At 61.0% G+C, this 56,754-nt stretch carries 52 protein-coding genes (1 of these 52 only partly in view); 22 read left to right on the forward strand and 30 right to left on the reverse strand.

The window, feature by feature from the left end; all coding sequences use genetic code 11:
* From LGH70_RS12250 to LGH70_RS12270, 5 genes are all read right to left on the reverse strand, one after another.
* The coding region (locus LGH70_RS12250; protein ID WP_226185961.1) for a condensation domain-containing protein at positions 1 to 1,931 on the reverse strand (1,931 nt) is incomplete at its 3' end.
* Between the two features lie 303 nt (positions 1,932 to 2,234).
* Positions 2,235 to 8,822: a non-ribosomal peptide synthetase gene (locus tag LGH70_RS12255; RefSeq protein WP_226185963.1), complete on the reverse strand. Its 6,588-nt coding sequence runs from the start codon at positions 8,820 to 8,822 to the stop codon at positions 2,235 to 2,237.
* A gap of 2 nt (positions 8,823 to 8,824) precedes the next feature.
* Positions 8,825 to 10,861 carry an AMP-binding protein gene (locus LGH70_RS12260; protein WP_226185964.1) on the reverse strand — a complete coding sequence of 679 codons (2,037 nt, stop codon included), beginning with the start codon at positions 10,859 to 10,861 and terminating at the stop codon, positions 8,825 to 8,827.
* Between the two features lie 48 nt (positions 10,862 to 10,909).
* Positions 10,910 to 11,602 (reverse strand): formyltransferase family protein, encoded by a 693-nt coding sequence (locus LGH70_RS12265; protein ID WP_226185966.1) that lies wholly within the window; start codon positions 11,600 to 11,602, stop codon positions 10,910 to 10,912.
* Between the two features lie 56 nt (positions 11,603 to 11,658).
* Positions 11,659 to 12,066, reverse strand: a complete 408-nt coding sequence (locus tag LGH70_RS12270; RefSeq protein WP_226185968.1) for a hypothetical protein — start codon at positions 12,064 to 12,066, stop codon at positions 11,659 to 11,661.
* Positions 12,067 to 12,422: 356 nt separating this feature from the next.
* Between LGH70_RS12270 and LGH70_RS12275 the strand changes: the two genes are divergently transcribed.
* Entirely contained in the window at positions 12,423 to 12,593 is a 171-nt protein-coding gene (locus LGH70_RS12275) for a hypothetical protein (protein ID WP_226185970.1), read from the forward strand.
* A 128-nt stretch (positions 12,594 to 12,721) separates the two neighbouring features.
* Here the strand turns inward: LGH70_RS12275 and LGH70_RS12280 are convergent, their stop codons facing one another.
* The 5 genes from LGH70_RS12280 to LGH70_RS12300 form a co-directional block, all read right to left on the reverse strand.
* Positions 12,722 to 13,402: a sterol desaturase family protein gene (locus tag LGH70_RS12280; protein WP_226185972.1), complete on the reverse strand. Its 681-nt coding sequence runs from the start codon at positions 13,400 to 13,402 to the stop codon at positions 12,722 to 12,724.
* Between the two features lie 79 nt (positions 13,403 to 13,481).
* Positions 13,482 to 14,003 carry a shikimate kinase gene (locus LGH70_RS12285; RefSeq protein ID WP_226185973.1) on the reverse strand — a complete coding sequence of 174 codons (522 nt, stop codon included), beginning with the start codon at positions 14,001 to 14,003 and terminating at the stop codon, positions 13,482 to 13,484.
* Between the two features lie 130 nt (positions 14,004 to 14,133).
* Positions 14,134 to 15,189, reverse strand: coding sequence for an ABC transporter permease (locus tag LGH70_RS12290; protein ID WP_226185975.1), 1,056 nt, complete (start codon positions 15,187 to 15,189; stop codon positions 14,134 to 14,136).
* 85 nt (positions 15,190 to 15,274) lie between these two features.
* Complete coding sequence (locus LGH70_RS12295) at positions 15,275 to 16,384, reverse strand: BT_3928 family protein (RefSeq protein WP_226185976.1); 1,110 nt, start codon at positions 16,382 to 16,384, stop codon at positions 15,275 to 15,277.
* 169 nt (positions 16,385 to 16,553) lie between these two features.
* Positions 16,554 to 17,114, reverse strand: coding sequence for a DUF1599 domain-containing protein (locus LGH70_RS12300; RefSeq protein ID WP_226185977.1), 561 nt, complete (start codon positions 17,112 to 17,114; stop codon positions 16,554 to 16,556).
* A gap of 47 nt (positions 17,115 to 17,161) precedes the next feature.
* On the opposite strand from LGH70_RS12300, the gene folP reads away from it, so the two are divergent.
* Both folP and cdaA read left to right on the forward strand, forming a co-directional pair.
* Entirely contained in the window at positions 17,162 to 18,046 is an 885-nt protein-coding gene (gene folP, locus LGH70_RS12305; protein WP_226185980.1) for a dihydropteroate synthase, read from the forward strand.
* Positions 18,043 to 18,882 (forward strand): diadenylate cyclase CdaA, encoded by an 840-nt coding sequence (gene cdaA / locus LGH70_RS12310; protein ID WP_226185982.1) that lies wholly within the window; start codon positions 18,043 to 18,045, stop codon positions 18,880 to 18,882. Before folP ends, cdaA begins: the two co-directional genes overlap by 4 nt.
* Before the next feature lie 103 nt (positions 18,883 to 18,985).
* Here cdaA and kbl read toward each other — a convergent pair whose 3' ends face one another.
* On the reverse strand, positions 18,986 to 20,233 hold the full coding sequence (kbl, locus tag LGH70_RS12315; protein WP_226185984.1) for a glycine C-acetyltransferase: 1,248 nt from the start codon (positions 20,231 to 20,233) through the stop codon (positions 18,986 to 18,988).
* 263 nt (positions 20,234 to 20,496) lie between these two features.
* A complete protein-coding gene (locus LGH70_RS12320; protein WP_226185986.1) occupies positions 20,497 to 21,552 on the reverse strand; it encodes a patatin-like phospholipase family protein in 1,056 nt (351 codons plus the stop codon).
* 259 nt (positions 21,553 to 21,811) lie between these two features.
* Here LGH70_RS12320 and LGH70_RS12325 point away from each other — a divergent pair, with 259 nt between their 5' ends.
* A complete protein-coding gene (locus LGH70_RS12325) occupies positions 21,812 to 22,786 on the forward strand; it encodes an NAD-dependent epimerase/dehydratase family protein (RefSeq protein ID WP_226185988.1) in 975 nt (324 codons plus the stop codon).
* A gap of 225 nt (positions 22,787 to 23,011) precedes the next feature.
* Here the strand turns inward: LGH70_RS12325 and LGH70_RS12330 are convergent, their stop codons facing one another.
* Positions 23,012 to 23,830 carry a DUF475 domain-containing protein gene (locus LGH70_RS12330; protein WP_226185990.1) on the reverse strand — a complete coding sequence of 273 codons (819 nt, stop codon included), beginning with the start codon at positions 23,828 to 23,830 and terminating at the stop codon, positions 23,012 to 23,014.
* Between the two features lie 205 nt (positions 23,831 to 24,035).
* On the opposite strand from LGH70_RS12330, the gene LGH70_RS12335 reads away from it, so the two are divergent.
* On the forward strand, positions 24,036 to 24,764 hold the full coding sequence (locus tag LGH70_RS12335; RefSeq protein WP_226185992.1) for a DUF3891 family protein: 729 nt from the start codon (positions 24,036 to 24,038) through the stop codon (positions 24,762 to 24,764).
* Between the two features lies 1 nt (position 24,765).
* Here the strand turns inward: LGH70_RS12335 and LGH70_RS12340 are convergent, their stop codons facing one another.
* Positions 24,766 to 25,602, reverse strand: coding sequence for a hypothetical protein (locus tag LGH70_RS12340; RefSeq protein ID WP_226185993.1), 837 nt, complete (start codon positions 25,600 to 25,602; stop codon positions 24,766 to 24,768).
* Between the two features lie 144 nt (positions 25,603 to 25,746).
* Between LGH70_RS12340 and LGH70_RS12345 the strand changes: the two genes are divergently transcribed.
* From LGH70_RS12345 to LGH70_RS12355, 3 genes are all read left to right on the forward strand, one after another.
* A complete protein-coding gene (locus tag LGH70_RS12345; protein WP_226185995.1) occupies positions 25,747 to 26,715 on the forward strand; it encodes a YihY/virulence factor BrkB family protein in 969 nt (322 codons plus the stop codon).
* A gap of 111 nt (positions 26,716 to 26,826) precedes the next feature.
* A complete protein-coding gene (locus tag LGH70_RS12350; protein ID WP_226185997.1) occupies positions 26,827 to 27,528 on the forward strand; it encodes a hypothetical protein in 702 nt (233 codons plus the stop codon).
* A gap of 103 nt (positions 27,529 to 27,631) precedes the next feature.
* A complete protein-coding gene (locus tag LGH70_RS12355; RefSeq protein ID WP_226185999.1) occupies positions 27,632 to 28,276 on the forward strand; it encodes a spondin domain-containing protein in 645 nt (214 codons plus the stop codon).
* A gap of 79 nt (positions 28,277 to 28,355) precedes the next feature.
* Here the strand turns inward: LGH70_RS12355 and LGH70_RS12360 are convergent, their stop codons facing one another.
* The 4 genes from LGH70_RS12360 to LGH70_RS12375 all read right to left on the reverse strand — a co-directional run bounded on the left by LGH70_RS12360 (position 28,356) and on the right by LGH70_RS12375 (position 31,339).
* Complete coding sequence (locus LGH70_RS12360; RefSeq protein ID WP_226186001.1) at positions 28,356 to 28,931, reverse strand: DUF3575 domain-containing protein; 576 nt, start codon at positions 28,929 to 28,931, stop codon at positions 28,356 to 28,358.
* A 77-nt stretch (positions 28,932 to 29,008) separates the two neighbouring features.
* On the reverse strand, positions 29,009 to 29,596 hold the full coding sequence (locus tag LGH70_RS12365) for a DUF3575 domain-containing protein (RefSeq protein ID WP_226186003.1): 588 nt from the start codon (positions 29,594 to 29,596) through the stop codon (positions 29,009 to 29,011).
* Between the two features lie 88 nt (positions 29,597 to 29,684).
* Complete coding sequence (gene rlmN, locus LGH70_RS12370) at positions 29,685 to 30,752, reverse strand: dual-specificity RNA methyltransferase RlmN (RefSeq protein WP_431357424.1); 1,068 nt, start codon at positions 30,750 to 30,752, stop codon at positions 29,685 to 29,687.
* Positions 30,753 to 30,913: 161 nt separating this feature from the next.
* Positions 30,914 to 31,339 carry a thioesterase family protein gene (locus LGH70_RS12375; protein ID WP_226186007.1) on the reverse strand — a complete coding sequence of 142 codons (426 nt, stop codon included), beginning with the start codon at positions 31,337 to 31,339 and terminating at the stop codon, positions 30,914 to 30,916.
* On the opposite strand from LGH70_RS12375, the gene mnmC2 reads away from it, so the two are divergent.
* The 4 genes from mnmC2 to LGH70_RS12395 all read left to right on the forward strand — a co-directional run bounded on the left by mnmC2 (position 31,338) and on the right by LGH70_RS12395 (position 34,827).
* Entirely contained in the window at positions 31,338 to 32,057 is a 720-nt protein-coding gene (mnmC2, locus tag LGH70_RS12380; RefSeq protein WP_226186010.1) for a tRNA (5-methylaminomethyl-2-thiouridine)(34)-methyltransferase MnmC2, read from the forward strand. The two genes, LGH70_RS12375 and mnmC2, sit on opposite strands and share 2 nt — an antisense overlap.
* A 52-nt stretch (positions 32,058 to 32,109) precedes the next feature.
* On the forward strand, positions 32,110 to 32,997 hold the full coding sequence (locus LGH70_RS12385; RefSeq protein WP_226186012.1) for an archaemetzincin: 888 nt from the start codon (positions 32,110 to 32,112) through the stop codon (positions 32,995 to 32,997).
* 76 nt (positions 32,998 to 33,073) lie between these two features.
* Positions 33,074 to 34,288, forward strand: a complete 1,215-nt coding sequence (locus tag LGH70_RS12390) for a DUF2157 domain-containing protein (RefSeq protein ID WP_226186014.1) — start codon at positions 33,074 to 33,076, stop codon at positions 34,286 to 34,288.
* 2 nt (positions 34,289 to 34,290) lie between these two features.
* Complete coding sequence (locus tag LGH70_RS12395) at positions 34,291 to 34,827, forward strand: GDYXXLXY domain-containing protein (RefSeq protein WP_226186015.1); 537 nt, start codon at positions 34,291 to 34,293, stop codon at positions 34,825 to 34,827.
* 15 nt (positions 34,828 to 34,842) lie between these two features.
* On the opposite strand, the gene LGH70_RS12400 is transcribed toward LGH70_RS12395, so the two are convergent.
* From LGH70_RS12400 to bshC, 4 genes are all read right to left on the reverse strand, one after another.
* On the reverse strand, positions 34,843 to 35,352 hold the full coding sequence (locus tag LGH70_RS12400) for an ExbD/TolR family protein (RefSeq protein ID WP_226186017.1): 510 nt from the start codon (positions 35,350 to 35,352) through the stop codon (positions 34,843 to 34,845).
* A gap of 65 nt (positions 35,353 to 35,417) precedes the next feature.
* Positions 35,418 to 35,996, reverse strand: coding sequence for a 5-formyltetrahydrofolate cyclo-ligase (locus LGH70_RS12405; protein WP_226186019.1), 579 nt, complete (start codon positions 35,994 to 35,996; stop codon positions 35,418 to 35,420).
* A gap of 127 nt (positions 35,997 to 36,123) precedes the next feature.
* A complete protein-coding gene (locus LGH70_RS12410; RefSeq protein ID WP_226186021.1) occupies positions 36,124 to 37,068 on the reverse strand; it encodes a hypothetical protein in 945 nt (314 codons plus the stop codon).
* A gap of 65 nt (positions 37,069 to 37,133) precedes the next feature.
* Positions 37,134 to 38,714 (reverse strand): bacillithiol biosynthesis cysteine-adding enzyme BshC, encoded by a 1,581-nt coding sequence (gene bshC / locus LGH70_RS12415; protein WP_226186023.1) that lies wholly within the window; start codon positions 38,712 to 38,714, stop codon positions 37,134 to 37,136.
* A gap of 147 nt (positions 38,715 to 38,861) precedes the next feature.
* On the opposite strand from bshC, the gene LGH70_RS12420 reads away from it, so the two are divergent.
* Complete coding sequence (locus LGH70_RS12420; RefSeq protein WP_226186025.1) at positions 38,862 to 39,077, forward strand: hypothetical protein; 216 nt, start codon at positions 38,862 to 38,864, stop codon at positions 39,075 to 39,077.
* A 38-nt stretch (positions 39,078 to 39,115) separates the two neighbouring features.
* Here the strand turns inward: LGH70_RS12420 and rimO are convergent, their stop codons facing one another.
* The 8 genes from rimO to LGH70_RS12460 all read right to left on the reverse strand — a co-directional run bounded on the left by rimO (position 39,116) and on the right by LGH70_RS12460 (position 45,865).
* Positions 39,116 to 40,429 carry a 30S ribosomal protein S12 methylthiotransferase RimO gene (gene rimO / locus LGH70_RS12425; RefSeq protein ID WP_226186026.1) on the reverse strand — a complete coding sequence of 438 codons (1,314 nt, stop codon included), beginning with the start codon at positions 40,427 to 40,429 and terminating at the stop codon, positions 39,116 to 39,118.
* A gap of 148 nt (positions 40,430 to 40,577) precedes the next feature.
* Positions 40,578 to 41,729: an acyltransferase family protein gene (locus tag LGH70_RS12430; RefSeq protein WP_226186027.1), complete on the reverse strand. Its 1,152-nt coding sequence runs from the start codon at positions 41,727 to 41,729 to the stop codon at positions 40,578 to 40,580.
* Positions 41,730 to 41,876: 147 nt separating this feature from the next.
* On the reverse strand, positions 41,877 to 42,857 hold the full coding sequence (gene ftsY / locus LGH70_RS12435) for a signal recognition particle-docking protein FtsY (RefSeq protein ID WP_226186028.1): 981 nt from the start codon (positions 42,855 to 42,857) through the stop codon (positions 41,877 to 41,879).
* A gap of 202 nt (positions 42,858 to 43,059) precedes the next feature.
* A complete protein-coding gene (locus LGH70_RS12440; RefSeq protein WP_135395614.1) occupies positions 43,060 to 43,221 on the reverse strand; it encodes a DUF4295 domain-containing protein in 162 nt (53 codons plus the stop codon).
* Between the two features lie 7 nt (positions 43,222 to 43,228).
* Entirely contained in the window at positions 43,229 to 43,411 is a 183-nt protein-coding gene (rpmG, locus tag LGH70_RS12445; protein ID WP_100337992.1) for a 50S ribosomal protein L33, read from the reverse strand.
* Between the two features lie 181 nt (positions 43,412 to 43,592).
* Positions 43,593 to 45,188 (reverse strand): aminopeptidase P N-terminal domain-containing protein, encoded by a 1,596-nt coding sequence (locus LGH70_RS12450; protein WP_226186029.1) that lies wholly within the window; start codon positions 45,186 to 45,188, stop codon positions 43,593 to 43,595.
* A 157-nt stretch (positions 45,189 to 45,345) separates the two neighbouring features.
* Entirely contained in the window at positions 45,346 to 45,585 is a 240-nt protein-coding gene (rpmB, locus tag LGH70_RS12455; protein ID WP_022825070.1) for a 50S ribosomal protein L28, read from the reverse strand.
* Positions 45,586 to 45,682: 97 nt separating this feature from the next.
* Positions 45,683 to 45,865 (reverse strand): C1orf53 family protein, encoded by a 183-nt coding sequence (locus LGH70_RS12460; RefSeq protein ID WP_226186030.1) that lies wholly within the window; start codon positions 45,863 to 45,865, stop codon positions 45,683 to 45,685.
* Positions 45,866 to 46,014: 149 nt separating this feature from the next.
* On the opposite strand from LGH70_RS12460, the gene LGH70_RS12465 reads away from it, so the two are divergent.
* From LGH70_RS12465 to LGH70_RS12505, 9 genes are all read left to right on the forward strand, one after another.
* Positions 46,015 to 46,527 (forward strand): DUF2314 domain-containing protein, encoded by a 513-nt coding sequence (locus LGH70_RS12465; protein ID WP_226186031.1) that lies wholly within the window; start codon positions 46,015 to 46,017, stop codon positions 46,525 to 46,527.
* 93 nt (positions 46,528 to 46,620) lie between these two features.
* Positions 46,621 to 47,880 carry an ornithine--oxo-acid transaminase gene (gene rocD / locus LGH70_RS12470; protein ID WP_226186032.1) on the forward strand — a complete coding sequence of 420 codons (1,260 nt, stop codon included), beginning with the start codon at positions 46,621 to 46,623 and terminating at the stop codon, positions 47,878 to 47,880.
* 422 nt (positions 47,881 to 48,302) lie between these two features.
* Entirely contained in the window at positions 48,303 to 48,488 is a 186-nt protein-coding gene (locus LGH70_RS12475) for a hypothetical protein (protein ID WP_226186033.1), read from the forward strand.
* Between the two features lie 32 nt (positions 48,489 to 48,520).
* Positions 48,521 to 48,931 (forward strand): hypothetical protein, encoded by a 411-nt coding sequence (locus tag LGH70_RS12480; RefSeq protein WP_226186035.1) that lies wholly within the window; start codon positions 48,521 to 48,523, stop codon positions 48,929 to 48,931.
* Positions 48,932 to 49,087: 156 nt separating this feature from the next.
* Positions 49,088 to 50,080 carry a porphobilinogen synthase gene (hemB, locus tag LGH70_RS12485; RefSeq protein WP_226186037.1) on the forward strand — a complete coding sequence of 331 codons (993 nt, stop codon included), beginning with the start codon at positions 49,088 to 49,090 and terminating at the stop codon, positions 50,078 to 50,080.
* 270 nt (positions 50,081 to 50,350) lie between these two features.
* Positions 50,351 to 50,665, forward strand: coding sequence for a hypothetical protein (locus tag LGH70_RS12490; RefSeq protein WP_226186038.1), 315 nt, complete (start codon positions 50,351 to 50,353; stop codon positions 50,663 to 50,665).
* 7 nt (positions 50,666 to 50,672) lie between these two features.
* Entirely contained in the window at positions 50,673 to 51,638 is a 966-nt protein-coding gene (locus LGH70_RS12495) for a DUF6745 domain-containing protein (RefSeq protein ID WP_226186039.1), read from the forward strand.
* 101 nt (positions 51,639 to 51,739) lie between these two features.
* The gene (locus tag LGH70_RS12500) at positions 51,740 to 53,587 is read left to right on the forward strand and encodes a vWA domain-containing protein (protein ID WP_226186040.1); all 1,848 of its coding nucleotides are present in this window, start codon (positions 51,740 to 51,742) and stop codon (positions 53,585 to 53,587) included.
* A gap of 417 nt (positions 53,588 to 54,004) precedes the next feature.
* Positions 54,005 to 56,754: the 5' portion of a PQQ-dependent sugar dehydrogenase gene (locus LGH70_RS12505; RefSeq protein WP_226186041.1), read on the forward strand. Its footprint extends 805 nt past the window's final position; only the first 2,750 of its 3,555 coding nucleotides appear in the window; it begins with the start codon at positions 54,005 to 54,007; its stop codon lies off the right edge, out of view.

Genomic DNA, 56,754 nt, shown 5'->3' on the forward strand with positions numbered 1-56,754 from the left:
TAGGCCGCGGCCTGGGCGAGGAACTGCTCGTAGAGCTCGGCCGTGAGCGTGAGCGGGGCCTGGCTGTGGGCGAGCATGTACTGCTGGCGGGCAGCGGGCAGGCTCTGGTCCAGGGGCAGGTAGGCGGCCCCGGCTTTCCAGCTGGCCAGGATGCTGACGATAACGGCCGGGCTCTGCGGCAAGGCCAAAGCCACCAGCGACAGGGGCGAGGCAGCGCCGGCCGGCGCTGGCTGGGCCAACAGGAAGTGGGCCAGCTGCGAGGACAGCGCGTCGAGCTGGGCATAGCTCAGCTGCTGGCCCGACACGTCCGAGACGGCTACCCGCGAGCCGTGCGCCATGACCACTTGAGCAAATTCCGTCAGCAAGCTGCCCGTGGAATAGGCAAGGTCGCTTCGGGGGTTGGTCAGCGGCAGCAGGCTCTGCTCTTCTTCGCTGATATACTGAACGAGGCCAATTGGCTGGCGCGCATCGCGCAGCACCTCGGCAATGAAGCAAGCAAGGTGGCGGCCTAGCTGCTCCACGAAATACGCTTCCAGCACGTCGGTGTTGTATTCCAGCCGGATGGAGAGCGTATCCTGGTATTCGTAGCAGCGGAACGACAAATCGAATTTGCTGGCTATGGCCTGCGAAATAACGAAGTCAGCAGCCTCCAGTTCGTTCCGGCCGGCATTTTCCCGGGTTGCGGTTACGCCGGCGGGCTGCAGATTCAGCTGCACATCGAACAGCGGGTTGCGGCTCGGGTCGCGGCGCAGGCCCAGGGTTTCAACCAGCCGGTCGAAGGGGTAAAGCTGGTGCTGGAAAGCGCCCAGAGTGGTGTCCTTCACCCGTTCAAACAGAGCCTCGAAGCTGTCTTGGTGGCTGAACTGCGTGCGCAGGGCCAGCGTGTTGACGTAGAAGCCAATCTGCTCCCCCAAATCGGCGTGCTCGCGGCCGGCAATAGGGCTACCGATGATAATATCCTCCTGACCCGTGTAGCGGTAGAGCAAACCGTTCACGGCCGCCAGCAGGCCCATAAACAAGGTGCCGCCGAGCTGCTGGCTCAGGGCTTTCAGCTTGCTGGTGGTTTGCGCGTTCAGCTCGATGGTGTGCACGGCCCCGTTGTGGCTGAGCACGGCGGGCCGCGTTTTGGCATTGGACAGCTGGAGAACCGGCAGCTCGCCCGCGAATTGCGTGGTCCAGTACTGCTCCAGCTTCTGCAGCGACTCATTGCTGAGCTGCTGCAGGTGCCAGTGGGCATAGTCTTTATACTGAATAGCCAGCGGGGCCAGCGGCGCTTCCTGCCCCTGCACCAGGGCCATATAGCTAGTCAGCACGTCGCGGGTCAGCAGCTGCATCGACCACCCATCACTGACGATGTGGTGCATGTTGTAGTAGAACACGTGGCGGCCGGCCGCCAGCTGAAACAGGCTGGCGCGCAGCAGCGGCCCCCGACTCAGGTCGAAGGGCTGGGCCATATCCTGCTGCACGAGGGCCCGCACCTGGACCTCCGCGTCGGGGAAGGCGCTCAGGTCCGTTACGCGCAGGCTAAAGCCGATGGCCTGCGCCGACAGAATGTGCTGGCGGGGCTCACCGGCGGCGCTTTCCCGAAATACCGTGCGCAGAATCTCGTGCCGGGCAATTACGCTCTCGATGGCACGGGCAAACAGGTCGGTGTTCAGCTCCCCGGTCAGCTCCAGCACCGAGGGAATGTTGTAAGTCAGCGCGTTGTCTTCCGACTGGCTCAGAAACCACAGGCGGCGCTGCCCGTCCGAGAGGGCGTAGTCGGGCTGCACGGGGGCGGGCGGAATGGTGGCAAAGCCCTTCTGCCGCGTCCGTTCGGCCCGGATGAAGTCCATCAGGGCCGCTTTGTGCGTTTTGATGAGGTCCTTATCCTGCGCGGTCAGGTTTTCCGTTTTACCCCGCAGCCGCAACGTATTCGCGGTATCGTCCAAAGTGATGGTAGTCCCCTTCGCACGTAAATTCAATAGTAGATCTAAAACGTCCATTGGTATAGCAGTATATGTTGCGCGAAGCGCGGGGTAGTTTTGATAGAATATCTGGCGGCCTCTCGGCCGGCGGCGCAGGCGGGCATCCTGCCCAAGTCCTACTCGGCAGCGAGATAAGGAAGCCGGCCAGCACCGGATAAGTATAAAATATAGGGAAGCCGAGGGCCCGGCGCTAGGTGCGCCGGGCCGGACTTTCCTCCCGTTTGCCAACTGCAGTCAGCGAGGCAGCCGGAAGGATAAGGTAACTGCTTAGAAAATCAGCTCTGACTCGTCCTGCTCCACGCCCACCGACTCCGTCTCCATCCAGCTCACCGCGTCGATGTAGTTGGATAGATGCTCGATAGTAGGCTCCACGAACAGGTTTTTCAGGTCAATCTTCACCCCGAACTCCTCGTGGATTTTGGCCAGCACGCGGGTTGCTTTCAGGCTGTGGCCGCCCAGGTCGAAGAAGTTGTCTTTGATGCCGATGGAGTCGGCATCGAGGATGTGCTTCCAGATGACGATGAGGCGCTCATCTACCTCGTTGCGCGGGGCTACGTAGGCGGTCAGGGGCTCGTCGTCGGCGTCGTGGGGCCGGGGTAGGGCTGCCTGGTTGATGGCGCCCAGGCTCGTGAGCGGGAAGGCATCCAGGCGAATCAGGGAGGCCGGCACCAGCGCAGCGGGCAGCACGGCTTCCAGCGCCTGTTTGATAGCCTTGGCACTCAGAATGTTGTTCAGCACGTAGTAGGCCGTCAGCTCCAGCTCGCCGGTAGTCGTGCGGGTAGCCAGCACGGTGGCTTCCTGCACACCATCGAGCTGCCGCAGGGCGGCTTCCACTTCGCCCAGCTCGAGACGCTGGCCCTGCAGGGTCACCTGATTGTCGCGGCGGCCCACGTATTCCAGCTGACCCGAGGCCAACAGCCGAACCAGGTCGCCGGTGCGGTACAGGGTTTCGTTATCCCGGAAAGGGTTGTCGACAAAGCGTTGGGCCGTTAGCTCGGGGCGGCCGTGGTAGCCACGGGCCACGCCGGCGCCACTCACGCCCAGCTCACCAACGACACCCACCGGCACCAGCTGCAGGTTGTGGTCGAGGACCACGGCGCTGAGCGTAGGCAGCACGCTGCCGAGGGTACGGGTGTGGCCGGCTTTGGCTTCCGGCGCCGTGATTTCGGCGCAGGTGGTAAAGCCAGTCGTTTCGGGAGTGCCGCTGAGCGTGCTGAACCGGCAAGCGGGGTAAGCCTGCTGCCAGGCCTGCACCGTTTCGGATGGCAGGTCTTCGCCGGCCAGCAACACCTGGCGCAGGGCCAGAGGCGTTTGCGCCAACTGCTTCTCTACCGTGGCACTCAGGCTCCGGAAAGCAGCGGTAGAGAGGGCCAGAACCGTGATTTTCTCTTGCTGCAGGACCTCCAGCAGGGCGGCGGGGTCGGTGGCCGTTTCCTGGGGCAGCAGCACCGCGGTGGCGCCGTGCAGCAAGCTGCCGTAGATTTCCCACAGGGCTAGGTCGAGGCCCGGGGCCTGGGTGAGGGCCCACCGGTCGTGCTCGTCGAAGCCAAACAGGTTGCTTTCGTTGTTGAGCTGGCTGACCACGTTGCGGTGCTCGATTTGAATGCCGCGGGGGCTGCCCGAAGCGTCGGAGGCGTAGAGCACACAGGCCAGCTGTGTGGGCTCGACGGCGGCCGTAATGGCCGAGCCGCTATAGGTAACGGCCGTAATATCCAGCACCTGAATCCGGGATTCAACATCCGCGAGCTTTTCCGAGGTTGGGTTATCCGTCAGAATCAGCTGGCTGCCGCTGTCCTGCACCAGGTAGTTGATACGCACGGCGGGATACGCCGGGTCGAGGGCCACATAGGCGCCCCCGGCTTTAAGCACGGCCAGCATCCCGATAAAGAGCCACTCGTTGGGCCCGGCAAGCAGGGCAACCGGCGTTTCCGTTTTGATGCGGTAGTTTTTCAGCAGCACGCGGGCCAGCTGGCCCGAGCGCTCATCCAACTCGGCGTAGGTCAGCTGCTGGTCGCCGAGGCGCAGGGCTACGCGGTTGGCGTGGGTGCGGGCCACGGCGCGGAAGCGGCTTATCAGCGTGGCGCTTTCATCGAAGCCCACGGCGGTATTGTCGGTGAGGGCCAGCATGGCTTGCGTTTCGAGGGCGTCCAGCACGTTTACTTCGCTTAGCGCCAGGGCTGGCTCGGCGGCCACCTGCCCAAACAGGGTGGTCAGGTGCTGCACCATGCGGCTGATGGTGGCCGGGGCGTAGAGGTCGGCGTTGTATTCCAGGCTGAGGCGCAGGCCGTCGGCTTCTTCCGAGAAGCAGAACGTCAGGTCGTACTTCGTGACGCCGGTGTTCAGCTCCAGTTTTTCGAATTGCAGGGCCGAAGACAAAGCCTGCGAGGCTTTCGAGGCTTCGGTGTTCTGCATAATCACCATCACGTCGAACAAGGGCGAGCGGGACAGGTCGCGCTTCAGGTTCAGGTCGGCCAGCAGCATCTCAAACGGATACACCTGGTGCTCGAAGGCGTTGAGCAGCTTGTCTTTCTGCTGCCGGGCCAACGAGAGGAAGCTTTGCTCCTCGCTGAGCTGGTTGCGAATGGCCAGCGTGTTGACGTAGAAGCCAATCTGGTCTTCGAGCTGGATATGGTCGCGGCCGGCCACGGGCGTACCGATGGTGATGTCGCGCTGGCCGGAGTACTTGCTCAGCAGCACGTTCACGCCGCCGAGCAGCACCATGAACAGGCTTAGGTCGGCGCTGTTGGCCAGCTGTTTCAGCGGGGCTGCCACGGCGGGGTCGAGCACCACGTTCAGGGTGCCGCCGCGGTAGGTTTTGATGGCGGGCCGCTCGAAGTCGGTGGGCAGCTGGAGCGTGGTGCCCAGGTTGCTGAACTCGCCCAGCCAGAACTGGCGGTGGGCGTCGAGCTTCTCACTGGAGAGCTCCTGGCGCTGCCACACGGCAAAGTCCTTGTACTGGAGCGTGAGCGGGGCCCACTGCTCCTGCTGGCCTTGCGCCAGGGCTTCGTAGGCTTGCATTACTTCCTTTACCAGCACCCCGATGGACCATCCGTCGCTGATGATGTGGTGCATGCAGAAGGACAGAATCTGCTCCTGGCCGGCCATGTCGATGAGGACGCTGCGCAGCAGCGGGCCTTTTTCCAGGTCGAAGGGCTGGTTCCATTGCTCTTGCAGCACTTCCTCAACCTGGGTGGCCGAGCTAGTAGCCGCTACCGTCAGCTTCTGAATGGTGAAGTTGATTTCGGCCGCGTCGTGAATAAGCTGCACGGGTGTGCCTTCGTGCTCGGTGAAGGTGGTGCGCAGGCTTTCGTGGCGGGCAATAACCTGGCGGAACGCCTGCTCCAGCAGGTCCGCGTCCAGGGTACCTTTCACGCGGAAGGCGGCGGGCATGTGGTAGGCCACCGAGGCATCGGCGAAGCGCGTAAGTACCCACAGGCGCTCCTGGGTGAAGGAAACGGGGTAGAACTGGCTTTGGTCGGCGAGGCTGATTTCGCGGAAGCGGGTTTCGTTTTTGCGCTCCAGCAGGGTGGCCTGCTGTTCGATAGTGGGGTACTGAAACAGCTCGTTGAGGGAAATATCCTTGCCCATGCGCTTCAGGATGAGCGACTTCAGGCGGGTAGCACGCAGGCTGTGGCCGCCCACCTCGAAGAAGTTGCTGCGGATGCCGACTTCCTTCTTGTTGAGCACTTCCTTCCAGAGCTGCTGCAGGCGGATTTCCATTTCGGTGGTGGGCTCCACTAGGGCCGCGGCCTCGGCACCCTTCTGCGAGGGCAGCGGCAGCAGCTTCTTGTCGACCTTGCCGTTCGAGTTCAGCGGAATCTTGTCCATTTTCACCCAGTAGGTAGGCACCATGTAGCCTGGCAGGCTTTTGCCCAGAGCCGCTTTCAGCTCTTTGTTCGACTGCTCGTCGCTGCCTTCCCAGTAGGCCACGATGGTTTTCTCAGCCTGAATATCTTTTACCACCACTACGGCCTGCTGCACGCCTTCCTGCTGCTCGAGCAGGAACTGAATTTCGCCCAGCTCGATGCGGTAGCCCCGCACCTTCACCTGGTCATCGACGCGGCCGATGAACTCGACCTGGCCGTCGGGCAGCCAGCGGCCGATGTCGCCGGTCTTGTACATGGTGTGGCCCGGGGCAAAGGGGTTGGGCATGAAGCGCTCCGCCGTCAGGTCGGGGCGGCCGTGGTAGCCTTTGGCAATCGACTGGCCGCTGAGGTAAATCTCGCCGTCGACGCCCTCGGGCAGCAGGTTGCGCGACTCATCCAGGATGTACATCTGGGTGTAGCCCACGGCCGTGCCAATCGGGATGATTTCGTAGCCGTCGTCGGCGAAGCGGTAGTTGGTGCTGTAGGTCGTGTCTTCGGAGGGGCCGTAGAGGTTGCGCACTTCCATGCGGCGGTAGTCCAGGTCCTTCTTGAACTTCTTAGGCACCGGCTCGCCGGCCATGTTCAGGGCCACCACGTTGGAGAGGTCCACGTTGTCTTCCAGCAGGTTGCGCACCACCGAGGGCACGGTGTTCACCAGAATATTCTTGTCGTGGGGCAGGTACTGGGGCAATTCCAAGGCCGAGGTTAGCAGGCGGATTTTCTTGCCCTGAATCAGCGGGAAGAAGAACTCGTAGACCGACAAGTCGAAGCAGTAGGACGTGGCCGCGTAGAGCAGCTCGTAGGGCGTGTGGGCAAACTCCACGCAGCACCACTTCAGGAAGGCAATGGCATTGCGGTGGCAGATCTGCACGCCCTTGGGCTTGCCCGTCGAGCCGGAGGTGTAAATCAGATAGGAGGTTTTCTCGCGCAGGTCGCCGGCATCTTCTACCGCGCCTTCGGTGGCCCGGATGGTAGCTTCCTCGGTGTTGAGGTTGATGACGCGGCCTTCGTAGATGGCCGGAATCAGCGGGCTGCTGTTCGTGTCGCTCAGGATGAGCAGCGGGTCAGCATCTTCCAGGATAAAGTCGATGCGGTTCTGGGGGTACGTCGGGTCGACGGGCACGTAGGCGGCGCCGGCCTTCAGGATGCCCAGCACGCTGACGATGGTCCAGGCCGTGCGCTGCATCAGTATGCCCACGAAGGGATTTTCCGCGTTGCCCAGCTTAGCGCGCAGGTACACGGCCAGCTTGTCCGATAGCTCATTCAGCTCCCGGTAAGTCAGCACCTGGTTTTTGGTGATGAGGGCCACCTCGTCGGCGCGCGTCCGGAACGAATCGGTGAGCAGGCTGATGATGCTGGCCTCGTCGATGCCCTCGATGGGCACGTTGAACTGGGTCAGGATCTTGGCCTTTTCCGCGTCCTGAATCAGCTGCAGCTCGCCCACGCGCTGGTCGGGGGCGGCCATTACCTGGTTCAGCAGCGAGAGGAAAGCCTGGAAGAAACGGTTGATTTTGGCCTCGGTAAACAGCTCGGTGCTGTAGTCGATTTCGAGCACGAACTGGTTGCCGGCCTCGGTGCCAAAGCTGAAGCTCAAATCAAATTTGGCGCCCTGGTGAATGGCTTCCAGCCCGACGCCGTCGCCGAAGTACTGGTCGAGCTCCAGCAGGCGGAAGCCGTGCTGCTTGCTCATTTCAATGCTGCCGTCGCCGTAGGCCGTGTTTTGCAGCACGATCATCACGTCGAACAGCGGGTTGCGGCTCGGGTCGCGCACCAGGTTCAGCTCCTCCACCAGCTTGTCGAAAGGGTAGTCCTGGTGCTCGAAGGCCTGCAGGGTGCTTTGCGAGGTTTCCTTGAGGTAGGCGGCAAACGACTGCTCGGGCACAATGGTGGTTTTCAGGGCCAGCGTGTTTACGTAGAGGCCCACCTGGTTTTCCAGGTCGTAGTGGCTGCGGCCCGATACGGGCGTGCCCACAATCAGCTGTTTCTGACCCGAGTACTTGTAGAGCAGCAGGTTGAGCGTGGCGTGCAGGAAGCTGAAAAGCGTAGTGTGCGACTCGCGGCAGAAGCTGTTCATGCGCTGGTACAGGGCCGCGTCGAAGCTGAACTTGGTCACTGAGCCCTTGTAGCCCTTGTTTTCGGGGCGGGCAAAGTCGGTGGGCAGCTGCAGCGGGTCGATGCTTTCCTCGAGGCGCTCGGTCCAGAACTTGCGGTATTTCTCCCCGCTTTCGCCCGTGAGCTTATTGGCCATCCAGGCGGCGTAGTCCTTGTATTGCACCGGCAGCGGGGCCGCGCCCACGGCTTCGCCCTTGCACAGCGCCTCGTAGAACGCCATGACTTCCTGCACGATAACGCCAAACGACCACCCGTCGCTGACGATGTGGTGCATGCCGAAAAACAGGGCAAACTCGGTGGCCGAGAGCTGCACCAGCTTCACTTTCAGTAGCGGGCCGGTGCTCAGGTCGTAGGGCTGGTTGGTGAGGAAGGCCAGCTCATTTTCAAGTCGCTCGCGCTTGTTGGAAACCTGCTCGATGTTGTCGTGCTCCACGGCAAAAGCCACCTGGTCGAGCACAATCTGGCGCGGTTCGCCGTCTACTTCCCGGAACACGGTGCGCAGGCTGGCGTGGCGCTGCACAGTGGCCTGAAACGCCTTTTCCAGGTTGGTTTTGTTGACCGTTCCCTGCAGGAAAAAACCTTTCACGATGTTGTAAGCCACCGAGCCGCCCTCAAACTGGCTGAGTACCCACAGGCGCTGCTGGGCGTTGGAGAGCGGGTAGCTGGCCTGCTCCTCCACCACCGGAATCGGCTGGTATACCGACTGTTTAGTAGCCTCGCGCAGAAAATCTACAATCTCACCCTTCCGGGCCTTGATAACATCAATTAATTCCTTGCGCAGGTTACTCGTTTCGCCAATCAGCTTTAGCTGCTCACCTTCCAGCTTGGGGAATATCTTGCTGGCTTTTAACTCGTTAATGATATCTAGGACCTTCATAATTATAAGATTATTTCTTTACCGTTTTCTTGTTTGCTATTCAACCACAGGGATAATTCAATTTTAGCAGCCAACTCGGCCACCGTATTCACCTGAAACAGCTGGGTCGCGTCGAGCTGAATTTCCAGGTCGCGGTTCAGGGTGTTCACGATTTCCATGGACCGTAGTGAGTCGATGCCCAAGGCCGTCAGCTCCTGGTTCACGTCGATCTGGTCGGCGGGGCAGTGCAGCAGCTTGCTGGCCAGCACCAGCTTGAGGTAGTCCTGAATGCTGGTGGCGGTGCCGTCCTGGCGGGCTTTGGCCAGGCGCAGCACGTAGTCGGCCGCGTCGATGGCCACGGTTTCGCGGGTGTGCTGCAGGGCCACCAGGTGGCTCTGGCGGTAGTTCAGGGCGCACTGCACGCGCTGCAGCTTGCCGCTGGAGGTGCGCGGAATGGCGAAGGGCTGGGCCAGCACCACGTCGTAGGGCCGCAGGCCGGTTTCTTCCAGCACCTTGTGCTCAATGGCCTTGATGATGGGCAGCGTATCGGTGGTGCGGGCGTGCTGGCGCTTCAGCTCGGCCAGGATGATGAGCTCTTCGGCGCCGGCAATTTCGACCGGGAAAGCCGCCACGCCGTTTTTCTCGATGGCCTCGTGGGCCGTGCTGGCCGAAAACTCAATGTCGTAGGGGTAGTAGTTTTTGCCCCGGATGATGAGCAGCTCCTTGAGGCGGCCCGTGATGTAGAGGTGGCGCTGGTGAAAAAAGCCCAGGTCGCCGGTTTTGAAGTAGCGCTGGGAGGAGTCGGCGGCAAAGGCAATCCGCTCGTTTTCCATGTTCCAGTAGCCGGCGCTGGTGCTGGGTCCGGCAATGCACACCTCCCCGATCTGCAGCTCGCCGGCTTCGCGCTGGGAGGCTCCGTCCAGGATTCGGACATCCATGCCCTCGGCTACGCGGCCCGAGGCCACCAGAATGCGGGCGGTGGGCTCGGCCGGGTCAATCAGGCTGAGCTGATTGGCGGGCAGCAGCTCGGCATCCACGGCCAGGGTGCGGTACTCGGGGCTGGTTTTGCCCCCGGATACGAAAAGCGTGGCTTCGGCCAGGCCGTAGCAGGGGTAAAACGCGTTGGCCTGGAAGCCGGCGGCCCGGAAGTGGGTGCGGAAGCGGGCCAGGGTTTCGGCGCGCACCGGCTCGGAGCCGTTGTAGGCCACCTTCCAGCACGACAGATCCAGCTTGGCAACCTCGGTGGCATCCACGCGGTCCACGCACAGGTCGAAGGCGAAGTTGGGGCCGCCGCTGTGCGTTACGCGGTAGTCGGAAATGGCCTGGAGCCAGCGCTGGGGCTTTTGCAGGAAGTAGAAAGGCGACATAAGCACGCCCCGCCCGCCGGTAAACACGGTGTGCAGGATGTTGCCGATCAAACCCATATCGTGGTAGAAGGGCAGCCAGGAGCCGATAATCGAGTCTTCGGTGCAGCCAAAGGCCTGCTGAATCAGCTGCTCGTTGTGCAGCAGGTTCTGGTGGCTCACCATCACGCCCTTGGGCCGGCCCGTCGAGCCGGAGGTGTACTGAATAAAGGCAATGGCGTTGGCGGCCGTATCCAGGGCGGGGGCCCGTTCCTGAAACGCCACGGCCTCCAGGGGCATATCGGTGGCAATAACGGGCATGGCCAGCTCGGGCAGGCCGCTGTGAATACGATTCAGGTACTTGCCGCTGGTCAGGATGGCACTGCTGCGGGAGTCGTCGAGGATGGTAGTGAGGCGGGCCATGTGCTTGCTGCCGCGGGGCAAAAACATGGGCACGGCCGTGACGCCAGCGCGCAGGCAGGCCAGAAACGCCACGATGAACTCCAGCCCCTCGGCGTAGAGCAGCATGGCGCGCTGGTCGCTCAGGCCGCGGCCGGCCAGGTGCAAGGCCAGCTCGTTTACCTGCTCGTTCAGCCCGGCGTAGGTCAGGGAGCAGGTCTTGGCTTCCTCCTCATCCAGGTAAGTGAAAACCACCTTGGCCGGCGAGGCGCTGGCGTAGTGCGCCAGGTAGTGCGTAAGCGTAGCGTAAGAGTTCAAGGGCGTAGCGGTATAGAGTGGATAGCGGATAGCGAATAATGGAGCCGGCTACAGCTGGCTGATAAGGGTGTGGGCTTTGGCAAACCACATTTCAAACAGCCCAAATTCGGTGGCATTGGCGTAGGACGGGGCCGTTTTGTGCTCGGCCAGCTTCACCAGGTCTTTGTAGGAATACAGCTTGCTGGTGGGCTCGGGCAGCACCGGGCTTTCGAAAGTTTCTCCCCGGATAATCTTGTGCAGATTCTCGTTGAAGATGGCCTCGCAGCTGGCCAGGCACTGCACCATCACATCCTCGAAGGTGGTGTGGGCACCGAGCGGAAACTTGCGGATAGCCAGGCAGCGGCCTGTGTCGATGTTCTCGTCGATTTCGTGCAATGACACGCCGTACTCCTTTTCGCCGTTGAGCAGCGCGAAAATGATGCACACTTCCGGCTTGCCGCGGTACTTGGGAATCAGGCCGCTGTGAATGTTATAAAACCGAAAGCCGGGCAGGCTCAGAATCGGTTTGCGGAACAGCCAGCCGTTGTTGATGGAAAATACGATTTTATCGGAGCAGGCCAGCTCGGCCATATGCTCGGCTTCATCGTTAATGTTGGCCACTTTCCGGAACGGAATCTGGTGCTTGGCACAAAACCCCGCCAGCTCATCGGTGGGGCTGTATACCATGTCGATGGACACGTTGCTGTGCCGCGTAAACAGGAGCGTACTCTGCAACAAACCGCCTTCGCCTACAAAAATCATGGGTCGTCGTTGTTCTCGGTGATAAAAAGAATTTACTGGCTTGGGGCGCGCCCGGCTTACTTGGCCGGCACTACGATCCCTACCTCAGGCTTGGGCTGATACACGGCCGTTTTACCGGCCAGAAACGAGAGGCCCGTCAGCAAGCCCCCAATAAAGCCGGAGGCCAGTAGCAGCACTATTTTCTGCAGGCCCATCACGCTGGCCACCTTGTCGAATAGCGCGGCCTGCGACAGCACGCTGTAGAGCGTGTTGGTGCCGGCCCACACCACGAAGCCGACCAGAAAGCCGATGCCGAAAACCGACAGGTTCCAGCGCCGGTAGGGCAAGGCCAGCCCGAAGGCAAATACCACAACGGTGAAGCTCCACCAGGGCAGCATGGCCAGCTGTTTCACCAGAATAATGAGGAAGGCCAAACCGATGCCGGTAGCAACGGAGGCGCGCAGGTTGTTGGTTTTGGAGCGCATATAGAATAAGAATTGGATAGACTAGAGCAACGGCAGAACAACCGCCAGACGCCAGTGGTACGGGACGGCAGAAACGCTGCCTGCTCCGACCGGCTGGTCATCAGCCTATTGCTACTGATTCAAATGTGCCAGCCTGGCCGCGCATCTAAAAGAATGTTACACCAACCGGGTCATGCGCTGTACCAAAACCCTGGTCCGACGTTTCACCGCGCCGCGCCACGGCTGCTCGCATCCGGGCCGAGTTTTCCGTGGAGTACTACTGCTTCTGGCTACAGTCCAACCTTTTTGCGGGCGGCGCAGTATTTACCGGGGTAAGGCACCCTAAGCCTCCTCTCCCACTTCCCCTCCGACCTGCCATGAAAAACTACCGTTTTCTTCTGCCCGTCTTCCTGGTGCTGCTCACCTTCTCGCTCAGCAGCTGCGACGTTATCGGCGACATCTTCAAAGCCGGCATGTGGACCGGCCTTATCGGCGTAGTGCTGGTCGTGCTCCTGATTCTGTTTATCCTGCGTAAAGTGCGCCGCTAGCCCAAGGCATTAATTTCCGCTACCAAAAAGGCTGCTCCGGTATCGGGGCAGCCTTTTTTGGTGCTTTCCGTCAACAAAAAAGCCCGACCTGTGCAGGTCGGGCTTTTTTGTTGACGGAAGGCTGAGTTCTATTTGTTCTCGGCCTTTTTGGGCATAGTACCGATGATATGGTCCCAGAGCGTGGACGAAACCCCGAAGGCAATTTCGTCCTGCCGGTAGTGGTGCTGGGCGTGGTGCGTCCACCACACTTTGAGGAAATTTTTGGGCGGCGCGTAGGCGTGAATGGCGTAGTGCACGAACAGGTAGAGCGCGTAGCCAAACGTGAAGCCGGCCAGAATGCCAAACACGTTGCTGCCGAAGATAAAGCGGAAGATGAAAAACAGCAGCGAGGCCACGAATACCGTCACGATGGGCGGCATAGCCAGGCGCGTCTTGTCCTTGGGATACTCGTGGTGTACGCCGTGCATGGTGTACTGAAACTTGGCCCGCTTGGGCGTAGTAGCCGGAATGTGGTAGAGGTAGCGGTGCATGGCATACTCCACGAAGGTGAACATAAACCAGCCCGCCAGAAACAGGCCAAACGCCGATAGGCCGTCGATAAAGCCGTGGGTCAGGCCGTAGTAGAGGCTGCCGACGGCCGTAAGCAGGAAGATGGAAACGGGCAGGGCAATATGGGTGTGCGTGAGGCGCTCGAGCACCGGGTTTTTGAACAGCTGCGCCGACCCTTTGTGCTTGGGCTTGATCTGGTCAGGTGTTTTTACCGGGGAAGGAGCCGTGTCGAGGGCCGGAGAGGAAGGAGCGGAATTCATAGGAATGATCAGCTATTGTAAAAAGCAAAAGTACGCAGAGCCGCACAAACACTGCGCCGAATACGCAGAAGGACCCAAGTTAGCCGCTCACCCGATACTGGTGAAGCAGCCCTTGCACCGCCGCCACCGAGCAGGAAGAACCGGTGCAGCGCAGCGGGGCGCGGCTATAAAACTGTTGGCGGGCAGCTAAGGTTTCACGCAAACGGGCTTCCAGCGCCGCCGGGCCGGCAGCCGCGGCCAGCAGGGGCCGACTGGCGGCCGCGCGCTGCAGCCGGGCTACCAACTCCTCCACCGGCACTTCCAGATACAGCGTATAGCCGGTATCGAGCAGCACCTCCAGGTTTTGGTGGAAGCAGGGCGTGCCGCCGCCGGTAGCCAGCACCACTTCGGGCAGCTCGGCCACTACTTCGCGCAGCACCGCCGCTTCCCGGGTCCGGAAGTAGGCTTCTCCCTCGGCGGCAAAGATATCGGCCACGCTGCGGCTCTCCCGCTCCACTATTTCGGCGTCCAGGTCGCGAAAAGGCACTTCATAGGCCGCCGCCAGCGCCCGGCCAAGAGTAGTTTTGCCGGCGCCCGGCATGCCAATCAGATAGAGGCGCATCTTAGGAAATGTGCGAATGTGTTGGAATGTGAGTAATGTGCTAAATGTTGCATGGAAAGAATATGTCCCTGATTGGCTAGGCTAGTCATTCCCGCATTATCCACATTCAACTCCACTTTCCACATTACACTTAGCTGAGCTTTACGCGGGGGTCGAGCACGGCGTATAGCACATCGACGACGATATTGACGACCACAAACAGGAAGGCAATAAAGATGGTAGCGCCCATTACCACCGGGAAATCCAGGTTTTCGACGGCCCGCAGCGTCACGGTGCCCAAGCCCTTCCAGTTGAAGATGTACTCGATGAAGAATGCCCCCGCCATGAGCGAAGCCAGCCAGCCCGATACGGCCGTAATAACCGGGTTCAGGGCGTTTTTCAGGGCGTGGCCAATCACTACGCGGTAGCCCGACAGCCCCTTGGCCCGCGCCGTGCGAATGTAGTCCTGGCTGAGCACGTCGAGCATGGAGCTGCGCGTAAGCTGGGTGATGACGGCCAGCGGCCGGATGCCCAGGGCAAAGGCCGGCAGCAGCAGATTACGCAGCACCAAGTGGCGGCCCGTGAAGGGGTCGGTTTCGTAGAGCTGCCCGGTCAGGTTCAGGCCGGTCCAGTGGCTCCAGTAGAAGCCGAAGGTCATGGCAATGAGGATGCCGGCCACAAACGACGGCACCGAAATACCCAGCACGGAGGTTGTAATCAGAGCCCTATCGAGCCAGGAATGGGGCTTCAGGGCCGCCACGATGCCAAAGGCAATGCCCAGCACCGCCGCCAGCAGCATGGCCGCCAGCGCCAGCCACAGCGTGCCGGTAAAGTGGTCTGCCAGGATGCTCAGCACGTCTTTATTGCTCTGAAACGAGCGGCGCAGGTAGGGCACTTTCAGCACCACGGCCTTCTGGCCCAGCGGCAGCAAAGCCACGCCGCCGTACTTGGCCACGCCGGCCGAGTCGCGCGGGTGCAGGCCCAGCGGCGACACGTCGTTCAGGTAGCCTACCAGCTGCACCGGCACGGGCTGGTCGAGGCCCAGGTCGGCGGCAATGGCGGCGCGGGTGGCTACGTCCGAGCGTTGGCCGGCCAGCAGCGCCACCGGGTCGCCGGGCAGCACCGTAAACAGGAAGAATACCGTTAGGGCCACACCGGCCAGCACCAGTATTCCTTGCAACAGCCGGCGTAGCACGAAAGAAATCATGAGGTAGGTGATTGTTAGTCGCTGATTGCTAGTTATTGATTGTTAGAGCAGACGTTAGCACGAACCAACAATCAGCAATTAGCAATTAAAGAAGCTCTTCCAGCTTGGCGCGGCTCGGAATGTCGTGGTAGTGGAACTTGCCTTTCACCACACCGTCCTTGAGTAGCATAAAGCCCGGGTTCGAGCGAATCATGGATTTGAGCACCGTGGCATCGGCGTAGTAGAACGGGGCCGACAGGTTTACCTCGTGGCGGAAAGCGTCGAATTCGGCGGGGCTGCTGCTGGTAACGACCAGGGGCGTAATCTTCTTCTGCGACGAATCGGCCGACAGAATCAGCTTGTTGATCAGCACGAACCGGTCCCGGTCGGCTTTGTCGGTGCTCTGAATGATGAGAATCAGCTTATTGCCCTGCAGCAGCTCCTGGGTATAGTCGCCCTTGTCGTTCCAGACCTTGAAATCGGTGATTTTGGGGCCGGCGTCGGGGTTCAGGGGCACCATCTGCTTGTACTTCCAGGTGGTATCGGTGGGGTACTCCGTGAATTCCTGGGTGGCCCCGTTCTTCTCCATGATGTACTTGTAGCGCAGCGGCTCGGAGGCTTTCATCAGCTTGCCGATGTCGTTGCCGACCTTATAAGGCAGGAAGTCGAAGTAGGGCAAATGGCCCAGCGCCCGCACTCCGATACCGATGGCCACGGCCGAAGCCAGCGTCATGTACATAATGCCGAGCATACCGCGGGCAAACACCCGGCGCAGGTAGCGCTGATTGAAGAATACCACGGCCCAGAGCACCAGCAGGAACACATCCTTGGAGAAAGACGTCCAGGGCGTGAGCTTGATGAAGTCGCCGAAGCAGCCGCAGTCGGTTACCTTGTTGAAGAAGGCCGAGTAGAAAGTCAGGAAGGTGAAGAACACCAGCAGCACCAGCAGCACCCACAGCGTCTGGCGCAGGTACCAGCGCAGCAGCAGGGCCACGCCCAGAATAACCTCCAGGGAACTGAGCAGCAGCGACATGAGCTTGGCGCTGTCCTTGAACCACAGGAAGAAGCCCGCCAGGCTGGGCAGGGAGGCGGCAAACACCTCAAAGTATTCTTCCAGCTTGTAAGCCGTGCCGATGGGGTCGTTGAGCTTTACCAGGCCGGAAAAGATAAACAGCGCGCCCAGCAGCAGCCAGCAGATTCGGGTAATGAGTCTCATAGTAGCGGTAGTGCCCGGCGCCTACGGCAGCGGGCTTGAAATATAGTACGCAGGCCCCGGTACGGAACCAGCTTGCCAACGGTTGAAGATGGTACGGAGTTCGGAGCCCTGCAAGTTACTGAACCGCCCGGCACAACGCAGGTTTTTACGCAGCCACCGTACCCAAACGCTAAGCCCCGGCTTCCGTCCGCCCGAAACCCATCTTGATGAGCACAAACACGGCGTAGTTAAGCATGTCGCGGTAGTTGGCGTCCACGCCTTCCGACACCCGCGTGAGACCCGCCAGATCTTCAATCTGCTTGGTACGGTGCAATTTCATCAGGATGATGTCGGTGATGCTTTCAATGCGCATCTGCCGCCAGGCTTCGCCATAGTCGTGATTTTTGGCAAACAGCAGGCGGCGGTTTTCGGCCACCTGCTCGTCGTAGGCCGCCGCCACTTCGGCCGGGTCCAGGTCCAGCGGGGCGTCGGGGCTCAGGCGCAGCTGCATCAGGGCAATGATGCAGTAGTTGATGATGGCCACAAACTCCTCCTCCACCCCATCGGCCACGAGCTGCACGCCCTTTTCCTGAATGGAGCGGATGCGCTGGGCCTTGATGTAGAGCTGGTCGGTGACGGAGGGCAGGCGCAGAATGCGCCACGCGGTGCCGTAGTCGTGGGTCTTGGCCAGGAACAGGCTCCGGCATTGGCCAATTACCTGGTCGTACTCGTGCTGGGTTTGGTTACTCAAAATTTTCGGCCTACTTTTAAGAATCCCGGTTTTTAGCCTCTCTGCTCATGTCTGTCCAGGCCGCGAAAGATACGTGTTTTTCCGCGAGGCAAACGTTGCGTTGCCCGGGTGGACGCGTCCTGAATCTGGCCGTGCCCCAGGTCATGGGCATCCTGAATCTGACCCCGGATTCCTTCTTCGCCAAGAGCCGCGTAGCCGGAACCGACGACCTGCTGCACCGCGCCGAGGCCATGCTCACGGCCGGGGCCAGCATCCTGGATGTGGGCGGCTACTCCTCGCGCCCCGGGGCCGAGCACATCGCCGAAGACGAGGAAAAGCGCCGGGTGCTGCCCGCCATTGAGGCCCTGCGCCGAACGTTTCCCGAGGCGTTTCTGTCGGTCGACACCTTCCGGGCCAGCGTGGCCTGCGCGGCCGTAGCGGCCGGCGCCGACATCCTCAACGACATCAGTGGCGGCACGCTCGACGAAGCCATGTTTGCCACCGCCGGCCGCCTGCAGGTGCCCTACATCCTGATGCACATGCGCGGTACGCCTCAGACCATGCAGCAGCTCACCGACTACCCCGACGGCCTCGTGCTGGAGCTGGTGCGCTACTTCCGCGACAAAGTGGCCCAGCTGCGCGCCGTAGGCGTGACCGATATTGTACTTGACCCCGGCTTTGGCTTCGCTAAAACCGCTACTCAGAACCACGAACTGCTGGGCCGACTGCGAGAACTACAAATTCTGGGCTTGCCCATTCTGGCTGGCCTCTCGCGTAAAGCCATGGTTTACAAACCACTAGGTCTTACTCCCGATGCCGCGCTGAGTGGCACGGTGGCCGTAAATACCATTGCCCTGCTCAACGGCGCCCGGCTCTTGCGCGTACACGACGTAGCCGAAGCCGTGCAAACCGTGCGGCTCGTTTCCAGCACCCTGATTCCCTCCTCCCCGTGATTGGCTCCTTCAGCATCGGCTTCCTGCGCATTGGCTGGATAGACGTCGTGGACGTGCTGCTGGTTACGGTGCTGTTCTATCAGCTCTACAAGCTGCTGACGGGGAGTGTGGCGCTGAAGATTTTTCTGGGCCTGATGTCCATCTACCTGCTCTATCTGGTGGTGAAAGCCGCCGGTATGGAGCTGCTGACCAGCATCCTGGGCCAGTTTATGAGCGTGGGCGTGCTGGCCAGCATTATTCTGTTTCAGCAGGAGATTCGACGCTTTCTGCTCACCATCGGCAAGGCCACGGCTTTTGACCGGATGCGGGTGTTTCCGTGGCGGCGCGAGGCGCCCACCGAGCGCATGAGCATCACGCCCTTCGTGGAAGCGGCCAAGAGCCTGGCCGGCAAAAACACCGGCGCCCTGATTGCCTTCCAGATGGTATCGGACCTGAAGTTCTACGGCGACTCCGGCGACCTGATCGACGCCACCGTGAGCAAGCGCCTGCTCATGTCTATCTTCAACAAGACCTCACCCCTGCACGACGGCGCCGTGATTATCAGCAACAACCGCATCAAGGCCGCCCGCTGCATTCTGCCCGTCAGTGAAAACCCCGACGTGCCCGCTTCCATGGGCCTGCGCCACCGCGCTGCCATCGGCCTGACGGAGGTAACGGACAGCGTAGTATTGGTAGTGAGCGAGGAGACCGGCCAGATTTCGCTGGTGCGCGGCGGCGAGGTGTTCCGCAACTTATCCTCCTCCGACCTGCGGGCCCGCCTGAATGAGTTCCTGTTTGACGCTGCCCCGAAAGCAGCCAGCCCGTCGGCTTCGGCGGCCACGGAAGTAGCGGCGTAAACGCGCCTACGCAAGCATTAGACCTAGCTAATTCATTCAACGAAAACAGGCTGCCCACCCGCTTGGATAGACAGCCTGCTGTACAGAATATCGACTGACGCTACTACGGCGTGTTGGTCACTACCTGGCCGGCTTCGGGGCGGGCAGCTGAGCGGTCGTTGAGCGTGCCCAACTCCTGACCTACTTCGATGAAGGCGGCAATGGCCTTGTCGAGGTGGGCGCGGGTGTGGGCGGCCGAGAGCTGCACCCGGATGCGGGCCTGGCCCTTGGGTACCACGGGGAAATAGAAACCAACCACGTAGATGCCTTTTTCCAGCATTTTGGCCGCGAATTCCTGGCTGAGCTTGGCGTCGTAGAGCATGACGGGCACAATGGGATGCTCGCCGGGCTTGATGTCGAAGCCGGCTTCGGTCATCTTCTCGCGGAAGTACTTGGTGTTTTCTTCGAGCTGGTCGCGTAGCTTGGTGCTTTCCGTCAGCAGCTCCAGCACCCGGATGCTGGCGCCCACGATGGCTGGGGCCAGCGTGTTGGAGAACAGATACGGGCGGCTGCGCTGGCGCAGCATGTCGATGATTTCCTTGCGGCCCGAGGTGAAGCCGCCCATGGCCCCGCCCAGGGCCTTGCCCAGCGTGCCGGTGATGATGTCGACGCGGCCCATCACGTTGCGGTACTCGTGGGTGCCGCGGCCGGTTTTGCCCAGGAAGCCCATGCTGTGGCACTCATCTATCATAACCAAAGCCTCGTACTTATCAGCCAGGTCGCAGATTTTGTCGAGCTGGGCAATGGTGCCGTCCATGGAGAACGAGCCGTCGGTAACGATGATGCGGTGGCGGGTGCCCTTCTGCACGGCATCCTGCAACTGCTGCTCCAGGTCGGCCATGTCGTTGTGGGTGTAGCGGTAGCGCTGAGCCTTGCACAGGCGCACGCCGTCGATGATGCTGGCGTGGTTCAGCGCGTCGCTGATAATGGCGTCCTGCTCGTTGAACAGGGGCTCGAACACGCCGCCGTTGGCGTCGAAGGCCGCGGCGTAGAGAATGGTGTCTTCGGTGCCCAGAAACTCGGCCAGCTTGGCCTCCAGCTCCTTGTGAATGTCCTGGGTACCGCAGATAAAGCGCACCGACGACATGCCGTAGCCGTGGGTGTCGATGGCATCTTTAGCCGCTTTAATCACCTCGGGGTGCGAGGAAAGGCCCAGGTAGTTGTTGGCGCAGAAGTTGAGCACCTCGCCCGCTTCATCCGTTCTGATTTCGGTGCCCTGGGCTGAGGTAATTACCCGCTCCTTCTTGAACAGGCCGTTGTCTTTGATTTCCTGGAGCTGCTGCTGCAGATCGGGCTGGAGGGTGGTATACATCTGGTGAGGGTATGAAATTGTGAAGGGATGAGTGGGATACGGCAAAAGTAACGACTCGTACTGTCTCCGCGCTGCTGCACGCTCTATCGTTGGTCATCCTTCACATACTGTCTGTTATTCTGAGGCGCAGCCGAAGGACCTTATAGGATACGAATGACAAGCATAACAACGACTCGTGCCGTCGTGATAAGGTCCTTCACTTCGCTGCACGCCGTTCAGGATGACATGCGAGAGTAGTAGAAGAGGCACCGGGCAATACTTGTTTACAGCCGCCGTTCCAGAAACTGCTGCACGCCCAGCCGGCCGCTGTCTAGGAGCTGCTGCTTCTGCTGGGCCGACAGGCGCTTGATTTTCGGATTGAAGCCCATGGTGTTGATACTCACCGTGCGGGGCCAGTCGGCGGGCTTGGCGGGGTTCAGGTTTTCCAGGGCCACGTTGTATAAAGCTCCTACGTAGCTGCCGAAGCTGTTGATGTTGTAGGGCGCCAGCTGCTGGCGGCCGGTAGCCAGGGTGTCGTAGGCAATTTGCTCGGCGCGGTCGAGGCGCAAACCCAGGGTTTCGGGGTTCACAGCCGGCTGGTTGGCGGCGGCCAGTGCGGCGGGCTGGTAACGGGGCTGGTCGAACAAATCGACCGGGTAATTGGCCAGCAGGCCGCCATCCACCAGCACTTCCACTGCTTGGTCTTTGGCAGGGCGCTGCACCACGTGGCCCTGCTGGTCGAGGAGCACAGCCCGGAAATAGAGCGGAATGCTCATCGAAATGCGCACAGCGTCGGCCACGCGCATGTCGGGGTGGGTTTCGTAGCTGAACACCTGGGTGCACTGGCGCGTCAGGTTGGTGCCGGTGGTATACAGGTCACGGGCTTTGCCCTCGATGGCCAGGTTGTGGAGCTGGGCCAGGGTGAAGTCGGCCGAGCCGGTTTTGCGAGCCACCAGCTCACTCATAAACTTGGTAAACTGGTCGCCGCGGTACCAGCCGTACTGCTTGAGCAGGCGGGTGCTGCCCCCGAAGAAAATCAGGCGGCCGTCGTTGAGGCGCTGCACCGGCATGTCATTGACGATGGCAATAATCTCGGCCGGCGAGTAGCCCACGGCCAGCAGCGCGGCCTGAATAGCGCCGGCCGAGGTGCCGCCCACGCGCCGGATGCCGGCCAGCACGCCCTGCCGGTCCAGCTCTTGCAGCGCCCCGCCGTAGGCAATGCCCCGGATGCCGCCACCTTCCATCACCAGGTTGCGGTAGATTACGGGAGCTGGGGTCTGGGCGAAGCTGGCTGTGGTCAGGCTCAGGACTAAACTGGCTAACAGAAAGATATGGCGCATGTTACGGAAGAAGGGAATCGTCTGCAAGCAAAGAGAAATGGGTTGATACACAAGCAGAGCCGGATTCTGCGGCCACGGTTGTGCTGAAGGCAAAATCCTGTACCAGCCCAGCAATAGGTTAGCCCCGAACCACTTAGCCACCTAACCCCGACCGTAGCGCCTTACGTACCAACCGGGCAGCGGCAGCCGCACCGCAGAAACCGCGTCTGTGCGGTATCTTTGTAGTCCCCTCCCACCCTCTCTTCCCTCAACGCTCATCATGCAGTCTACTCCCAGCGACACTATCCTCGTCATCGGTGCCGGCGGCCAGCTTGGCCTCGAACTCACCCACGAACTGCGCCAGCGCTACGGCGCCTCCCACGTGGTGGCCGCCGATGTGCGGGCTCCCAAAGATGCCGCGACGCAGGAATCCGGCCCGTTTGAGCTGCTCGACGTGCTGGACAAAAACCGCCTGGAGGAAGTGATGCGCCAGTACAAGCCCAAGCAGGTGTATCACCTGGCAGCGTTGCTGTCGGCCACGGCCGAGAAAAACCCTAAGTTTGGCTGGCAGCTGAACATGGACGGCCTGTTCAATGTGCTCGATGCCAGCGTGGACCTGGGGGTGCAGCAGGTGTACTGGCCCTCGTCCATTGCCGTGTTCGGGCCCGATACGCCCCGGGAGAATACGCCCCAGCTCACCATCATGAACCCCAACACCATCTACGGCATCAGCAAGCTGGCCGGGGAGCAGTGGTGCGAGTGGTACTTCAAGAAGCACGGCCTGGATGTGCGTAGCCTGCGCTACCCCGGCCTGATCGGCTACAAGAGCCTGCCCGGCGGCGGCACCACCGACTACGCCGTCGACATCTACCACAAAGCCGTGGCCGGCCAGAGCTACGAATGCTTCCTCTCCGAGGACACCTACCTGCCGATGATGTACATGCCCGACGCGCTGAAAGCTACCTTGGACCTCATGCACGCCCCAGCCGAGCAGATCAAGATTCGCAGCAGCTACAACCTGGGGGCTATGAGCTTCAGCCCCCGCGAAATTACGGCCAGCATCCAGCGCCACCAGCCCGATTTCCGGGTAACCTACCAGCCCGATTCGCGCCAGCAGATTGCCGACTCCTGGCCCGCCAGCATCGACGACAGCCGCGCCCGCCAGGACTGGGGCTGGCAGCCCGACTTCGACCTGGACAAGATGACCCAGGATATGCTGGTGAACCTGAAGCAGCAGGTGGCGCTGTCGGTGTAACTTCTTTTTTGGCTGTTAAAACAATCGGCTGTCATCCTGAGCCTGCGAAGGACCTTCCTCCCCTACCCCACGGAAGTTTCATAAATGTAAAAAGCCCCTTTCTATCCGCTGGAAAAGGGCTTTTTACATTGGTATAATCCTTACCACTCAGGTGAGGAAGGTCCTTCGCAAAGCGGACGTCAGATCTAGGATAACAGACGAACAAAAGCGGCTGAATAACTTGCTCTATCCCACCTTTTGCTTCTCGGCGTCGGGCTTGCGCTGGGGCATTTTGGGCATCACCGTGTGGCGGGGCACGTTGAACAGCCAGGAGGTGAGCATCGGCACCGCGAAGCAGCCTACGGTTATGAGCGTCAGGCCTACGTCGGCGCCGTGGCTGCCCAGAAACACGCTGAAGGGATGCGTCGGGAAGTAGTGCTCCACCAGGCTCAGCATCAGCTTCAGGCCCAGAATGCCGATAACGAGGAAGGCGGCCGTTTCCAGAAACGGGTACTTGGCCATGAGCAGCACGAAGGCCTGGGCTACCAGCCGCATGGCCAGAATCCCGATAAACACGCCCAAACAGATCAGAATCAGGTTGTCGGTGAAGGCCACGACGGCAAACACGTTGTCGATACTGAAGGCCAGGTCCATGAGCTCGATAAGGGCTACGGTGGCCCAGAAATGGCCGAATAGCCCCAACGTGCGCTTGTAGAGCCAGCTTTTCTCTTTGTCGATTTCGTCGCCATTTTCATCCGACGACGAGCGGCGGGGCTTGAACTGGGCGTAGGCCAGGTAGAGCAGGTAGAGGCCGCCCAGGGGCTTGAGAAACCAGAACTCAATCAGGTAGGAGGCAAACAGGATGCAGAGGCCCCGGAACACGTAGGCCCCGATGATGCCGTAGCGCAGGGCCTTCTGGCGCTGCTCCTTGGGCAGGTCGCCGACCATGGTGGCCAGCACCGCGGCATTGTCTACCGAGAGCAGGCTTTCAATGATAATTAGGTTGCCCACGATGGCCAGCGCCGCCAGAGGGTTATCGAGGATTTGCTGAAGGTGTGGATTCATACAACGTAAGTAGTAGACCGGCCGCCGCTTGGTACGGGAACAGCCAGCGGCCTGGTTGGAAGCAGACACACGCGCCAACCGGCAAAAGTTTGCGCAAGGTAAAATTTTCGGTCCGCCTTAGCTGCTTCGGCGGGCCCCGGAGCCTAACTCCGGCGGCGCCCGGGCGTAAGAGAAGCAGCTCGGCTTTTCGCGGGCCCGCTTCCTTATGATTGTAAACCTGACTCCCGACGGCTGGCAGATCATCTACCAGCAAGCCCACGCCCTGCTGGCGGCCCAGCTGGCCTGGCAGTGGCAGCCTTTTGGTCCCGCCGACCGCTGGGTGGGGCTACTGGCCGCCATTGCCCAGCACGACGACGAGCAGGAGCACTGGGACGGGCACTACGGCCTGACGCCGGCCGGGGCGCCGGCCAACTTCACGATGAAGGAATTCTCCCTGGCCCAGGCGACCGGCGTGCTGCGGGCCGCCCGCTTCCAGGGCCAGTGGCGTAGCCTGCTGACCAGCATGCACCTGAGCTTTCTCTACGAAAGCCTGCGCGGCCAGCAGCCGGAAATAGATGCTTTTCTGGATGAGCAAAAAGCCACCCAGCAGCAGTGGCGCCGCCGCCTGCACGTCACCAAGCCCGAAGCCCAGCAGGCCTACGACCTGATGCAGTGGTGCGACCGGCTCAGCCTGATTCTGTGCCGCCAGGAGCTGCCCGAAATGGGCCGCCACCTTGAAATCAGCACCGGGCCCGACGGGCAGCGCCACGAAGTAGCCCAGCCCGGCGCGGATGGGCCGCTCCGGGTGACGCCCTGGCCGTTTGCAGCCCGCTCCTTCAGCGTGAGCGTGGAAGCCTGCCAGCTAAGTCAGCTCCAGTTCAAAGACGACGCCGAGCTGAGCCAGGCCATTCGCGACGCCCCCGTCGTGACGCTGCGCTGGGAATTCGTCCGGTAAGTTATTCCAGCCGCGCAATCGGGGCCGGGTTCTGCATCACGTTGGCGGGCACAGTGGTGCGGGCCGTAATATGATTGAGGCGGCGACCATCTTTGCCGTCGGTGCGGTCGGCGGCCAGCTGCAGGGGGCCGTACTGGCGGTACTCGCTCCAGCGGCGGCGAAAGGCGGGCTGGGCGTCGGTGGCTTTGGGAAAGTAGGCCCACTCTTCCACCAGCTTGGTGCGGGGGCTGATGTAGACTTCGTACTTGTTGTCGGGCGTCACGCCCACGTTTTTGAAGGTCATGTTCAGCACCTCAGCCGGCGTGCCGTCCATGAGCTGGCCCGGGCCTTTGTAGGTCAGCGTCACGCCTGAATCCTTCAGTTTAAAGGGCATCAGCAGCCACCAGGAGTTATTTACCCAAATCGGGTACATGCGGTCCAGCAGCTTTTTCCCCTTCTCGGTGGTCGAAATATCCTGGCCCTTGCTGTAGGTGCGGCCCTGCTTGGTGGAGAGGTTATACACGGCCACCAGCGTATCCTTCTGCCAGCGGAAGTCGCCGGTTTGCTTGTCCCAAAGCTGGTAGGAGCCGTCGAGGAAGTCCCAGCCCAGCAGGCGCGTCTGCTGCCAGGCCTCGTAGCCGCCCATTTGCCGCATCACGGTATCGGCCCAGGCCAGGGCGCGGGCATCGGAGCCGGCCTGGTCGAAGCCCGCCGCGGCCGGATACGCCACCACTTGGCTGGTAGCCGCACGGCCACCGGTGGCGGCGGGTTTGGAAGAGCGGCAGCCGCTGGGAGCCAGCAGCAGCAGGGCCAGCCCGGCCACGGGCAGGCTAGGCAGAAGTACACGGGAAATTGGCATAGCGCGGGGAAAGAAACGGGACAGTTGGAGGGTCAGCAAAGCTAGCAACTGTACGCGGACAGGATGGTTTTGGCCAGCTCAACCAAACGCAGGGGCCCTGGGCCCGTACGTAGTGCTATTCCTTGTTCTATTCTTTCTAGCCTTATGGCCACGCAATACACCTTCTCTGACGTTGTCAGCACTCTGAAAACCACGGCCAGCGAGTTCATGGTCAACAACTCGTTCCGGCACGCGGCGGCGCTGTCGTACTACACCGTCTTCTCCCTGCCGCCCCTGCTGCTTATCGTCATCACGGTAGCCAGCTCGGTGTATGGGGCCGAAGCCGTAACGGGCCAGATCTACGGGCAGATGCGCGGCTTTCTGGGCGCCGACTCGGCCAAGTTCCTGCAGGATTCCATTGCCGAATTTACCAAGCAGCAAAAAGGCGGTGTGGCGTCCATCATCGGTATCGGCACGCTGATTTTCGCGGCCACCACCTTCTTCGTGACCCTGCAGGAAAGCATCAACGACATCTGGAACCTGAAGGTCAAGCCCCGCAACGGCATCTGGCAGTTTGTGCGCGACCGGCTGCTGTCCTTCGGCCTGATTCTGAGCGTGGCCCTGCTGCTGCTCATCTCCTTCGTCATCAGCGCCATGCTTAGCGTCTTCACCGACCAGCTCCAGGCCTGGTTTCCCGAAGTGGCCGTCGTCGTGATTCACCTCGTCGACTTCGTGCTGTCCCTCTTCATTACCTCCCTGCTGTTTGCCCTGATTTACCGCTACCTGCCCGACGCCATCATCCGCTGGCGCGACGTGGGCATCGGGGCCGTCATTACCTCACTGCTGTTCTTACTCGGTAAATACCTGATTGCCTTCTACATCGCCAAGTCGAATCCGGGCTCGGCCTTTGGGGCGGCAGGCTCGGCCATCGTGCTGCTGCTGTGGGTAAACTACTCGTCGCTCATCATTTTCTTCGGCGCTGAGTTCACCCAGGAGTTTGCCGATGCCTTCGGCCAGAAAGTGCAGCCCAAGGCCCACGCCGTGCGCATCGAAACGCGCGAGGTGCCCGAGGGTGAAACCAATGAGGAAATCAGCACGGGCCGCCCCCGTTCCACGGGCCGGTTCCGGGCCTAGCCCGCCCCGTTCACTTTGGTTCTATTTCGAAGAAGCCGCGGCCCCGCGGCTTCTTTTTTTGGCAAATTCGAAGCGTAGGCCCCGGATTATTCGTCGTACTTTTCGGCCAATATGAAACGTATTATTGTTTTGCTAGTAAGCGGCCTGGCTTTGCACACCGCTACCTGGGCTGCCACGCCCCTGGCCGGCGATTCCCTACGCGGCCAGCACCATTTTATTCAGAAGGTAGCCGGTACGATGTGTGAAAAGCTGCAGGCCGAAACCCAGAGCCGGGCCTTGTTGCCGCAGGAAGCAGAAGGCTTGCTGGCCAGCATTACGGAAAGTAGTATGCTGGTCCACGCCGAAGAACTCAACACTCTGATGAGTGACAATAAAGTCAGTGCGCCGCGCAAAGTAGGCCAGAAGCTGGGCAGCAGCATTGTGATGCAGCTCATCGAAACCTGTCCGGCCGGCCAGCAGCTTATGCTCAGCATCGTCAGTCAAAGCCTGGGCGCCAAAATAGCTATCAGCGAAGCCGAAAAACCGGTATTGACACTGGTTAGTGCCGATATCTGCCAGCGGCTCGACACTGAAAACGCAGCCCGCCCCATGGCCAGCCGCACGCCCCAGGAGCGGCAGGAGGTATTTATGCAGGTGATGCAGGGCGGTATGCTCAAGAACATGGAGCCGCTGGCCAACTTTTACGGCCTCGACAACATGAAAAGCAGCAAAGTTACCTCTGCCATGGGCCAAAAGATAGCGCTGCTTATCACCCAGCAGTGCCCCATGTATATGATGCGCTTCGGCATCGACGAGCTCCTGAAACGCCAATAGCCGGCCTGGTCGGGTTGGCGTGCCATACCAAACCGCCTAGGCCCGTCGTTGCGTTAGTACTCTACTTCAAACTCCCGGAACGATGGCGCGGCAACTTTTCCTTATGTTTCTGGCCGTTGCCAGCGTCACGGCCTGCAGCCGCATCATCGACGATGAGCTGCCCCCGCCACCGACGCCGGCGGCCACGGCCCTCTACCGCGTCACGTTCGAAGCTACCTGGAGCGCAACTACGCACCCGGGCAGCTACCCGGCCGGCGCCCATTTTTCGCCCCTGATGGGCGCGTCGCACCCGGCTCAGTTCAGGCTGTTCCGGGTTGGCTCACTGGCCGGCACCGGCATCAAGAACATGGCTGAGCTGGGCAATAACACCGCGTTACGCGCTGAAATCAACGGCCTGATCGGCCAGGGCAAAGCCTTGCGGCTGCTCGATGGCCGCTCGGCCACGGCCTCACCCGGCACCCTCACCGACACGATTCGCCTGAGCACTGCCCACCCGGCCCTGTCGGTGGTGACGATGATAGCGCCCAGCCCCGATTGGTTTGCCGCCCTGGATGGGGAAGAACTGCTGGAAAACGGCCAGACCTGGGCTATCAGCCGCCGGGTGCCGGCCGTGTTCTACGACGCGGGCACCGACAGCGGAGGCTCCTACACGGCGGCCGACCAGCCCACCAGCCCGCCTGAAGCCCTACGCGTTGTGCAGACCGCGCTGCCGCCCGTGGGCTACTTCCGGCTGGAAAGAATCAACTAGCATTTCGCGGAGTTGCAGGCATAAGAAAGGCCCCTTTCCGGCGGAAAGGGGCCTTTTTGCACTGATATGAAACGGCCGGTTAGAAGGCTATACCGAAGGTAATGCCGGTGCGAATGCCGAAGCCCAGGAAAGTGTCGGCGTCGAAGGTTTCCGGGTCGGTGCCAGTAGTTTGCACCTTCAGGTCACCGGTGTTGTAGGAAGGCCCCAGAAAGATGTCGAGGGCGAAACGCTCCTTGAAAATCCACTGCCGGCCCACTACTACGCCGCCGCCGATGGTGTTGAGCTTGGCTTCGACCTCTTCGGTCTGCATGCTGCCGTTGGTGTCCCCGTACGTGAACTTGTCGGTAACCGTCAGGTTCTGGTAGCGCAGAAACGGCCCTACGTAGAACCCATTCGGCGCCGGATTCTTTTCCGACAGGTAGAACCGGTATTCTGGGGTAATGGCAAAGCCGGAGAAGCGCGTATCCTCTATTTTCCAGCTGGTAACCAGGGCCCCGAGCTGGACGCTGCTGTTGTCGTTGAGCTTATGCTCGAAGAAAAACGACCCGGTTTTGACCAGCGGGCTGATAATGTTGACTTTGACGACGTTGCTTTGCGCTAGCGCCGACGAGGAGCTGCCAGCTACGATGGCAGCGGCGAGTAACAGTTTTTTCATATAAAAAGAAGAATAAGACAGCCACAGGGCGGCGTGAAAAGCAAATAACCGTGTAAGCTACGGATTATACCCCGGCTTTAAAATGCAATACCGAAGGTGATGCCGCCCCGCAGACCGTAGTTGGCATTCTCGTAAAAGCCCAGAAAATCGTCCCGGCCTATTTCCGGGTCATCCGACTCTACAGAGGAAACCATGTAGGATGGGCCCACAAAAGCATCGAGGGAAAAGCGCTGCTTGAAAATCCAGTGCCGCCCTACCGTGAGGCCGCCGCCAAAGGCGTTGAGCGTAGCATCGGCGTTAGGCTGGCCAGCCGGCACATCCGACACCTTGCGGCTCAGGTACTGGTAGCGCAGAAACGGGGCTACGTAGAAGCCTACTAGTGCGGGCGTTTTCTCCGACAAATACAGCCGGTACTCCGGCAGCAGCCCGATACCCGATGTTTCGGCGGTGTAGGAGGCACTGTTGAAAAAGTTGTTGTCCTCCGTGTAGTTCGACGTCAGATACACCCCCACCTGGAAGCTGCTGGCTTCGCTGAGCTTATGCTCGAACGATAACGCCAGGGTGTTGGTGATGGGCTGCAGAATATCCAGCTTCACCACGTTATTCTGCGCCTGAGCGCCCGATGCCGTGAGCAGTGCCCCGGCCAGGAAGTATATACCTTTCATAATTCGCTAAACGCGAATATACCACCGGATACTATGCGCCACCGATAATTTAACGGCGCGGCGGCTTCAGCCACCGCGCCGCCATAACCTACGCCAGCTCGGCTTTTTCCTTTACTGCCAGCTGTCCGCAGGCCGCGTCGATGTCCTTGCCCCGCGAGCGGCGGATGTTAGTTTGCACGCCGCGGTCGGCCAGGTACTTGTGGAAGGCCGTGATTTTGTCGGCTTCGGCGTTCTGATAACTGGCGTTTTCGATGGGGTTGTACTCAATCAGGTTCACCTTGCAGGGCAGCCACTTGCTGATGGTGTACAGTTCGGCCGCGTCCTCCAGCGTGTCGTTGAAGTTCTCGAACACGATGTACTCGTAGGTGACTTTGCGGCCGGTTTTCTGGTGGTAGTACTGCAGCGCCTCCTTCAGCGCGGCCAGGGAATTGGCCTCGTTGATGGGCATAATCTCGTTGCGCTTGGTATCATTGGGCGCGTGCAGCGACAAAGCCAGATTGGCTTTCACGTCGTCGTCGGCCAGCTTCTTGATCATCTTGGCAATACCGGCGGTGCTGATGGTGATGCGGCGCGGGGCCATGTTCAGGCCGTCGGGGGCGGTGATGCGCTCCACGCTTTTGACCACGTTGGCGTAATTGAGCAGGGGCTCACCCATGCCCATGTACACGATGTTGGTGAGCGGCGTGCCGTACTGGGCCTCGCACTGCTCCCGGATGCGCACCACCTGGTCGTAGATTTCGGCCGCGTCGAGGTTGCGCTTGCGCTCCATATAGCCCGTGGCGCAAAACTTACACGTGAGCGAGCAGCCCACCTGCGAGCTGATGCAGGCCGTCATGCGCGTGTCGTGCGGAATGAGCACGCCCTCCACGATGTTGCCATCGTAGAGGCGGAACGCCGACTTGATGGTGCCGTCGTTGCTGAGCTGCTGATTCTGGACCGTTACGCCGTTGATAACGAAGTGCTTAGCTAGCAGTTCGCGCGTGGCCAGGGAAATGTTGTTCATTTCCTCGAACGAGGCCGCGGTGTTCTTCCACAGCCATTCCAGCACCTGCTTGGCGCGGAAAGGCTTCTCGCCGTGCTCCACCATAAAGGCCTTGAGCTCGTCGGGGGTGAGTTTGCGAATGTCGCGCTTGGAAACAACAGGCAGGTCAATCATCATAGCGGCAAAGATACGATAGAGGAAGCCGAAGATGTGCGCTTCCAGTAGTAGAACATTGCCTAACCGACTGAACCTGAAAAAAGTGCCAGGAATTTACGGTGCTACTGCTAAATGAGCTAACCATGTGTCCTTGCGAGGCGCGAAGCAGGGACGCGGGCTTATTTCAGTAAACGCTGGGCTACTTCGGGCGGTAAGGAGCGCAGCTTGCGGGTGTTGTAGTCGAAGAGCAGCATGCCGGTTTTGGCGCGGGCAATTTCTTTACCGTTCTGGTTTTTCACCCAGTACACCACGTCGAAGCCGTATTTACTCAGGTCGGCGGCCGCCATTTGCACCTGTAGCACGTCGCCGTAAAAGGCCTCGCCTTTGTACTCGATGGCCACGTCGGCCATGATGGTTCCCTGCCTGGTTTCGGCATCCACTTCACTGAGGCCCAGGTGGTGCAGGAATTGCACGCGGGCTTCGTGCAGCAGGCTGAGCAGGGAGTCGTTGCCCAGGTGGCCGCCGTAGTTCAGGTCGGTAATGCGGACGGGAAGTTGGACGGTGAGCGAATATGCGTCGGGTAACGCTACTTTTACGCGGGCCATGTTGTCAGACACTGAAGGTATGCACTACGAAACCGAAGGCGGCGTAAAAGTAGAGGTTCGCACCACAGAAGATGGGGCGAGCACCCTGTACGTGCCCGCCCTGGATGAACACTACCACTCCACACACGGGGCCCTGCGCGAGGCCCAGCACGTGTACCTCGGCGCCGGCCTGGAGCCCCGGCTCAGCGGCAGTGGCCCAGTGCGGGTGCTGGAAATCGGCTTTGGCACCGGCCTGAACGCCCTGCTGACGTTGCAGCGCAGCCTGGCCGGCAGTCCGGTGATTGAATATGATACGCTGGAGAAATACCCGCTGCCGCCCACTGTCATCCAAAGCCTGGGCGTGGAGCGCTACGTGCTGAATCCCGAGCTGCTGGCCTACCACGGGCAGCTACACGCCAGCGCCTGGGAAACAGCTGTAGCCATAACGCCGCGCTTTGTGCTGCGCAAGCTGCACGCGGCCCTGCAAACCACGGCCCTGCCCCCAGGCCATTACGACGTGGTATATTTCGATGCTTTTGCCCCCGACAAGCAGCCCGATATGTGGACGGAAGCCGTATTTGAGCAGCTCTACCAGGCCACCGCGCCCGGTGGCGTGCTGGTGAGCTACTGCGCCAAAGGCAGCTTCCGTCGCAGCCTGAAAGCCGCGGGCTGGCTGGTAGAAAAGCTGCCCGGTCCGCCCGGCAAGCGCGAAATGACCCGGGCCCGCAAGGAGGAATAAGGTATATACCTGATATGAAACAATATAGCGGCAATGCCTCCGGTTGGGTATCATGACGTATCCACTCACCACCCTGCTTGCGCTGCTCTTTTCCTGCGCGGGAAATTTTGCCTCCGAGCCGGTTTCGCCGCAGGAGCAGGCCTACTTTGAGGCCATACAGGAAAACGACGTGCCCCTGAAACGGCCCCGCCCGGGCGAGTGGCTGTACGAGCACAAGGAGCCCGGGCAGAACCTGGCTGCCTACCAGCGGCTTGCTCCCATCCGCCCCGATTCGCTCCGGCGCACCGTTTTTCTGCAGCCGGTGGGCCGGTTCACGGCCCTGCAGCGCAAGGCCCTGCAAGCCACGCAGCAGTACCTGCGCATTTTCTACCAGCAGCCGGTGGTGCTCCTGCCCGCCGTGGCCGATACGCTGGTCCCACGTTCCGCCCGCCGCCGGCAGCAGGGCCACGAGCAGCTGTTGGCACCCTATCTGCTCGACAATTATCTGAAAGCCCGCCTGCCTGAAACGGGGCTAGCCCTCATGGCCATCAGCGCTAAGGACCTGTATCCGAAGCCCGACTGGAACTACGTGTTCGGACTGGCTTCCTACCCCCACCGGGTGGGCGTTACGTCCATCTACCGGCTGCAGGATCAAACTCTCACGGCCGACAACTACATCCGCTGCCTGACGCGGCTTATCAGCATTTCGTCGCACGAAATCGGCCATATGTTTTCCCTGCGCCATTGCACCTACGCCCGCTGCGCCATGAACGGCACCAATAGTCTGCCCGAAACCGATGCCGCGCCCAACCGCCTCTGCTCGGAGTGCCAGCGGAAGCTTTCCTGGAATTTTCAGTACGATACTACCCAGCGCCTGCGGGAGCTGGCCGTCTTCTTCAGCAAGCACGAGCTGCAGCGTGACTATGCGCTGGCCAACCGGGACCTGCGGAAATTACCCTAGGTGTTTCTTTTGCCGGATTTCTTCTGCCTTCGTAACAACGGCCTTCAGCCCCCTTTTCTGCGTAAGTACCCCACCTATGAGTCGAAAGCTGCTTGAAACCGAAAGCCCCGAGTGGGTGCGCAAGGGCATTATCACGCCGGAGCAGCAGGAGCAGCTACTGGCCCTCTACCCGCACGAGGAGCGCGTGGTGGGCCTGCTGCCCCTGCTGGGCAGCCTGCTGCTGGGCCTGAGCGCGCTGAGCGTGGTGGCGGCCAACTGGCAGGGCTTGCCCGAGTGGCTACGGCTGCTGTTGCTGCTGGGCAGCATGGGCGGGGCCTACGCCGGGGGCGAATATTTCCTGCGCCGCCGCAATGAGTCCCTGGGCATGGGCCTGATTGGGCTGGGGCTGATTCTGTTTGGCTGCGGCATCATCCTGACCAGCCAGATGTACCAGCTCATCGGCTACGACGCCACCGGGCTGCTGGCCTGGGTGCTGGCCGGCACGGCCCTCACCTACCTCTACCGCAGCCGCAGCATTTTCATCCTGACGGCCTGCATCGGGGGCATTGTGCAGGGCTATAGCACCGGGCAGCTCGGCGGCTTCAGCTACTTCACGGCGGCCCTCACGGTGTGGGGGCTAGGCTACTACTGGTGGCGCCGGCCCGATGGGTTGCTGGGCACGGTGCTGGCTACCGGTCTGCTCTGGCAGGCGGGGTTGCTGGTGGGGCACCTGCACGCCAAAATCACCTGGTTCTTTATTCCGGCTATGCTGATTTATGCCGCCGGCGACTGGCAAGCCGACCGGCCCGCGGCGCGCGGCCTGCAAACGCCGCCTATTGCCGCGGCTTTCCTGTTCACGCTGGGGCTGGCGCTCTACGGCGAGGCCGATACCTACGCCGGCATGCTACGGCCACCGTTTCTGGCCTATATCGGGGCTCTGCTGCTGGTGCTGGGCCTTTCTTTGGCGGGCAAGTACCGGCGCGGGCGCTTGGGCAGCGCCACCGACTGGCTGCTGCTGCTGCCGGGATTCTATTTGCACGGCGGTCTGGCTCTGGCCATAGCCACGCTGGTGGTGCTCTACGCCTACTCGGGCTCGGTGCTGTGGCGGGCCCACCAAGAGAATAACGCCGACCGCGTCACGCTGGGTACCGTGCTGTTTATTCTGACCACGATGGTAGCGTACTTCAAGCTGACCTGGGCCTTTATGGACAAGTCGCTGTTTTTCCTGCTGGGCGGGGCCTTGCTGCTGGGGCTGAGCTGGTATCTGCGGCGGCGCAATGTGCAGGCCTTATCCGCTAAGCAGCCCAAATAATCATGGATACGTTTCCCACTTTCTTTACCCGCCGCCGCCTGCTGGGCCTGGCCATAGCGGCCCAGATGCTCTTTATCCTGGCCGTGGCCGGGGCCGGCTATGCCACCACCGCGCTGGGCCGCACCATTGTGCTGCGCACCACCCCCGTCGACCCGCGCGACCTGCTCTACGGCGACTACGTGCGCCTGAACTACAGCATCAGTCAGGTGAAGCCCGAGCTCTGGCATGGGTCCGAAGCCCCAAAAAAAGCCCAGCCGGTGTACGTACTTCTGCAACCGGCTAATGGCGTGTATGAAGCCGCCGGCGTGTATGCTACCGAGCCGGCCGCCGCTCCCGAGCAGGCCATTCTGCGCGGTTGGGTGACGGACAGCTGGCGGCGGGGTATCCGGCTGCGCTACAATCTGGAGCGGTACTACGTGCCCGAAAACACGGGGCTACGGCTGGAAAAGTCGGCTACGCGCCGGCCACTGCTGGTGCGCGTGAGCGTGGCGCCTTGGGGTCAGGCCCGCATTACGCAGGTGGGAGAAGTGGGGAGGTAAGTGGCAGGTGAAATTCTACAAGCCGTGCTGCCTGAGAATTTCCTCTTCTGCTTTGCTTATATCTACTAAAGCGAATCCAGACTGGTCGGTGATGCTCATTTCATCCAGCGCATCTACAATGTCTTGGTATTTGGCGTCGTCGGATGGCTTGATTAACACGGTTAGTTTACCGGATTCACGCTTTTGCTTCAGCAACACCTGTCGGAGGCCAGTGGAAGCAAAATCTGTTATACGTACTTCAGGCTTTTCTCCCTCTCTCAGCAAACCAGGATAGTACCAAACCTTGCCATGCTTGCCCAGCACTATCGTCATTACATCCGTCAGGTTGCAAAGGGGCCCGTTATCCTCAGCCCTTTTCACCGGCATCGTCAATTGCAATACGGTCGTCTTGGTAAAGTCGGAGGCCAGCAGAAAGAAAGTCACCAGCAGAAAGCCCAGACCCACCATTGGCGTCATATCCGGGTGCAGAATGCGGCGGAAATTGCGGCGGCTGGAGCGCGGGGCAGTGGTTGGGACGTTGGCCATAGCACGTAAGGTATAGAAAGCTGACGTTCAGGCAACGGCCGGCTCTAGTGGTTTGTTGTGGGCCGCTACTTCTCGAAGCGCCACACACGGGTGGGCGTCACGCAGCAGTGCAGGCGCACGTCGCCTTCCCAGGCATCGGCAATGTGCCGCACAGGCTCTTCCAAAGACAGGCCGATGAGCAGCACGTCGGGGCGGCACTGCTGCAAAAACCGGTCGTAGAAGCCTTTGCCGTAGCCCACGCGGTTGCCGGCTTCATCAAAGGCCAGCAGGGGCAGTAGCACGGCATCCAGCTCCTCGGGAGCTACTTCCTCGGCATTCAGGGGCTCGGGCACGTCCCAGGCGTTTTCCGCCAGCTCGGTGTGGGGCGTGAGCAGGTAGTGGCGCAGCGAGAGGCCGTCTTCCTGCATCACGGGCACTACCACGCGCACCGCCGGAAAATCGCGCCAGAAGCGGCGGATGATGCACCACGTATCCAGCTCACGCTGCCGCTGAATGGGCAGAAATACGTGCACGGTCTGCAGGCGGGTCAGGTAGGCTTCCTTGAACAGGCGCGCGGCCACCTGCTGGCTGCGCGCTACCAGCTCCAGATCCGACATGGCCCGGCGCCAGGTGAGCATCTGCCGGCGCAGTTCACTTTTTAACATAAAGCAACAGATTTAACATAAAGCAACAGAGGGCATTAAAAGGTACGGGGTGTATTGTTGGGGCTGGTAGGTCTGCACAGATACGTAATAGTTGCAGTTGGGCTGCTTTCACAGCCTAACTGCGCCCTCAGGGCCGGGCCAGCGCGCCGCCTTTGCGAAACGCCCGCATGGCCTTGGGCGAATCCAGCCCGAAATAGGCCCACGGGTACACGGGCACCCGGTTCCCAAGCTGATCGAGCAGCCGGTCGCGCTTCTCCCGCTCGCCCAACAGGTGCCAGAGGTAGGCCAGGTTGTTATTCGCATACACAGATACCAGCGAAGAGTTGACGGGCAGGGCGGGCAACGCCAGCAGCTGGGCCACACCTGCCCGGTTTTCGGCGTACCACTTCCGCTGGGCACTGCGGGCATCTTCGGTATCGAAATCATCGAAAACCTCGACCAGATACATGGCCAGCAAGGCGTAGCGCATGGCCGGCAGCTCGACTGCATCAACAAACGCCCGCAGCTCGTCCTTACTACCCAGCCACTTCGCCGACAGTACCTTGAACAGGTGGTGGTAGGCCCAAAACTTGGTTTCGTCGAGGGCCGTGCTGTGGGTGAAGCTGTCGAGGGCCTTATCTTTCTCGCTGAATCCCATCCACACGCGCACCAGCCGAGCCTGGGCTTCGCTCCCAAACGCGGGGTTGGCAAAGGGCCGGTTCAGGCTTTGCTCGGCTAAGCTCAGGTAATGCCCGAAGCCGTCTACCTCAGCCGTGGTAAGCTGATTGCCCCACTTGCCGGTGCGCGCTTCCCAGGCCAGAAACAGGTACCAGGCCCCGGCCAGCAGGTGCCCAAACTCGCTGGCCGCGGCTACGGCGTAGCGGGTTACTTCCTCGTGGTGCTGGTGCGAGAGGCAAATACCATCGAGCAGCCGGGAAAGCGCATCGCCGGGCAAGGCCTGCGCCGTAGCTTCCACCGCCGCCCACTGCTGCCGCCGAACCAGGGCATCGATACCGTATTCGGCTTTCAGGCCAAAGGATAAGTCGCGCTCTTCCGGCTTGGCAGAGAAAAGAGAGGAGAAGAAGGAAAGCATCCGGCGCTAAAAGGTTATAGCGCCTAATATAGGGTGGTATTTTCAGTTCGCCTGCTACCCCCTGCCTACTCTTCCTCCACAATAGCAAACTCCAGGGCCAGGGGCTCGAATGCCGCCAGCAGCTGGGTGATGAATGCGGGGTTGTTGATCAGAATAGACAGCACGTTGTCGACGCGCTCCTGCAGGTCGCCGCTAGGGAAAAGCTTGTCTTTCACGGCCGTAAGCTGAGAGTAGGCCGTTTCGTGCTTGGCTTCGGCGGCCTTGCTCAGGCGCTTTTCCAGGCCGGCCAGGCCACCGGCGGTTTTCTGGGCTTCGGCGGCCACGGTTTTCACCAGCGTGGGGTCGAGGCGCTGGGCCAGGTCGGTGATTTGCTTGAAGGCGGCGGCTATGGCCTGCTGCTGCTCGCTCAAACTGATTTCTTCCTGCCCCAGGGTGGCGCCCACCTGCTTTTTAAGCTCGGGCAGGGGCCGGAACACGTCGGCGGGCGTGAGGCCCAGCTTGCGCAGCTTGCCCGCGTTGGCCTTGCCCAGGTACAGGGCCGAGTTGCGCAGCAGCAGCATCGGGAAGGGCACTTGGTTGTCGCTGAACACTTGCTTAAGCTGAAACCAGTAGGCCACTTCCGCCCCGCCGCCAATGTAGCAGAGGTTGGGCAGCAGCATTTCCTGGTACAAAGGCCGCAGCACCACATTGGGGCTGAAGCACTCGGGCTGACGGCGAGCCAGCTCCAGCAGCTCATCCTGGGTGTAGCACAGCTCGGTGTTGCGCACGGCATAACAGTCGCCGTCCAGTTCGATTCGCTCCCGCTTGCCTTGGTTGGTCAGGAAAAACAGATTCAGGGGGCGGGAATAAATCTGGGGCTTGTAGCCGGCGGCTTCGAGTTGGGTGTTAGTGGCCTGCACGGCGGTATTCGACGCCTGCTCCCGGATTTCGCGCTCCAGCACCGGCACCAGGGCCTGCTTCAGCGCGGTACTGTCGCCGTCGATGCTCACCAGGCCGTACTCACCAAACAGGGCGTGCGTCAGGCGGCGGGTGGCCTCGGTGAGGGTACCGCCGGCCTGGTAGGCCTCCCGGAACTCGCCCGGCACGTCGGCGGGCAGCTGGTCGAGCACCTGCGCCGCGAGGCCGTCGAGTTTCATCCGGCCCACCGGGCCGCCCACCTGCTCGCTCTGCCACTCGTGCTTTTTGCCAAAGAGGTGGAAGTGGTTGATTTCGGCGAAGTCGTGGTCTTCGGTGGCCATCCAGTACACCGGCACGAAGTCGTACTGCGGGTACCGGGCCTTCAGCTGCTGGCTCAGCTTAAGCGTGCTGACGATTTTATAGATAAAGTAGAGCGGCCCGGTGAGCAGGTTGAGTTGGTGGCCGGTGGTGACGGTGAAGGTCGTGTCCTTACTCAGCAGCGCCAGATTGGCGGCCACGGCCGGGTGCACCTCGCCTAGGCCCTGGTACTGCTCCTGCAGGGCTGCTACCAGCCGTTGCCGGGCCTCGGGCGAGTACGCAGCTTGCTTCTCGGCTATCTGGGCTGCAAATTCCTCCAGCTGCGGAAACCGGTGGTAATAGGGCTGCAGGGCGGGCTTTTGCGCAATGTAGTCGGCAAGAAAGGACGAGAAGGCACCCGTGGCGGCGTAGCTAAGATGATGCAGAGGCATAAGGCAGGAGAACAATTGGCGGTGCAAGGTCCGCAAAAAAATTACAGGGAAGGGGCAAGTTCCGGCCCTGCCGGCCGCACCTGGCAGCACTTTTTGCTGTTGACCAGGCTTTACGTCCGTCTTGAATAGAGGTCAAACCACGTCCGCATGAATCTGTTTCAGCTCCTGGGTTTGTGGCTGCTCATTGTAGTGCCCCTACCCTGGATTTATACGCTCCTGTACATTCAAAAAGGCTACTTTCCGGGGCGGTGGGAAAAGCGCCGCTGGTTCCATACCGTACTCACTCAGCCCGTTATCGGCCTGGTGCTCTACTGGACCAAAGGCCAGCGCCGCCGCCGGTCCAAACGAAAAAAAGCTGCCTGAACGGGCAGCTTTTTTCTTGAGCGGGGTAGCCGAAGTACTTATACCAGCTTGCCGTACAGGTCGAAGTCCGAGGCGTCGGTAATCTGCACGTTGGCAAAGCCGCCGATGGACACGTAAGTATCGGGCGTGGCCGGCACCAGCACTTCGTTGTCGACTTCGGGCGAGTCGAACTCGGTGCGGCCCACGAAGTAGCCGCTTTCCTTGCGGTCGAACAGCACTTTGTAGACGTTGCCCACTTTCTGCTCGTTCAGCTCCATCGAAATACCCTGCTGCAGCTCCATGATCTGGTCGGCGCGGCTTTGCTTCACCTCGGCGGGCACGTCGTCGGCCAGGGAGTGGGAGTGGGTATTTTCCTCGTGCGAGTAGGTGAAGATGCCCAGGCGCTCAAACTTGGTTTTCTCCACGAAGTCGTAGAGCTCCTCGAAATCCTGCTGGGTTTCGCCGGGGTGGCCAGCAATAAGCGTGGTGCGCAACGCAATATCGGGCACGCGCTGCCGGATGGTATCCACCAGCTCCACCGTGCGGCGCTTGCTGATGCCGCGGCGCATGGTCTTGAGCATATTGTCGCTGATATGCTGCAGGGGCATATCCAGGTACTTGCAGATGTTGTCGCGCTCCATCATTACGTCCAGCGCGTCCAGCGGGAACTGCGACGGATAGGCGTACTGCAGCCGGATCCAGTCGATGCCGTTCACGTCGGAGAGGTTGCGCAGCAGGTCGGCCAGCTTCCGCTCCCCGTAGGCTTCCAGGCCGTAGTAAGTCAGGTCCTGGGCAATGAGAATCAGCTCCTTGGTCCCCATCGAGGCCAGGCGCTTGGCTTCCTTCACCAGGTCTTCGATGGGCCGGTCCACGTGCTTGCCGCGCATCAGCGGGATGGCGCAGAACGAGCAGGGCCGGTTGCAGCCCTCGGCAATCTTGAAGTAGGCGTAGTGCCGGGGGGTGGTAATGAGCCGCTCGCCCACCAGCTCGTGCCGGTAGTCGGCCTCCAGGGTTTTCATCAGCTGGGGCAGTTCCAGGGTGCCGAAGTAGGCGTCTACCTGCGGAATTTCCACTTCCAGCTCGTCCTTGTAGCGCTGCGAGAGGCAGCCCGTCACGTAGAGCTTGTCCAGCTTACCGGCTTCCTTCTCGTCGGCGTAGCGCAGGATGGTGTCGATGCTTTCCTGCTTGGCGTTGTCGATAAAGCCGCAGGTGTTGATAATCACGATGTTGGCGTCGCTCTTCTTGGCCTCGTGGGTTACCTGGAAATTGTTGGCCTGCAGCTGGCCCATCAGCACCTCCGAATCGACGAGGTTTTTGGAACAGCCCAGGGTAATGACGTTGACTTTATTAGCCAGCTGGCTTCTTACTTTCATGCGAATGAGATAAGCGGGTAGGCGGGCAATTTCTTCACAGTGAGAAGCTTGCCCGCTTGGCACCCACGACGAATTTCGGACCGCAAAGGTACGCAGGAGCCAACGCCTTTTCCTACTCGCTTTGTTCCTTTTCCCAGCCAGGCTCTGGCTAGAAGCCCCGGCCGCCGGTCAGCACCCCGTACACGCCCGGCAGCAGGCGCCGTAGCCCCGCGCCCAGCAGCACGGCCGTCAGCACCACTGCCAGCGGCAGCAGCAGGTATACCCATAGGTTTTGGCCGGGCCAGCGCCGCACGGCGGCCTCGGTAGCGTAGTTTACCAAGGGCACGTGCAGGACATAAATCATGAACGAGAAGCTCGTCAGCCATACAAACCAGCGCTGGCGCATAGCTCCGCGCACCACAGCATCGGTGCCAAACCACATGACCAGCACGCCCAACGCTTCGGCAGTTTTGTGCAGCAGCAGCATGGGAATAAACGGCGGGTGGTCGGTAGCAAAAGCCAGGTATGTTTTGCCGCTTAATAAGACTAACCATACTACGGCCAGCGGACCCGGCCGTAGCCAGCGCGGGGGCGTGAGCAGGTTCACGTCGCGCTTCTGCAACCAGATACCCAGGGCAAAAAACACCAATCCCGTGCCCTCAAACAGCGGCGGCACGCTGATGTCGAGCAGCCATAGCAACCCGGCCACGCCGAAATAGATTTTGGGCACCTGCAGCACGGCCTTGCGCAGCCACGGATAGGCCAGGTTATACACTAGCAGACTACGCAAAAACCAGAGCTGAAACGGGACCGGCAGCAGCAGCCACCGCAGCAGCAGCTCTCCCGGACTATAGCCGCTCACCAGCGGATTATCAGGTCCGAAAACGCTCAGTTCGGCGGCCAGCACCAGCTGCCGGGTGGGCGCATACTGCTCCAGGGCCCAGGTTAGGCCCAGCCCGAAGGCGCTCCACAGTAGGTAGGGCACTAGCAACGTCCTTACCCGCCGCTGCACCCGGATCTTGTGCGGCTCCCGACCGTCGTGCCAGGTAAACAGGTAGCCGGAAATGGCAAACAGAATCGGGATGCGGAAGCGCAGCAGTCCGTTGGCCAGGAAATACTGCAACCAGGTGCCCACCGACAACGGCTCGTCTACCGGCGTCCAGGGCTGCAGGTAGCGGGAGTGCAGGTTATAGCCGTGCACGTATACCAGCAGCACCATGGCGACTAACGACCAGAACCGGAGTTTCTGGCTTAGAAAGGAATCAAGGCGGGCCGGGGCAACTTCGGCAACTGGCACGTCAGGAGAGGAAAGAGGCTGCATACCCTAGCAGATACCGAAGCCGGCTGTAGCGTTGCCTATATATAGCACATATAATATGCGTGCTTGGATATATTCCGCCGATTGCCCAAACAAAAACCCCGGCCGTGACGAGCACAGCCGGGGCTTGAAATAAGCGAAGTAGAAGGTCTACTTCTTCGAAAACAGCGAGTTGACGTAGGTATGCCGGTCAAACAGCTGCAAATCGGTCATCTTCTCCCCCACCCCGATGTAGCGTACCGGAATGTTGAACTGGTCGGAGATGCCGATAACCACGCCGCCCTTGGCCGTGCCGTCGAGCTTGGTAATGGCCAGGGCCGATACCTCGGTGGCTTTGGTGAATTCCTTGGCCTGCAAAAAGGCGTTCTGCCCCGTGCTGCCATCGAGCACCAGCAGCACCTCGTGCGGCGCATCCGGAATTACCTTCTGCATCACGCGCTTAATCTTGCTCAGCTCGTTCATCAGGTTCACCTTGTTGTGCAGGCGGCCGGCCGTGTCGATAATGACCACGTCGGCGCCCATTTCCACACCTTTCTGCACCGCATCGTAGGCTACCGAAGCCGGGTCGGTGTTCATGCCGTGGGAAATAACCGGGACGCCCACGCGCTGCCCCCAGATGATGAGCTGGTCGACGGCGGCGGCGCGGAAGGTATCGGCAGCGCCGAGCACTACTTTCTTGCCGGCCGAGTGGAAGCGGTGGGCCAGCTTGCCGATGGTCGTGGTTTTGCCCACGCCGTTCACGCCCACTACCATAATCACGAAGGGGTGGCCGGGGCTGTCGGCCCGGTCGAGAATGGCGCGCGAGCCGGTGGCGGCGCTGTTGCCGTCGAGCAGGCCGGCAATTTCCTCGCGCAGGATGCGGTCCAGCTCCGAGGTACTCACGTATTTGTCGCGGGCCACGCGCTTCTCGATGCGGTCAATGACCTTCACCGTGGTTTCGATGCCCACGTCGGCGTGTACCAGTACGCTTTCCAGGTCGTCGAGTACGGCTTCGTCCACCGTGGCTTTGCCCACGACGGCCTTGCTGAGCTGGTCAAAAAAGCTGGTTTTGGTCTTTTCCAAGCCTTTGTCCAGCGACTCCTGCTGCTCCTTGCTCTCCTTGTCCTTCTTAAAGAAATCGAAAAGTCCCATTTAGTGGTGCTTAGTGCTTAGTTGTTGGTGCTTCGCCGCGCAGCAGCCACGAAACGGATGCAAGTTCGCTCTTTCTGCGCGCTTCAGTACCAAGCACTACTCGACTGAGCACTCAGCACCAGATTAAAAAACCCCTAACACGCAAAAAAGTCCCACGGCGGCGGGACTTCTTCACTTCATTCAGCTGCCCGAAGGCGTCGAATTACTTCGTGCCGGAGGCAATGTATTCCTGCACTTTGTCAACGGGTACCATTTCCTCGCGGAAGGTATAGGCGCCAGTCTTAGGCGACTTTACAGCGCGGATGACCTTTGCCCAGTCTTTGCCGCCTGCTACTTTCAGGGTTGCTACTACTTTCTTAGCCATCGCTCAATTACTTGATTTCCTTGTGGACGGTCATTTTCTTGAGCACGGGGTTGAACTTCTTCAACTCAACACGCTCAGGCGTATTCTTACGGTTCTTGGTGGTAATGTAGCGCGAGGTGCCCGGCATACCCGAGTTCTTGTGCTCGGTGCACTCCAGGATTACCTGCACCCGGTTTCCTTTCTTAGCCATCTCGACTTGGGGTTTTGGATTAAGGACTGCAAAGGTACAAGTGTTTTCGGAATTGTCAAACCGTCAGCCAAATAGTAGCATAGATTTTTCTGATTTTCTGCCAAAAGCGCCTTGCCGCGGCCCAGTACCCGAACTAAAAACCTGAGTACCGCGGCAAATTCCGGTTCTCTAATTACCGCAACTACTTCAGTGCGGGCAGCTTGAAATCGTCCAGGGCGCTGGGTTTCGCCATCAACGACTCAATCTCGCTCACCGTGCGCGGGGCCCCGGCCGACAGGTTTTCGTAGCCGTTTTTGGTAATCAGAATATCGTCTTCGATGCGTACGCCGATATTCCACCACTTCGGGTCGCAGGGGCTGCCTTCGGGAATGTAAATGCCGGGCTCCACGGTAATGACTACGCCGGGCTGGAAGGGCTGGTAGGTGCCCCGGTCGTGCACATCGAGGCCCAGGTAGTGGCTGGTGCCGTGGGTGAAGTACTTGCGCACTTCGGCAGCATCCTTAACCAGACCCAGCTGGAGCAGGCCGTCGGTAATAACCTGCAGGGCGGCCTTATGGGGCGCCTGAAACTCGCTGCCGGGCTTGCACTCCTTGAAGGCGGCTTCCTGGGCGGCCAGCACCAGCTCGTAAATCTGACGCTGGGCCGGGGAAAATTTGCCGCTGGGCGGGGCCGTGCGCGTCACGTCGGCGGAGTAGCCGTGGTATTCGGCGCCGCAGTCCATCAGAATCAGGTCATTACCAAGGCGGGGCTTGTCGTTGGTTTCGTAGTGCAGAATGCAGCCGTTGGCCCCGGCCCCCACGATGCTGGGGTAGCCCTCAAACTCGGCGCCGTAGGTGCGGTACACGTACTCATGAATGCCCTGCACCGCATTTTCCGACATATCGGGCCGCAGGGCTTTCATCACTTCCTTCTGGCCGGTAGTGGAAATCTGGATGGCGCGACGCAGCAGCTTCAGCTCCTCCGGCGTCTTGATTTCGCGCATGCCGTTGAGCACCTCACTCAGCGTGGAGCCGTCGTAGCGCCCCGGGGCAGGAGCATTGGCCAATACTTTCTGGCGGTCGGCATCGGTGGCTGCCTGGCGGTAGGCCTGAATGTAGGCATCGGCGGCTACGGCATGCTGGGCTTTGCTCTGGGCTTCGAGGTAGGGCAGCAGATTAGCGGCACCAGTAGCGCCGTAGCGCTGAATCAGGTTGCGCAGCTCTCCTACCACGGGGTTGTAGTCGGCCGGGGTGCCGGACTGGCGCCGGAAGTCGGCCACGAGGCTATACAGATCGGCCGGGTCGCGCGGGTCGTCGCGCAGGTCGGTGGGCAAGTCCAAGAACAGGATTTGGCCAAAGTCGGCCCACTTGATGCCCGCCGCGGCAAACGTCTGATTATCGGCTGTGTACTGGAGCTTGAGCTGCTGCTTGGCCCCGTCGGCGCCCATGCGGCGGCCGGTCCAGGACTCGCGCTGCGGGTCGCGGTGCTGGGTGAACAGGGCTTCCGTGACGCCGCTCTGCCCCCCGATGGTCTGGGGCTCTTTAAAGAGCAGCAGCACGGAATGCGGCTCGGTGTAGCCGGTCAGGTAGTAGAAGTCGGGGTTTTGATGGTAGATAAAGTCTACATCGTTGGCCCGGTTGCGGACGGGAGCCGCAAAAAAAACGGCAACGGAGCGGGCCGGCAGCGCTTGGCGCAGCAGCTCTCTCCGTTGCCGGTGAAATGCGGGGTCCAGGAAATCAGTGGGACGGTCGGCACCGGCAGCCCGCTGAGCGCGGACTTCCGATAAAGGACCAGCCAATGAAACCGCCAGGAGGGCGGCCAGGATTGTCCGGGGCGATTTTAGCAGAAGCGAGTAGAGCATACGGCGAAAGGACGCTGAACCACCCGGCACGTTGCGTGCGAGGCCTGTTCAGCCGGTTCGGCCGTAAGGTACTACCCGGATTCCCGGAAAAAATCTAGTAAACGATGAAGCCCTGCTCTTTTGCCTTCTTCAGGACCGACATGATGCCGTTCTTGTTGATGGTGCGGATAGTGCTGGTAGCAACTTTCAACGTAACCCAGGAGTCCTCTTCAGGGATGTAGAAGCGCTTCTTCTGCAGGTTCGGGTAGAACTTGCGCTTGGTTTTGTTGTTGGCGTGCGAAACGTTGTTGCCTACGCGGGTACGCTTGCCGGTCAGATCACATACTCGTGCCATGATATCGAGGGACTTAGAGGTTTCAATGCTGGAAAAAGGGACGCAAATATCGGTATTTGTGCGATAGTAACAAACCGAAACGCTGAAAAATAAGCGGTTAGCCCTGGCGCGGCGGCTTGGCAGCGGCTCGGGCAACCTTGCTAAAACCCCACGGGCAGTGCCGGCAGCCACTTTTACAGCAGAATCCGCGGCGCAAATGATATTGTTCGGTGAAGACCATAAAACCTTCCGGCGTCAGGTAATAGTCGCCCGGCTGCAAGGGTTGGGGTTGGAGGGCCATAGACCGGCAAGGTACTACGAAAAGCCCGTCGGCCCCTTGGCACGGGCTCTATACCGGGCTGCGACGGTAGCCTTTTAGGGCAAAGAAGCCGTCATTTTCGTATCTTGGAGTACCTCTCCGGACTGACCATCCGCTTCTCTGCCGCCGCTATGCTGCCACACCGTACCGCCTTTTTCCCGCTGCTGCTCGCCAGCCTCTACGGCGCGCCGGCCCTGGCCCAGCAGGCCGCCGACCGGCCCGTGACGGTAGCCACTGCGGCCGAAGCCGGCTCGGTGGCCCCAGCCCAGTCGATGGCCTTATTTGATCAGTTGATAGCCAAGCCCATGCAGGAAGCGTTGCGCACCTTGCCCCAAGCCCGCAAACGGTTTGAGGCGGGACTGAAGCCCGGCGAAGCATTTTACCTGACCACCCGGGTAGTGGATGCGGACGGGCGCTTCGAGCAGGTTTTCGTGCAGGTGACCCAGTGGGAAGACACCTACGTGCAGGGTACCATTGCCAATACGCTGCAAACCGTGCAGAGCTACACCACCGGCCAGACGCTGGAGTTTACCACCAAGGCCGTTTACGACTGGACCATCGTGCGGGCCGACGGCTCGGAAGAAGGCAACTACGTGGGTAAATTCCTGGACATTCAGAGCCGGCTCGACCGGCTCGGGGAGTAAGCGGCAGCGGCTTTGGGGCGCGCCAACGCCTTCGGGGCTTTTGCGTAGTTTTGAGCTAGCTGAATCCGTTACCCGGTTTTAACCTTTCCCGCCATGCACGCTACTCCCACCCACTCCGCCCCCTCCACCACCAGCCGCAGCCAGGAGCTGATGGCGCTGGAAGACCGCTACGGCGCCCACAACTACCATCCCTTGCCCGTGGTGCTGAGCCGGGGCGAGGGCGTGCACGTATGGGACGTGGACGGCAAGCAGTACTTCGATTTTCTGTCGGCTTATTCGGCCGTCAACCAGGGCCACTGCCACCCGCGCATCGTGGGCGCTATGATAGAGCAGGCCCAGAAGCTGACCCTGACGTCGCGCGCTTTCTTTAACGACCAGCTAGGCCCGGCCGAAAAGCAGCTGTGCGAGCTGTTTGGCTACGATAAGGCGCTGCTGATGAACTCGGGCGCCGAAGCCGTGGAAACGGCCCTGAAGCTGGCCCGCAAGTGGGGCTACCAGGAAAAAGGCATTGCCCCCAACCAGGCCCGCATTCTGGTGGCCGAGCACAACTTCCACGGCCGCACCACCGGCATTATTTCCTTCAGCACCGACCCCGACAGCACCGGCGGCTTCGGCCCCTACATGCCCGGCTACCAGGTAGTGCCCTACGACGACCTGACGGCCCTGGAAGAGGCGCTGCAGGACCCGCACGTGTGCGGCTTCATGGTGGAGCCCATTCAGGGCGAAGCCGGCGTGATGGTGCCTTCAGACGGGTACCTGGCCAAAGCCCACGCCCTGTGCAAAGCCCACAACGTACTCTTCATTGCCGATGAAATCCAGACCGGCCTGGGCCGGACCGGCGAACTGCTGGCCGTGTGCTACGAAGGCGTGCACGCCGATATTCTGATTCTGGGCAAAGCCCTGTCGGGTGGCACCATGCCGGTATCGGCCGTGCTGGCTTCGGATGCCATTATGCTTACTATTCAGCCTGGGCAGCACGGCTCCACGTTTGGGGGCAACCCGCTGGCCTGCGTGGTACTGCGCGCCGCTCTCGACGTGCTCCACGACGAGCATTTGATCAGCAACTCCAAGGCCCAGGGCGAGGTGTTCCGCGAAAGAATGCGCCGCGTGATGGCCAAGCGCCCCGAAGTAGTGGAGCTGGTGCGCGGCAAAGGCCTGCTCAACGCGGTGGTCATCAAGCCTCATGCCGATGGCCGCACGGCCTGGGACGTGTGCGTGAGCCTGATGGAGCGCGGCCTGCTGGCCAAGCCTACCCACGGCGACATCATCCGCTTCGCCCCGCCCCTGGTTATTACCGAAGAGCAGATGCACGAGGCCTGCGACATTATCGAGCAGGTGATTCTGGAGTTCTAAGCCCGCCGCTTTTCCCGAAACCCAAGCGGACCGCCTTATCTTGGCGGTCCGCTTATTTTTTGCCGATGACATCATTCCCCGGAAGCCGAGTCCTTCTTTTCTCCTTCGCCTTGCTAGTGGGCTGCCGCAGCGAAAAAGCAGCCTTTCAATTCCGGCCTGGTTTGGGTCCGGCTACGGCGGCCCGCAGCATGACGGCTCCCGCTGCCCTAGCTGCCGAGCCGTCAGCAATGGCCGAGCCGGCAGCACCAGCCAGACTAACAGTACCTAAAACACTGTCCAATACACCTTCCCAAGCTCACGCTGCCGCCCGGCCGCAGAGGAGCTTAGCCACGGCGCTAACGCAGATTTCCAAGCGGGAAAGTCAACGTTTCCAGGCCCAGAAGCAGACGCGCAAGCCGCGGCAGGCTGCCGATGATTCCGACGTGTTGCACGCAGTGCTGGGCTCCCTGCTCATTATCGGCGGCGTGATACTGGGGCTGCTGGTGGGCGGCTGGCTAGGGCTGGGGCTGGGCGCCGTCGTCGTTATTGCGGGCTACTACTTTCTGGTGCTGAGCTTCGGCGGGCCGCACGCCTGGCTGGAAATCTTCCAGGAGTTCTTCAATATGTAGCTGCCCGGTAGGCTTACCCTACGGCTCTTACCTTGGCAGAGCTGTTTGCAGAGACTTCACTTGCAATTCCTTTCTATATGATGATGTGGGGTAGTGGTAGAGTTTATTTTGATAATGCTTTACCAAGCTTGGAATCCGTTGTTCAAAAAACGATTGAAAACTCCGGCTTGGAGCTACTATACAATGAGTCTAAAAAACATGTAGAATGTGTCGGTTCAGATACATTTGTTGACATGTGCATCATAGAAGGCAATGGTTATTATATAGCAACATTCAGGATTTATAACGCTCCAAATGAATATCTCTTGGCAGCTGTTTTGAATACACTCGTCCAAATGGGTGGGGTATATGAGATAAGGAATTTTGGCAAAGTGCATTCCCTTGAAATGCCTGATTGGGCCAGACTTCCGTGGGAAGTAGCGAAGATGCTGATTGGCAAGTAAGCGTACTTAGTCGTTGTTCCTGCTCTGTATACCAGCCGATCTACGGCTGATGCCCTTGGGGCTGGTTAATGACGGTGCGCTGCTACAACTCCACCGCTGCGCAACCTTACCTTTGCCAACGTTGTTTTGCCCGATTGAATCTTTCCAAACGTATCTATGGCCATCCTCCCTACCCACCGCCCCCGGCGGAACCGCAAGTCTGAAGTCATCCGCAACATGGTGCAGGAAACCAACCTGACCACCCACGATTTCATCTACCCGCTGTTCCTGATTGAGGGCCAGAACCAGACGCTGGAAGTAAGCTCGATGCCGGGCATTCACCGCTTCACCGCCGACCGGCTCATCGACGAAATTGGGCAGGCCGTGGAGCTGGGCATCAAGGCGTTTGCCCCGTTTCCCAGCATCAACGACGCCTTGAAAGATCGGCTGGCCAAGGAATCAGCTAACCCCGAGGGCCTGTACCTGAAGACCGTGGCCGACATCAAGCGGCAGTTCCCCGACGTGGTGATTATGACCGACGTGGCCATGGACCCCTACTCCTCCGACGGGCACGACGGCGTGGTGGATGCCGAGTCGGGCGAGATTCTGAACGACGCCTCCCTGGAAGTGCTGGGCCAGATGGCCCTGGCCCAGGCCCGCGCCGGCGCCGACATCATCGGCCCCAGCGACATGATGGACGGCCGCGTAGCCTGGATTCGGGACGTGCTCGACCGCAACGCCTTTTCGCACGTGAGCATCATGAGCTACACGGCCAAGTACGCCTCGGCTTTCTACGGCCCTTTCCGCGACGCTCTGGACTCGGCCCCCAAGAAAGGCGACAAGAAAAGCTACCAGATGAACCCGGCCAACAAGCGCGAGGCCTTGCGCGAGCTGGCCCTCGACGAGCAGGAAGGCGCCGACATGGTGATGGTGAAGCCCGCCCTGAGCTACCTCGACGTGATTCACGTGGTAAAAGAAAACACCCACCTGCCCGTAACGGCCTACAACGTCTCGGGCGAGTACGCCATGATTAAGGCCGCCGCCCGCAACGGCTGGGTGGACGGCGAGAAAACCATGATGGAAGTGCTGCTCAGCATCAAGCGGGCCGGCGCCGACGCCATCCTGACGTACTTTGCCAAAGAAGCCGCCGAGGTGCTGCGCCGCGGCTAAAACCTGCTTATAGCCTTGCTTTTTAAGAACGCACCCTGACGGGTGCGTTCTTTTTTTTGTGTGGTCAGCAGCTGGTTTTGCTAAGAACCAGTCCCGCTTCACAAAAGCCGTTTCCGGTTGAGCTGAACGGATTTTTACTCTTTGGCAGATTATTCATGTGCTAAATTTTTTAGTAGAAAATTTAGGCAATTACTTGCGCATTCAACCCAATTGCCGTAATATCGTAGAAACAATATCTGACTTGATTTCCCATCTTTTTTAGCAAAGCATATGAATCAGTCCAGTTCTTTGTATCGGCATGGTGACGTACTTATTGCGGCCGTAGCGGCCCTACCCGTCGGGGCGGTGCCGCGGCCGGGCGTGGTGCTGGCGCACGGCGAGCATACTGGCCATTCCCACCGCATCCGGGAAACCGGCGCCGCCAGCCTGTACGCCTATGGCCACGAGCTGTACCTGCTGATTTCGGCCCCGACGGCCACGCTGGTTCACGAGGAGCACCGGCCCATTGCGCTGCCCGTGGGCGTGTACCGGGTGTGGCAGCAGCGGGAGTATACGCCCTCGGCTATTCGTACCGTAGTCGACTAGGCAGCGTATGTTCAGCATCAACGCCCGGGGCCGTAACCTGCGCCGCCCGGCCGCTACGGCCCCGGAACCAGCCGCTCCGGCCGCCCCCGTGCTTCCCCAACCCAGCGTTGCCAACGAGCCCGCCGGCGGGGCCGCTGCCTATACCCGGCCCTATGCGGGGGTAGTGCGCACCACGCCCGAGGAAGCCCGGGCCCTGCTGCTTTCCGGCCGCATGCCCGACGAGCTGATTGTGAGCGGGGCACTGCGGCTGAATAATGAGCCTCGGCTGCGGGAGCTGCCCACGTTGCTGGAATGCACCCACCTGGAGGTCAACAACTGCCCTAACCTGGAACTGCTGCCCGAGCGGCTGCGGGCCACCAGCGTGCAGGCCGCCCGCACCGGCATCCGGGAGCTGACCGGCGACTGGCTGGTGCGCGAAACCGTGAACCTGAACGACAACCCGCACCTGCGCCGCCTGCCCGAGCGCCTGACGGCCAAGAGCTTGTCTGTGGCCAACTGCCCCCAGCTGCTGCACCTGCCCGCTACTTTGCACCTGACCAACTGGGTGGAAGTAGCCGGCAGTGGCCTCACCAGCCTGCCCAGTGGCCTGAAGGTGAACATCCGCTGGCAGGGCACCGCCGTGGATGAGCGCACCGCCTTTCGCCCCGAAGACCTCAAGGCCGTCGAGATTCTGAACGTGCGCAACGTGACGCGGCGGCGGGTGCTGCTGGAACGCTTCGGCCTCGACCGGTTTATCCAGGAAGTGGGTGGCCTCATCATCGACCGGGACCGGGACGCGGGCGGGGACCGGCAGCTCATCAGCATTCCGCTCGAAGATGATGAGCCCATCGTGGCCTTGCGCGTGAAATGCCCCTCCACGGCCCACACCTACGTGCTGCGGGTGCCGCCCCACGTGCGCACCTGCCGCCGGGCCGCCGCCTGGCTGGCCGGCTTCGACAATGAGCACGACTACCGGCCCCTTATCGAAACCTGAGGCGGGCCTTCCCCTGATTTTCAAGCTTTCTTTCGGCGCCTCGGACTAACCGGGACCCGGTTATTTTCTTCCATCCTTTCCAACCCTTAACCTATTCGCGTATGCAGATTACCCAGCAGCCTACCAGTCCGGTGCTTCTCGAAAACCTGGCCGACTCGACCAGTATTCTGTTGAGCTTTCGGGAAGATGTTCCCAATCCGCAGCGCCGGCCGCTCAATGTAGCCCTGGTAATTGACCGCAGCGGCAGCATGGCCGGCGCCCCGCTGAAGCACGCCCTGAAAGCCGCCGCCGACTTCGTGGACCGCCTCACGGCCGACGACCGGCTGAGCGTGGTGGTGTACGACGACGTGGTAAACACCCTGCTGGACGCCACGCTGGTAACCGACAAGGAGGCCATCAAAGCCCTGCTGAAAAGCGTGCGGGCCGGGGGTATTACCAACCTGAGCGGGGGCTGGCTGCGGGGCTGCGAATTGGTAGCCAAGCACAAAACCGACAAGCACGTAAACCGCGTGCTGCTGCTCACCGACGGGCAGGCCAACCACGGCATCACCAACTCCGAAGTGCTGATTGCCACGGCCGGCAAAAAGGCCGAGGAGGGCATTTCCACCACCACGCTGGGCTTTGGGGCCCACTTCGAGGAAGATTTGCTGATCGGCATGGCCCGGGCCGCCGGGGGCAATTTCTACTTCATTCAGTCCCTGGACGATGCCGCCGACGTGTTCGGTATCGAGCTGGACAGCCTCAAGGCTATTGCCGCTCAGAATCTGACCGTCACGCTCACGCCCATCGGGCAAACCCAGATAACGGACGTGCTCAGTCTGGCTCGGGTAGAGCCCCAGGACGGCGGCCGGCTGGTGTTGCAGCTCGGTGATGTGCACGAGAACGAAGACAAGCTGCTGGGCCTGCAACTGCAGCTGCCGGCCCTGAACACGGGCAGCCACCAGCTGCTGCACGTGGCCTACCGCGCCGACGCCATTCGGGCGGGCAGCATCGAGGCCATTGCCGGGGAGCACATCGTGCAGATAACGGCCGGCAGCATCGACGCCGTAGCCGCGGCCGCCGATGGGGGCGTTACGATGGACCTGGCCCGCCTGCGCATTGCCCGCGACAAAGAGCAGGCCGTGGATATGGCCGATGCCGGGCAGCATGCCGAAGCGGAGGCGCTGCTCAGGCAGCTGGTGGCCGATCTGACGGCCAAGGGCTTGCACGAGCACTTCGAAGTTGCCGAGGAAATCGACCAGATCAACCACTACGCCCAGCGCATTGCCAGCCGCCACCTCGACAACGAGAGCCGCAAGGAGTTGCGCGACCAGGCCTTCCAGGGCCGCCGGGCCCGCGTCGAACTGTCGGGCCGCGGCGTGAGCGTGGACCAGGCCGCCCACGCCCTGCCCGTGGTGACGGAAGCCGGCTCCGGCGTGGAGCTGGTATGCTTCCGGGAAGGCGGTAAGCTGCGCGTGCGGGTGGTGTCGCCGGGCTACGACGACTTGAACATCCAGTTTCCGCGGGCTATTCGGGCCGAGGGAGCCCACTACATTGTGGAGGAGCTGGAACGCAGCCTCGACGGTACTTTTTACCGCGCCAAGGGTAACATTACCCGCCTCGTGCGGCCCGGCGAAACCGACGCCCTGGCCGGCGGCCACTACGGCGGCTCATCGCGCAGCACCAGTAGCAGCGCCAGCTCCCGCCCGGCCAAGCCGGCGACGACCCTGGCCGACCTGGAAGAAACCGACACCATCGGCTCGGGCATCCTGATTCAGTGCGTGAAAGACGGCAGCAAGCTGCGGGCCCGGGTGGTGAGCGACGGATTCGACCCCAACTGGAACATGCGCTTCCCCCGCGGCATCCGCGACGAAAGCACGCTGTTTGTGGTAGAGCAGGTAAATACGGCCCCGGACGGCAAATCATACATTGCCAGCGGCGACATCAAGCGCTTCGTGCAAACCACCTAGGTGGTTTAAGTGGTAGTCGATACGCCGCCGGGCTGCTCAGTAGCAGCGGTGGCCGGGCGGCTTGTTAACTGCCCGGCCGACTAAATCAGGCGCCACGACGAGTTCGGCCAATAGGGCGCTCCAACACTGGGGCGTCCTTTTTTTATGGCCCTACTTCAAACTGCGGCCACTGCCGGGACTAATGACATAATCTTAACACCCAATTACGGAGAGGGGCCGGCCGCTTTTCTTATCTTCATTAGATATAGACGATTGTTGTTTTTCAAACCTCAACCTTAAGACAGTCTTCTCTTTACGTTTTCCGCGTGCTTACCTGCGCCCTATTTTCCACTGCTGCCTTCGGCCTGATGTCGGCGGCACTTCACCTACGGCAACGCCGCCTCAGTTCTATGTTCCACAACCTCTACCTGCTTTCCTATGAAAACACTTCTCCGTGTTGCGCGGCCCGCCGGCCGCCAGATCCGCCCCTCGACGGTTAGGCTGCAACTGGCCCTGCTGATGCTTTTGCTGAGTTTGCTGGCCCTCACGGCCACAGGTCAGACCTTCCCCGCGGGCTTCAACCAGGTGCAGGTGACCAATGGCATCAGCAACCCTACGGTGCTGGCCTTTGCCCCCGACGGGCGCATTTTCGTGGGCGAGCAGGGCGGCGCCCTGCGCGTTATCAAAAACGGCAGCCTGCTGGCCGCACCCTTCGTGCGGCTGAGCGTGAATTCGAGCGGCGAACGGGGCCTGATCGGCATTGCCCTCGACCCGAATTTCAGCGCCAACGGCTATATCTACTTGTATTACACGGTCAGCACGGCGCCGCTGCGCAACCGCATTAGCCGCTTCACGGCTGCCGGCGACGTGGCCGTGGCGGGCAGCGAAGTGGTGGTGCTGGAGCTGGACCCGCTCAGCTCGGCTACCAACCACAACGGCGGAGCCATGAGCTTCGGACCCGACGGCAAGCTCTACGTGGCCATCGGTGAAAACGCCAACGGCAGCCACGCCCAGAACCTGGACACCTACCACGGCAAGTTTCTGCGCATCAACCCCGACGGCTCGGTGCCGGCCGGTAACCCCTTCCCCACCGGCTCGGAGCAGCGCCGCCGCGTGTGGAGCTACGGTCTGCGCAACCCCTACACGTTTGCTATTCACCCCACCACGGGCCGGATGTTCCTCAACGACGTGGGCCAGAACACCTGGGAGGAAATTGACGACGCCACCACCGGGGGCCGCAACTTCGGCTGGCCCGCCACCGAAGGCGCCACTACGGCCACCGGCGTGACCAGCCCCGTGTTCAGCTACCCCCACGGCACCGGCGACGGGCGGGGCTGCGCCATTACGGGCGGCACCTTTTTCAACCCGGCCAGTACCAACTACCCGGCTTCCTACGCGGGCAAGTACTTCTACCAGGACTTGTGCAACCAGTGGATCAACTACATTGACCTCTCGGGCAGCACGCCGGTGCGCTCGGCCTTTGCCACGGCCCTGCCCGGCAACGCGGTAGGCCTCACCACCGGCCTCGACGGCAACCTCTACTACCTGAGCCGCAGCGCCGGGGCCCTGTACAAAGTCGTGTATACGCCCTCGACCAGCGCGCCCGTCATTACCGGGCAGCCCGCCAACGTGAGCGTGGCCCCGGGTCAGGCGGCTTCGTTTCGGGTAACGGCTACCGGCACGACCCCGCTGAGCTACCAGTGGCAGAAGAACGGCGTGAACATCACGGGTGCCACTAGTGCTACTTACACCCTGGCCAGCGTAGCGGCAGCCGACGCCGGTCAGTACCGCGCTGTAGTCACCAACGCCGTGGGCACAGCCACCAGCACCGCCGCTACCCTGACCGTAACGACGCCTAACACCGCGCCTACGGCCCAGATTCTGACCCCGACCGAGGGCACTACCTACGTGGCCGGCACCACCATTACCTTCTCGGGCGAGGCCACCGACCCGGAGCAGGGCACCCTGCCGGCTAGCGCCTTCAGCTGGCGGGTCGATTTTCACCACGACACCCACGTGCACGACGGCACAGCGTTCAACCAGGGTTTGAAAACCGGCTCGTTCGCCATTCCCAACACCGGAGAAACAGCCGCCAACGTGTGGTACCGCCTCATCCTGACCGTGACGGACGCCGGCGGGCTGACCTCCACGGTGTTCCGCGACATTTACCCGCGCACCTCAGTGCTGAGCCTCGCCACTAACCCGGCCGGCCTGCGCCTCACCCTCGACGGGCAGCCCCTGACCACGCCCGCCACTGTGACCAGCGTGGAAGGCGTGCTGCGCACCCTGGGCGTGGTGAGTCCGCAGACGGTGAACGGGGTAACGTACGAGTTTACCGGCTGGAGCCAGGGCGGCACGGCGACCCAAACTCTGCCGACGCCCACCGCCGATGCTACCTACACGGCCAGCTTTCGGGTGGTGCCCGCCGGGCAATCTGTGACCAGCTTCACGCTGCTCGATGCCGACACCGACCAGCCCATTGCCGGCTACGACCCGCTGCCGGCCGGGGCCGTGCTCAACCTGGCGACGCTGCCCTCGCGCAACCTCAGCATCCGGGCCAATACCAACCCGGCCACGGTGGGCAGCGTGCGGTTTGCCTACGATGGCAACGCCAACTTCCGAACGGAAAACACGCCGCCCTACGCCCTGGCCGGCGACAATGGTCCGACTGATTACTTGCCCTGGACGCCCACCGTGGGCAGCCATACCCTGACGGCTACGCCCTACACCGCTACAGCCGCCACCGGCACGGCCGGCCAGGCCCTGACGGTGGCCTTCACCGTGACGGATGCTACGCTACGCACGCCCGAAAACCCGACCAATACCGTGGCGGGCCTCAATTACGGCTACTACGAGGGCACGGGCTGGAGCGTGCTGCCTACCTTCTCAACTCTGACGCCGGCCAAAACCGGCTCGGTAGCGGGCTTCGACCTGAGCCCGCGCAGCCGGGAGGAAAACTTTGCTTTCCGCTACACCGGCTACGTGCGGGTGCCGGCCGACGGGGTCTACACGTTCTACACCACTTCCGACGATGGCAGCCAGCTTTTTATTGGCAGCCAGCTGGTAGTGAACAACGACGGACTGCACGGAGCGGCCGAAAAGTCGAGCACGATTGGGCTGCGGGCGGGCGTACATGCCATTACCGTCACCTTCTTTGAGCGCACCGGCTCCCAGGTGCTGAGCGTGAG

The organism is Hymenobacter nitidus (genome assembly GCF_020447315.1).
GTDB lineage: Bacteria > Bacteroidota > Bacteroidia > Cytophagales > Hymenobacteraceae > Hymenobacter > Hymenobacter nitidus.

Excerpts from the sequence above, each read along its gene's own strand:
- LGH70_RS12255 (WP_226185963.1), bottom strand. The coding sequence starts at position 8,822 with ATGAAGGTCCTAGATATCATTAACGAGTTAAAAGCCAGCAAGATATTC.
- LGH70_RS12265 (WP_226185966.1), bottom strand. The coding sequence starts at position 11,602 with ATGATTTTTGTAGGCGAAGGCGGTTTGTTGCAGAGTACGCTCCTGTTT.
- LGH70_RS12270 (WP_226185968.1), bottom strand. The coding sequence starts at position 12,066 with ATGCGCTCCAAAACCAACAACCTGCGCGCCTCCGTTGCTACCGGCATC.
- LGH70_RS12275 (WP_226185970.1), top strand. The coding sequence starts at position 12,423 with ATGAAAAACTACCGTTTTCTTCTGCCCGTCTTCCTGGTGCTGCTCACC.
- LGH70_RS12280 (WP_226185972.1), bottom strand. The coding sequence starts at position 13,402 with ATGAATTCCGCTCCTTCCTCTCCGGCCCTCGACACGGCTCCTTCCCCG.
- LGH70_RS12285 (WP_226185973.1), bottom strand. The coding sequence starts at position 14,003 with ATGCGCCTCTATCTGATTGGCATGCCGGGCGCCGGCAAAACTACTCTT.
- LGH70_RS12290 (WP_226185975.1), bottom strand. The coding sequence starts at position 15,189 with ATGATTTCTTTCGTGCTACGCCGGCTGTTGCAAGGAATACTGGTGCTG.
- LGH70_RS12295 (WP_226185976.1), bottom strand. The coding sequence starts at position 16,384 with ATGAGACTCATTACCCGAATCTGCTGGCTGCTGCTGGGCGCGCTGTTT.
- folP (WP_226185980.1), top strand. The coding sequence starts at position 17,162 with ATGTCTGTCCAGGCCGCGAAAGATACGTGTTTTTCCGCGAGGCAAACG.
- kbl (WP_226185984.1), bottom strand. The coding sequence starts at position 20,233 with ATGTATACCACCCTCCAGCCCGATCTGCAGCAGCAGCTCCAGGAAATC.
- LGH70_RS12320 (WP_226185986.1), bottom strand. The coding sequence starts at position 21,552 with ATGCGCCATATCTTTCTGTTAGCCAGTTTAGTCCTGAGCCTGACCACA.
- LGH70_RS12325 (WP_226185988.1), top strand. The coding sequence starts at position 21,812 with ATGCAGTCTACTCCCAGCGACACTATCCTCGTCATCGGTGCCGGCGGC.
- LGH70_RS12330 (WP_226185990.1), bottom strand. The coding sequence starts at position 23,830 with ATGAATCCACACCTTCAGCAAATCCTCGATAACCCTCTGGCGGCGCTG.
- LGH70_RS12335 (WP_226185992.1), top strand. The coding sequence starts at position 24,036 with ATGATTGTAAACCTGACTCCCGACGGCTGGCAGATCATCTACCAGCAA.
- LGH70_RS12340 (WP_226185993.1), bottom strand. The coding sequence starts at position 25,602 with ATGCCAATTTCCCGTGTACTTCTGCCTAGCCTGCCCGTGGCCGGGCTG.
- LGH70_RS12345 (WP_226185995.1), top strand. The coding sequence starts at position 25,747 with ATGGCCACGCAATACACCTTCTCTGACGTTGTCAGCACTCTGAAAACC.
- LGH70_RS12350 (WP_226185997.1), top strand. The coding sequence starts at position 26,827 with ATGAAACGTATTATTGTTTTGCTAGTAAGCGGCCTGGCTTTGCACACC.
- LGH70_RS12355 (WP_226185999.1), top strand. The coding sequence starts at position 27,632 with ATGTTTCTGGCCGTTGCCAGCGTCACGGCCTGCAGCCGCATCATCGAC.
- LGH70_RS12360 (WP_226186001.1), bottom strand. The coding sequence starts at position 28,931 with ATGAAAAAACTGTTACTCGCCGCTGCCATCGTAGCTGGCAGCTCCTCG.
- LGH70_RS12365 (WP_226186003.1), bottom strand. The coding sequence starts at position 29,596 with ATGAAAGGTATATACTTCCTGGCCGGGGCACTGCTCACGGCATCGGGC.
- rlmN (WP_431357424.1), bottom strand. The coding sequence starts at position 30,752 with ATGATTGACCTGCCTGTTGTTTCCAAGCGCGACATTCGCAAACTCACC.
- mnmC2 (WP_226186010.1), top strand. The coding sequence starts at position 31,338 with ATGTTGTCAGACACTGAAGGTATGCACTACGAAACCGAAGGCGGCGTA.
- LGH70_RS12375 (WP_226186007.1), bottom strand. The coding sequence starts at position 31,339 with ATGGCCCGCGTAAAAGTAGCGTTACCCGACGCATATTCGCTCACCGTC.
- LGH70_RS12385 (WP_226186012.1), top strand. The coding sequence starts at position 32,110 with ATGACGTATCCACTCACCACCCTGCTTGCGCTGCTCTTTTCCTGCGCG.
- LGH70_RS12390 (WP_226186014.1), top strand. The coding sequence starts at position 33,074 with ATGAGTCGAAAGCTGCTTGAAACCGAAAGCCCCGAGTGGGTGCGCAAG.
- LGH70_RS12395 (WP_226186015.1), top strand. The coding sequence starts at position 34,291 with ATGGATACGTTTCCCACTTTCTTTACCCGCCGCCGCCTGCTGGGCCTG.
- LGH70_RS12400 (WP_226186017.1), bottom strand. The coding sequence starts at position 35,352 with ATGGCCAACGTCCCAACCACTGCCCCGCGCTCCAGCCGCCGCAATTTC.
- LGH70_RS12405 (WP_226186019.1), bottom strand. The coding sequence starts at position 35,996 with ATGTTAAAAAGTGAACTGCGCCGGCAGATGCTCACCTGGCGCCGGGCC.
- LGH70_RS12410 (WP_226186021.1), bottom strand. The coding sequence starts at position 37,068 with ATGCTTTCCTTCTTCTCCTCTCTTTTCTCTGCCAAGCCGGAAGAGCGC.
- bshC (WP_226186023.1), bottom strand. The coding sequence starts at position 38,714 with ATGCCTCTGCATCATCTTAGCTACGCCGCCACGGGTGCCTTCTCGTCC.
- LGH70_RS12420 (WP_226186025.1), top strand. The coding sequence starts at position 38,862 with ATGAATCTGTTTCAGCTCCTGGGTTTGTGGCTGCTCATTGTAGTGCCC.
- rimO (WP_226186026.1), bottom strand. The coding sequence starts at position 40,429 with ATGAAAGTAAGAAGCCAGCTGGCTAATAAAGTCAACGTCATTACCCTG.
- LGH70_RS12430 (WP_226186027.1), bottom strand. The coding sequence starts at position 41,729 with ATGCAGCCTCTTTCCTCTCCTGACGTGCCAGTTGCCGAAGTTGCCCCG.
- ftsY (WP_226186028.1), bottom strand. The coding sequence starts at position 42,857 with ATGGGACTTTTCGATTTCTTTAAGAAGGACAAGGAGAGCAAGGAGCAG.
- LGH70_RS12440 (WP_135395614.1), bottom strand. The coding sequence starts at position 43,221 with ATGGCTAAGAAAGTAGTAGCAACCCTGAAAGTAGCAGGCGGCAAAGAC.
- rpmG (WP_100337992.1), bottom strand. The coding sequence starts at position 43,411 with ATGGCTAAGAAAGGAAACCGGGTGCAGGTAATCCTGGAGTGCACCGAG.
- rpmB (WP_022825070.1), bottom strand. The coding sequence starts at position 45,585 with ATGGCACGAGTATGTGATCTGACCGGCAAGCGTACCCGCGTAGGCAAC.
- LGH70_RS12460 (WP_226186030.1), bottom strand. The coding sequence starts at position 45,865 with ATGGCCCTCCAACCCCAACCCTTGCAGCCGGGCGACTATTACCTGACG.
- LGH70_RS12465 (WP_226186031.1), top strand. The coding sequence starts at position 46,015 with ATGCTGCCACACCGTACCGCCTTTTTCCCGCTGCTGCTCGCCAGCCTC.
- rocD (WP_226186032.1), top strand. The coding sequence starts at position 46,621 with ATGCACGCTACTCCCACCCACTCCGCCCCCTCCACCACCAGCCGCAGC.
- hemB (WP_226186037.1), top strand. The coding sequence starts at position 49,088 with ATGGCCATCCTCCCTACCCACCGCCCCCGGCGGAACCGCAAGTCTGAA.
- LGH70_RS12490 (WP_226186038.1), top strand. The coding sequence starts at position 50,351 with ATGAATCAGTCCAGTTCTTTGTATCGGCATGGTGACGTACTTATTGCG.
- LGH70_RS12495 (WP_226186039.1), top strand. The coding sequence starts at position 50,673 with ATGTTCAGCATCAACGCCCGGGGCCGTAACCTGCGCCGCCCGGCCGCT.
- LGH70_RS12500 (WP_226186040.1), top strand. The coding sequence starts at position 51,740 with ATGCAGATTACCCAGCAGCCTACCAGTCCGGTGCTTCTCGAAAACCTG.